The sequence below is a fragment of the Pseudomonas sp. CYM-20-01 genome, assembly GCF_023169845.1.
GTDB lineage: Bacteria > Pseudomonadota > Gammaproteobacteria > Pseudomonadales > Pseudomonadaceae > Aquipseudomonas > Aquipseudomonas azotoformans.
In genome coordinates this window covers 2752285-2809955 of sequence record NZ_AP025169.1, presented here as the reverse complement: position 1 = coordinate 2809955, position 57671 = coordinate 2752285, and the positions used below count along the sequence as shown (strand labels likewise).

Annotated in this window: 49 protein-coding genes and 1 pseudogene (2 of these 50 only partly in view); 16 read left to right on the top strand and 34 right to left on the bottom strand. The window is 62.5% G+C overall.

Features of this window, described 5'->3' with window-relative positions; genetic code table 11:
- The 9 genes from M2497_RS12810 to gspG all read right to left on the bottom strand — a co-directional run.
- Nucleotides 1-4502: the start of a filamentous haemagglutinin family protein gene (locus M2497_RS12810; protein ID WP_248487825.1), read on the bottom strand. Its footprint begins 7951 nt before the window's first position; the window shows 4502 of its 12453 coding nt (coding positions 1-4502); it begins with the start codon at nt 4500-4502; its stop codon lies off the left edge, out of view.
- 198 nt (nt 4503-4700) lie between these two features.
- Nucleotides 4701-5924, bottom strand: a complete 1224-nt coding sequence (locus tag M2497_RS12805) for a substrate-binding domain-containing protein (protein WP_248487824.1) — start codon at nt 5922-5924, stop codon at nt 4701-4703.
- A gap of 449 nt (nt 5925-6373) precedes the next feature.
- Nucleotides 6374-7585, bottom strand: coding sequence for a type II secretion system inner membrane protein GspF (gene gspF, locus M2497_RS12800; RefSeq protein ID WP_248487823.1), 1212 nt, complete (start codon nt 7583-7585; stop codon nt 6374-6376).
- On the bottom strand, nt 7585-9003 hold the full coding sequence (gene gspE / locus M2497_RS12795; RefSeq protein ID WP_248487822.1) for a type II secretion system ATPase GspE: 1419 nt from the start codon (nt 9001-9003) through the stop codon (nt 7585-7587). Before gspE ends, gspF begins: the two co-directional genes overlap by 1 nt.
- Before the next feature lie 721 nt (nt 9004-9724).
- Nucleotides 9725-12001: a type II secretion system secretin GspD gene (gene gspD, locus M2497_RS12790; protein WP_071495350.1), complete on the bottom strand. Its 2277-nt coding sequence runs from the start codon at nt 11999-12001 to the stop codon at nt 9725-9727.
- The gene (gspM, locus tag M2497_RS12785) at nt 11998-12510 is read right to left on the bottom strand and encodes a type II secretion system protein GspM (protein WP_248487821.1); all 513 of its coding nucleotides are present in this window, start codon (nt 12508-12510) and stop codon (nt 11998-12000) included. Before gspM ends, gspD begins: the two co-directional genes overlap by 4 nt.
- Nucleotides 12503-13561: a type II secretion system protein GspL gene (gspL, locus tag M2497_RS12780; protein ID WP_248487820.1), complete on the bottom strand. Its 1059-nt coding sequence runs from the start codon at nt 13559-13561 to the stop codon at nt 12503-12505. Before gspL ends, gspM begins: the two co-directional genes overlap by 8 nt.
- On the bottom strand, nt 13558-14427 hold the full coding sequence (gene gspK / locus M2497_RS12775; protein WP_248487819.1) for a type II secretion system minor pseudopilin GspK: 870 nt from the start codon (nt 14425-14427) through the stop codon (nt 13558-13560). Before gspK ends, gspL begins: the two co-directional genes overlap by 4 nt.
- 8 nt (nt 14428-14435) lie before the next feature.
- Nucleotides 14436-14885 (bottom strand): type II secretion system major pseudopilin GspG, encoded by a 450-nt coding sequence (gene gspG / locus M2497_RS12770; protein WP_058427239.1) that lies wholly within the window; start codon nt 14883-14885, stop codon nt 14436-14438.
- Nucleotides 14886-15033: 148 nt separating this feature from the next.
- On the opposite strand from gspG, the gene gspI reads away from it, so the two are divergent.
- Nucleotides 15034-15399 carry a type II secretion system minor pseudopilin GspI gene (gene gspI, locus M2497_RS12765; RefSeq protein ID WP_248487818.1) on the top strand — a complete coding sequence of 122 codons (366 nt, stop codon included), beginning with the start codon at nt 15034-15036 and terminating at the stop codon, nt 15397-15399.
- On the opposite strand, the gene M2497_RS12760 is transcribed toward gspI, so the two are convergent.
- Entirely contained in the window at nt 15386-15817 is a 432-nt protein-coding gene (locus tag M2497_RS12760; RefSeq protein ID WP_248487817.1) for a type II secretion system protein N, read from the bottom strand. The genes gspI and M2497_RS12760 overlap by 14 nt on opposite strands.
- Before the next feature lie 93 nt (nt 15818-15910).
- On the opposite strand from M2497_RS12760, the gene gspH reads away from it, so the two are divergent.
- The gene (gene gspH / locus M2497_RS12755; RefSeq protein WP_058427242.1) at nt 15911-16363 is read left to right on the top strand and encodes a type II secretion system minor pseudopilin GspH; all 453 of its coding nucleotides are present in this window, start codon (nt 15911-15913) and stop codon (nt 16361-16363) included.
- Nucleotides 16360-16956: a prepilin-type N-terminal cleavage/methylation domain-containing protein gene (locus M2497_RS12750; RefSeq protein WP_248487816.1), complete on the top strand. Its 597-nt coding sequence runs from the start codon at nt 16360-16362 to the stop codon at nt 16954-16956. Before gspH ends, M2497_RS12750 begins: the two co-directional genes overlap by 4 nt.
- Before the next feature lie 28 nt (nt 16957-16984).
- On the opposite strand, the gene M2497_RS12745 is transcribed toward M2497_RS12750, so the two are convergent.
- The 8 genes from M2497_RS12745 to M2497_RS12710 all read right to left on the bottom strand — a co-directional run bounded on the left by M2497_RS12745 (nt 16985) and on the right by M2497_RS12710 (nt 29649).
- Nucleotides 16985-17236, bottom strand: a complete 252-nt coding sequence (locus tag M2497_RS12745) for a helix-turn-helix transcriptional regulator (RefSeq protein WP_248487815.1) — start codon at nt 17234-17236, stop codon at nt 16985-16987.
- Between the two features lie 1044 nt (nt 17237-18280).
- Nucleotides 18281-18577, bottom strand: a complete 297-nt coding sequence (locus M2497_RS12740; RefSeq protein ID WP_248487814.1) for a hypothetical protein — start codon at nt 18575-18577, stop codon at nt 18281-18283.
- A gap of 211 nt (nt 18578-18788) precedes the next feature.
- Nucleotides 18789-19292 carry a hypothetical protein gene (locus tag M2497_RS12735; protein ID WP_248487813.1) on the bottom strand — a complete coding sequence of 168 codons (504 nt, stop codon included), beginning with the start codon at nt 19290-19292 and terminating at the stop codon, nt 18789-18791.
- On the bottom strand, nt 19292-25342 hold the full coding sequence (locus tag M2497_RS12730) for a DUF637 domain-containing protein (protein ID WP_248487812.1): 6051 nt from the start codon (nt 25340-25342) through the stop codon (nt 19292-19294). Before M2497_RS12730 ends, M2497_RS12735 begins: the two co-directional genes overlap by 1 nt.
- 22 nt (nt 25343-25364) lie before the next feature.
- On the bottom strand, nt 25365-27059 hold the full coding sequence (locus tag M2497_RS12725; protein ID WP_248487811.1) for a ShlB/FhaC/HecB family hemolysin secretion/activation protein: 1695 nt from the start codon (nt 27057-27059) through the stop codon (nt 25365-25367).
- Between the two features lie 424 nt (nt 27060-27483).
- Nucleotides 27484-28410, bottom strand: coding sequence for a DUF4880 domain-containing protein (locus M2497_RS12720; RefSeq protein ID WP_248487810.1), 927 nt, complete (start codon nt 28408-28410; stop codon nt 27484-27486).
- 37 nt (nt 28411-28447) lie between these two features.
- A complete protein-coding gene (locus M2497_RS12715; protein ID WP_016980117.1) occupies nt 28448-28993 on the bottom strand; it encodes an RNA polymerase sigma factor in 546 nt (181 codons plus the stop codon).
- The gene (locus tag M2497_RS12710; RefSeq protein WP_248487809.1) at nt 28990-29649 is read right to left on the bottom strand and encodes a secretin and TonB N-terminal domain-containing protein; all 660 of its coding nucleotides are present in this window, start codon (nt 29647-29649) and stop codon (nt 28990-28992) included. Before M2497_RS12710 ends, M2497_RS12715 begins: the two co-directional genes overlap by 4 nt.
- Before the next feature lie 201 nt (nt 29650-29850).
- Here M2497_RS12710 and M2497_RS12705 point away from each other — a divergent pair, with 201 nt between their 5' ends.
- Together M2497_RS12705 and mntP are read left to right on the top strand one after the other, a co-directional pair.
- Nucleotides 29851-30162, top strand: a complete 312-nt coding sequence (locus M2497_RS12705) for a hypothetical protein (protein WP_248487808.1) — start codon at nt 29851-29853, stop codon at nt 30160-30162.
- 279 nt (nt 30163-30441) lie between these two features.
- On the top strand, nt 30442-31005 hold the full coding sequence (mntP, locus tag M2497_RS12700; RefSeq protein ID WP_248487807.1) for a manganese efflux pump MntP: 564 nt from the start codon (nt 30442-30444) through the stop codon (nt 31003-31005).
- Nucleotides 31006-31140: 135 nt separating this feature from the next.
- On the opposite strand, the pseudogene M2497_RS12695 reads toward mntP, so the two are convergent.
- A pseudogene (locus M2497_RS12695) lies at nt 31141-31317 on the bottom strand (NAD(P)-dependent alcohol dehydrogenase); the annotation flags it as partial.
- A 119-nt stretch (nt 31318-31436) separates the two neighbouring features.
- On the opposite strand from M2497_RS12695, the gene M2497_RS12690 reads away from it, so the two are divergent.
- The 3 genes from M2497_RS12690 to M2497_RS12680 all read left to right on the top strand — a co-directional run bounded on the left by M2497_RS12690 (nt 31437) and on the right by M2497_RS12680 (nt 34628).
- Entirely contained in the window at nt 31437-32333 is an 897-nt protein-coding gene (locus tag M2497_RS12690; RefSeq protein ID WP_248487806.1) for a glyoxalase, read from the top strand.
- Nucleotides 32330-33721, top strand: coding sequence for an alginate export family protein (locus M2497_RS12685; protein ID WP_248487805.1), 1392 nt, complete (start codon nt 32330-32332; stop codon nt 33719-33721). Before M2497_RS12690 ends, M2497_RS12685 begins: the two co-directional genes overlap by 4 nt.
- A gap of 88 nt (nt 33722-33809) precedes the next feature.
- Nucleotides 33810-34628 carry an alpha/beta hydrolase gene (locus M2497_RS12680; protein WP_248487804.1) on the top strand — a complete coding sequence of 273 codons (819 nt, stop codon included), beginning with the start codon at nt 33810-33812 and terminating at the stop codon, nt 34626-34628.
- A gap of 54 nt (nt 34629-34682) precedes the next feature.
- Here M2497_RS12680 and M2497_RS12675 read toward each other — a convergent pair whose 3' ends face one another.
- A complete protein-coding gene (locus M2497_RS12675) occupies nt 34683-35069 on the bottom strand; it encodes a DoxX family protein (protein WP_248487803.1) in 387 nt (128 codons plus the stop codon).
- 77 nt (nt 35070-35146) lie between these two features.
- Nucleotides 35147-36022, bottom strand: coding sequence for a LysR family transcriptional regulator (locus M2497_RS12670; RefSeq protein WP_248487802.1), 876 nt, complete (start codon nt 36020-36022; stop codon nt 35147-35149).
- 111 nt (nt 36023-36133) lie between these two features.
- On the opposite strand from M2497_RS12670, the gene M2497_RS12665 reads away from it, so the two are divergent.
- Nucleotides 36134-37120, top strand: coding sequence for an NAD(P)H-quinone oxidoreductase (locus M2497_RS12665; protein ID WP_248487801.1), 987 nt, complete (start codon nt 36134-36136; stop codon nt 37118-37120).
- Here the strand turns inward: M2497_RS12665 and M2497_RS12660 are convergent, their stop codons facing one another.
- From M2497_RS12660 to M2497_RS12650, 3 genes are all read right to left on the bottom strand, one after another.
- Nucleotides 37121-38245 carry an alkene reductase gene (locus M2497_RS12660; RefSeq protein ID WP_248487800.1) on the bottom strand — a complete coding sequence of 375 codons (1125 nt, stop codon included), beginning with the start codon at nt 38243-38245 and terminating at the stop codon, nt 37121-37123.
- A 79-nt stretch (nt 38246-38324) separates the two neighbouring features.
- Nucleotides 38325-39002 carry a type 1 glutamine amidotransferase domain-containing protein gene (locus M2497_RS12655; protein WP_058426953.1) on the bottom strand — a complete coding sequence of 226 codons (678 nt, stop codon included), beginning with the start codon at nt 39000-39002 and terminating at the stop codon, nt 38325-38327.
- Nucleotides 38999-39628: a TetR family transcriptional regulator gene (locus tag M2497_RS12650; protein WP_248487799.1), complete on the bottom strand. Its 630-nt coding sequence runs from the start codon at nt 39626-39628 to the stop codon at nt 38999-39001. The genes M2497_RS12655 and M2497_RS12650 overlap by 4 nt, the downstream gene beginning before the upstream one ends.
- A 173-nt stretch (nt 39629-39801) precedes the next feature.
- Here M2497_RS12650 and M2497_RS12645 point away from each other — a divergent pair, with 173 nt between their 5' ends.
- Nucleotides 39802-40746, top strand: a complete 945-nt coding sequence (locus tag M2497_RS12645; RefSeq protein WP_248487798.1) for a GlxA family transcriptional regulator — start codon at nt 39802-39804, stop codon at nt 40744-40746.
- Here M2497_RS12645 and M2497_RS12640 read toward each other — a convergent pair.
- The gene (locus tag M2497_RS12640) at nt 40724-41230 is read right to left on the bottom strand and encodes a GNAT family N-acetyltransferase (RefSeq protein WP_071495187.1); all 507 of its coding nucleotides are present in this window, start codon (nt 41228-41230) and stop codon (nt 40724-40726) included. The genes M2497_RS12645 and M2497_RS12640 overlap by 23 nt on opposite strands.
- A gap of 168 nt (nt 41231-41398) precedes the next feature.
- Between M2497_RS12640 and M2497_RS12635 the strand changes: the two genes are divergently transcribed.
- Nucleotides 41399-42271, top strand: a complete 873-nt coding sequence (locus tag M2497_RS12635; protein ID WP_248487797.1) for an undecaprenyl-diphosphate phosphatase — start codon at nt 41399-41401, stop codon at nt 42269-42271.
- 138 nt (nt 42272-42409) lie between these two features.
- On the opposite strand, the gene M2497_RS12630 is transcribed toward M2497_RS12635, so the two are convergent.
- The 5 genes from M2497_RS12630 to M2497_RS12610 are packed head-to-tail and all read right to left on the bottom strand — an operon-like array spanning nt 42410 to nt 46892.
- Nucleotides 42410-43372 carry a Dyp-type peroxidase gene (locus M2497_RS12630; RefSeq protein ID WP_248487796.1) on the bottom strand — a complete coding sequence of 321 codons (963 nt, stop codon included), beginning with the start codon at nt 43370-43372 and terminating at the stop codon, nt 42410-42412.
- Between the two features lie 50 nt (nt 43373-43422).
- Entirely contained in the window at nt 43423-44241 is an 819-nt protein-coding gene (locus tag M2497_RS12625; RefSeq protein WP_248487795.1) for a sugar phosphate isomerase/epimerase, read from the bottom strand.
- A gap of 1 nt (nt 44242) precedes the next feature.
- Nucleotides 44243-45442: an FAD-dependent oxidoreductase gene (locus tag M2497_RS12620; protein ID WP_248487794.1), complete on the bottom strand. Its 1200-nt coding sequence runs from the start codon at nt 45440-45442 to the stop codon at nt 44243-44245.
- Nucleotides 45443-45444: 2 nt separating this feature from the next.
- A complete protein-coding gene (locus tag M2497_RS12615) occupies nt 45445-45765 on the bottom strand; it encodes a MocE family 2Fe-2S type ferredoxin (protein WP_058426960.1) in 321 nt (106 codons plus the stop codon).
- Between the two features lie 32 nt (nt 45766-45797).
- Nucleotides 45798-46892: a fatty acid desaturase family protein gene (locus M2497_RS12610; RefSeq protein ID WP_248487793.1), complete on the bottom strand. Its 1095-nt coding sequence runs from the start codon at nt 46890-46892 to the stop codon at nt 45798-45800.
- Between the two features lie 162 nt (nt 46893-47054).
- Here M2497_RS12610 and M2497_RS12605 point away from each other — a divergent pair, with 162 nt between their 5' ends.
- Nucleotides 47055-48098, top strand: a complete 1044-nt coding sequence (locus M2497_RS12605; protein ID WP_179028742.1) for a LacI family DNA-binding transcriptional regulator — start codon at nt 47055-47057, stop codon at nt 48096-48098.
- Here the strand turns inward: M2497_RS12605 and rtcA are convergent.
- From rtcA to M2497_RS12590, 3 genes are read right to left on the bottom strand one after another with little or no spacing between them, the layout of a single operon-like run.
- Nucleotides 48095-49120: an RNA 3'-terminal phosphate cyclase gene (gene rtcA / locus M2497_RS12600; RefSeq protein ID WP_248487792.1), complete on the bottom strand. Its 1026-nt coding sequence runs from the start codon at nt 49118-49120 to the stop codon at nt 48095-48097. The genes M2497_RS12605 and rtcA overlap by 4 nt on opposite strands.
- 8 nt (nt 49121-49128) lie before the next feature.
- On the bottom strand, nt 49129-49917 hold the full coding sequence (locus M2497_RS12595; protein WP_248487791.1) for a nucleotidyltransferase domain-containing protein: 789 nt from the start codon (nt 49915-49917) through the stop codon (nt 49129-49131).
- Nucleotides 49918-49930: 13 nt separating this feature from the next.
- Entirely contained in the window at nt 49931-51157 is a 1227-nt protein-coding gene (locus M2497_RS12590) for an RtcB family protein (protein WP_248487790.1), read from the bottom strand.
- Nucleotides 51158-51370: 213 nt separating this feature from the next.
- Here M2497_RS12590 and rtcR point away from each other — a divergent pair, with 213 nt between their 5' ends.
- Nucleotides 51371-52951, top strand: a complete 1581-nt coding sequence (rtcR, locus tag M2497_RS12585; RefSeq protein ID WP_248487789.1) for an RNA repair transcriptional activator RtcR — start codon at nt 51371-51373, stop codon at nt 52949-52951.
- 350 nt (nt 52952-53301) lie between these two features.
- Nucleotides 53302-53610, top strand: coding sequence for a hypothetical protein (locus M2497_RS12580; protein WP_248487788.1), 309 nt, complete (start codon nt 53302-53304; stop codon nt 53608-53610).
- A gap of 705 nt (nt 53611-54315) precedes the next feature.
- On the opposite strand, the gene M2497_RS12575 is transcribed toward M2497_RS12580, so the two are convergent.
- A complete protein-coding gene (locus tag M2497_RS12575) occupies nt 54316-56277 on the bottom strand; it encodes a sigma 54-interacting transcriptional regulator (RefSeq protein WP_248488195.1) in 1962 nt (653 codons plus the stop codon).
- Between the two features lie 186 nt (nt 56278-56463).
- On the opposite strand from M2497_RS12575, the gene M2497_RS12570 reads away from it, so the two are divergent.
- Together M2497_RS12570 and M2497_RS12565 are read left to right on the top strand one after the other, a co-directional pair.
- Nucleotides 56464-57468: a Gfo/Idh/MocA family oxidoreductase gene (locus M2497_RS12570; protein ID WP_248487787.1), complete on the top strand. Its 1005-nt coding sequence runs from the start codon at nt 56464-56466 to the stop codon at nt 57466-57468.
- A protein-coding gene (locus tag M2497_RS12565; protein ID WP_248487786.1) for a TIM barrel protein crosses the window boundary here: on the top strand, nt 57465-57671 show its 5' portion. It continues 573 nt past the right edge of the window; the window shows 207 of its 780 coding nt (coding positions 1-207); the start codon lies at nt 57465-57467; its stop codon lies off the right edge, out of view. Before M2497_RS12570 ends, M2497_RS12565 begins: the two co-directional genes overlap by 4 nt.

Below are 57671 nucleotides of genomic sequence, written 5' to 3'. Positions count from 1 at the left end.
GTGGCCGTGCTGCCGGTGAGGCCCACCAGCACTTGCGCGGCGATTTCGCTGCCGGGGTAGATACGTGAGGCCCGCAAGGTCAGGTCACCGCCAGACTGCAAGACCGTACTGAAGCCATTGGGGGTGACGCCGCCATCGCGTCCGGCGAGAAAACGCAGATCGCCACGGCTGTTGAGATTGACCCGGTCAAAGCCCTGGTTGAGGGCAAACGTGACTTTGTCGCGAATATCCAGCAGATCGCTGTCAACCGTGAACCGGCCCTGCCCCGGAACAGTCGATACCGGGTCACCCAGGTACGGCGTGATGTAACTCTCCATGCCGGTCCGATCTGGCGCGAGCATGCCGCTGAGTACCACATGGGGCGCCGCAAGATGAACCTGGGCGGTCACGGGCGCGTTCTTCGCCAACCCTATGCCTTGTGAGTACACCTCCAGGCTCTGGCCCATGGCCAGCGAAACGTCACCCGCCATGTTCAGCGCGCCATTGACCAACAGGGCCAGGCTATCAAAGCCGCCCGCCGTCACCTGGTCGACGCCAAGCCGGGCATGACCGTAGGTCAACGCATCGGCCGCCGCTTCGGCACTGCCTGGCAGCGCTTGCGCCTGGTACTGCTGGCTCAGAACCAGCTCGCGCACCGGTAACACTCGGTTGGTGGCCAGGCTGCGCAGGTAATACGGTGCCTCCAGCGCCAATGCCAGACGCCCGCCGGCCGCACCGGCACCACCTGCATTAGCCTTGAAGCTGCCATCCAGGTACAGGCCGTTGCTGGACGCAAAAGCGAGGGTGCCACCGTTGCTTGCCACCGTCGTGCGCCCCTGGCCTGGCACATCCAGCAACGCCTGGGTGCCGGAAGCATCCAGGCGCGCGCCCTCACGCACGACCACGAACAGGTTGCTGGTCTTGGCAACCCCGGTGGTGGGGTCAATGTCGCCCCCTACCGTGATCGTCCCGCCGTTGCGCACCTGGCCATAAATGCCGCCGCGATTGTCCACAGCCGTCACGGCACGGCCAGCCACATCGATCAGCGCGTGTTCGCCGATCCAGATCGAACGCCCATGGCCGATCGCCTCGACTTTTTCCGAGTCCGCCGTGGTCAAGCCCTTGAGGCTGACGCTGCCGCCCCACGCGTTGAGCGTGCCGTCCAGGGTGAGCTGGCCGATGCTCTGCAGGTTGATCGCCTGGCCGGGATCGACGTTGATCACCGCCCCCTGGCCCACGGTCAGTGCCGTCGTCGCCATCTGCGCGGCCGTCGACAGCGTATGGCCGGCGCTCAGGCTCAAGCTCGCGCCACGGCGCTGGGTCAGCACGCCCTTGGTGGCGTCCTCCTGGTACAGCGGCGGGGTCCAGCGTTCGAGCGCACTTGCCGCATCGCTGCCGGTCGGCGCGCCGGTGGCCTGCTCGCCCACATGGTAGACCGGCATGTTCACATCGACCTGGGTACCGTTCGCGACGATCAGCCCTTCATTACCGGTGATGTCATACGCCGAGAACCCCTTGTTGAAAAAGTCGCCGCCCAACTGCAGGGTGTCGGCATCTACCGCACCTGTGCCGATCAACACCTTGTGCGCCTGCAACGCCAGGGTGCCACCGCCGTTGACGCCATAGCCACGCACCTCGCCGCCCAGGCCGAGGCTGCCGAGGCCGCCGAGCTTCACGTCGCCGCCCTTGCCACCACTGAGCTTGCCGTCTTCGCCAACCGTGGCGCCCGAGGACACATCCACCAGGCTACCGGCAGCGAGGTTGACCACGTTGGTGCTGCGCAGCGACACTTTGCCGCCATTGATATACGCCACACCTTCACGGTTGGCGGGGTCCAGCGCGAGGTTATTCCAGCGTCCGCCGGCCTCCAGCTTGACCCCGGAGGCCACGTCAAGCCGCCCGCTGCCCGCCAGGATCACGTCCCCCACCGCGTTGCCTTTGTCGCGGTCAACCTGGGTGAGAATGTTGCCAGCGTTGATACTGCCGCCATGGGCCGTGAGGTTGGCGTTGATGGCAACACCCGGCCCGAACAGGGTGATGTCGCCGCCATCGGCCACTTTCAGCGCGCCGTTGACGGTGATCTGCTGCTTGGCGCCGACCTTGATCGCCCCCAGCTGGAAGCCATTGAGCTGGTCACTGTCGAGTACCAACTTGCCTTGGCGGTCCGCCGGCAATGCGGCAGTGAGGTCAAGGCCGTCTGCGATTTTCTGCGTGTTGCTGTCGATCAGCACCTGGTCGGTGGTACCACTGAGGGCGTAGCGCAGGGTGCCGGTGGCCTTGTTGTAGATCGGGATGTATTGGCCAATGATCAACTGTGCACGCTGGGCTTTGGCCTTCTGGGACTGCTGGTAACCGTCCAGGTTGATATTCGGCGCCTGGGTCTGGCGATCGCCCTGGAACACATCGCTGATCACCTGGCCTTCGAGCACCGCGCTGCTCGTACCGATGACCAGCTTGCCGGCATCGCGGCCCACGGTGTAACCGTTCTCGTAACGGCGTTGCGTGGCGATCATCGGGTTGTAGTAGTAGTCGGTCTGGCCCCAGCGCGTGCTGGTGTCTTCATAACCTTTGTAGAGCCCCGAATAGAGAATGTCGCCTGGTGCCGTCGACAGTTCGTACAACCGCCCATCTGGCCCCTTGAGCCAGGTCTGACGCACATACCCGGCCTGCACATCCACGGTGCCGCCGGACAGGTTGATCTGCGCACCCTGTTGGGTCACCGCCTCCTTGCCGGTAAAGGTCACGGTGCCGCCCTGGGCCATCCATTCGCCCACCGAATGACCCTGTGTGCCGAGGTAACCGCCGACTTCAAGCAAGCCACCCGCGGTGTACCAGCGGTCTGTCGCATAACCATTGGTGCCTGCCGGTACGAAGACCAGTTCACGCAAGTCGACCCAGACATCATTGTTGATCAGTTGCCCGCCATCGCGGTTGACCGGTGCATCGCGCTGCTCGTTGCCCTGCACGTTGATCTTGATGTTATTGGCGTCCATCGACACCTTGACGCCAATGGCACCGGACACGTCGATCATCGCGCCATCGCGCACCAGGCTGCGACCGGTGGCGCTAACCGCGACTTGGCCGCCGGTGGCCAGGGTGATCGAGCCTTTCTGGAAGTCCACGGTGCCGCCGCTGACGATTTCGATACGCGACTGGTCGGTACGGTCGGCCACCGCGCTGAGGTTGTTGAACTGGCCCGTGATCAGGTTGGCGGCCAGGCCATCGAATTTTTCCAGGCCGGCCCCCTTCTGGCTGTTGAGGGCTGTGCTGCCGCTGGCGTCCAGCAAGATCGCGGTGGTGCTGCCCTCGCCCAGGGTCACGCTGCCGGTTTGATCGGTTGCCGAGTTCAGCAGATGGATCGTGCCGCGCGTGTCCACCGAGGTACTGGCCAGGGCTACGCCGTTCTGTTGCACCTGATGACCCGTAAGGGTGATGTCACCCGTAGAGGCCATGATCAGCCCCTCGTTGGTGACCTTGCCGGCCGTGCTGCCGGCCTTGAGGCTGGTGGCGACTTCATTGCCACGGGTGGTGGACCGATCATTGCCGGCAGTCCCGACGCCCTTGCGGATGTAAAAGCTGTCACCGGCTGCCAGCGTGGTCTGGCCTTTGGCGGTGATGATGGTACCGGCGTTTTCCACCTCCGAACCGAGCAGCAACGCATAACCACCGGCGTCAGTGGAGGTCGCAGCCTTATGGGTCTGGATCAACGCACCGCGCTGCACCTGGACCTTGCCTGCCGCATCGGTGAAGGTCGCCTGGGTGCCATTGGCATCCACATAGATACCGCGCTGGGTGAACTGTTCATCGGTGATGTTCGCCGCCGCGGCCACCAGGTTGCGCACATTGACCTGGCTGGTACCGCTGAACACCACACCGTTGCGGTTCACGATCATCACGGTGCCGGCGCCCTGGATCTGCCCCTGGATCTCGCTGGGGCGCGAATCGGGATCATTGACACGGTTGAGCACGGCCCAATTGGACTGTTGCTGGAAATCCACGGTGGTGTTGCGCCCGACGTTGAAGGTCTCCCAGTTGAGGATCGCCTTGTCGGCGGTTTGCTCGATGGTCACGGTGGTCTTGCCGCCGGACTGGCTCTGGGTCGGGTTCTTGGCGTTGATCCAGCCCTGGGTCAGGCTGTTATCGACCTGCAGGCCGCCCTTGCCCAAGCCATCGGGAATGGTCGAGACCTGGCCCAACGCCGCTTGGCGCCCAGCTGCCTGCGCCGCCTGTTGCGCAGCAATGGCCGCGACACTGGTGTTCAGTGTGCTGATGGAACGCGCCAACTGCTGGTTGACCCGGGCCTGTTCGTTCAGCGACGGAATCCCCGGTACCTGACCTGCGCTGATCCGTGCCGCCGTCGCCGCCTGGGTCGCGCCTTTGTCGGCAAACCAGCTGGAACTGAACGCCGTGGCCGCCTGGGCATTGCCTGCCACCATCAACAAGGCGATGGCGTGGGCCAGTGGCTTCAGGCGCAGGATAGTCTCTTGGGCTTTCAGGTTAACCGGTGATTTGCAGCGGACCATCTGGAGTCTTCCTTCTTTGTCATCACACATTTGTCTGCGCACAGGCAGCAAGACAGGCTCACGTATGAGGAGTAGGCGGTTGTCGAGGCACGGGACTGAACTTCTGTCATGGAAAGTTCACATGGGGCTGTTAACGCAAAAAAATCAGCAACGGCACAGGCCGTTGCTGATCGGTGTCGCGGGTCGTTGAAACGTGGGTTACAGCGGACGACCGATTTGGTTGCAAACAGAGGTGTTGCCGATGCTCAAACCGTTGGACGCGGTGACGAAGGTGTCACGCACAGCGGTTTTCCAGCTGGCTGGCAGCGGTACGAAGCGGTTGTTGGTGATCGCCGTGTCGTTGTTGGACAAAGCGCCGTAGTGCTTGGAGAAGAACGCACGCACTTGGGTGGTTTGATCAGCGTTGGCATAGCACTGGCTGAAGATCAGGTTAGTGAAGCCCAGGATTGGGTAGCCGGTGCTTGGGTATTGCACGACGCTGGCGTCGTTGGGGTTGGTAGTCGCTGCGAACACAGGCACCCAGACGTTCTGGTCGCCACGGCTGGCGACGGCTGGCGGCTGGATCGCGTTGATCGCGGCCGAAACGTTGGCAGGTGCAGGCGAAACACCACCGATCGTGGCGACTTTGGTTGCGTCACCCAGGCCGGCGACGCTGGTTGCAGCCCAGTCCGGGCTCATGTAGGTGATGCGGTTCTGAGCGTTGTTCAGCAAGCCCATCACACCTTCACTGGTGTCCTTGAAGGTTTCTTTAGGCGTGGTAGTGCTGGCTGGGTTGACTTCTTGCAGAGGGTTGATTGCACCCGCTGGCAGGCCACGGGAGAAGCTGCTTTCGAAAGTCTGGGTCACGGCGAAAGTACCGTTTTCCAATGTCGGGTTGCACTTGGCATTGAGGAAACGGGTGAACAGCTCGGTCGTGCCGCTGGCGCCTTTACGGTAAGCCACTTGGATGGTACCGGTAAGGCCTGGGGTGATCTGGTCCCAGGTAGTCAGACGACCCGAGTAGACGCCGCAGAGTTGGTCAACGGTCAGGTTGACGTTACCGGCACCGGTCTTGTTGAAAGGAATGGCAACCGAAGTGGCCACCGAAGGTACCTGGATCAGCTTGCCCCAACCGGCTTGCTTGGTGTTTTGATAAGCGAGCAGTTCAGCGGCGGAAAGTTTGGAATCGCTGCCGGCCCAATGCACGTTCTTGTTGGTCACACCGGCGACGAACTTGGTGTAGTCGTTGTTCAGGAAAGCTGACTTGCCATTGCCGCTGCCGACACCGATGTACTCGGCAAAACCGGCAGTCAGTACGCCAGCAGTCTTGTACAGCGGTTCTGGCAGAGTGGCGCCGCCGCCGTTGATGTCAGCCATTGCAGCCTGGGCCGAGCACAGTGCAGCGAGGGTCATGGATACCGCGAGAACGTTGCGCTTAAACATGAAGAATCTCCTTTCGTCGTGTTTGTACGTTTGGGGTAGATGGCTCTTGCATGACGCCATGGCTTCGGTCCCAAGCCGTCTTGCGGGGGTGGCCAGGGGTGAAAACCATGGGAGAGAAATTCGCAGTTTCCGATGACGTTTGTAGGAAAAAACCTCGGGAGGAACACCTTGATTTTTAAAAAGATTCTCGGGTGTTTTGGTCATGATTCCGAGCGCTTTGGACGCAGGTGACAGCGAGGTTTCAGCGCGTTTGGCTGGAGGCGGCATGGGCTGTCGGGATGTGACGGAATGAGGAACCCGAGGTTGGACGGGGCAGCATCAGGTGCGCACAAAAACCCATTGAATAAACACAGTTCAAATGTGGGAGGGGGCTTGCCCCCGATTGCAGTGGGTCAGCCAAAGATGTAGTGACTGACTCTGCGCAATCGGGGGCAAGCCCCCTCCCACAGTCAGGTGACGAGTTGGTTGATCTCGATGATCGGCAACAGCACCGCCATGACGATCACCAGCACCACGGCCCCCATCACCACGATCATCAGCGGCTCCAGCAAGGCGGTCATGCCCATGGCACGCCGTTCGATATCCCGCGACAGCGTCTGCGCCGCCCGCTCCAGCATCGGTGGCAGCGAGCCGGTTTTCTCGCCGCTGGCGATCAGGTGGATCAGCACCGGCGGGAAGACCTTTTCCACCGCCAGCGCCGGGGCCAGGTTGACGCCTTCGCGCACCTTGGCGGTGGCATCGCTGACGCATTGGTCGAGCCGGTCGTTGGACAAGGTTTGCCGCGCGGCCTCCAGGGCACGCAGCAACGGCACGCCGGCACCGCCGAGGATCGCCAGGGTCGAGGCGAATCGTGCCGTGTTCAACCCCAGTACAAAACGCCCGATCAATGGCAGGCGCAGCACACGGCTGTGCCAATTCAGGCGCGCCACGGGATTGCGCAGGTACAGGCGCCAGCTCCAGAACCCGCCGACGATCCCGGCAAAACACAGCCAGCCCCAGGCGCGGATGAAGTCACTCGCGTTGAGCATCGCCAGGGTCAGCCCCGGCAGGTCCTGGCGTGCCTGGGAGAACGCGCTGACCACCTGGGGCACCACATAGCTCAGCAAGAAAATCACAATGCCGATGGACACCAGCCCCACCACGCCGGGGTAGATAAACGCGGTGAGGATCTTGCCACGCAGGTTGTTGCGTTCCTCGATGTAGTCAGCCAAACGCTCCATCACCTGGGCCAGGTCACCGGACTCCTCCCCCGCCGCGATCAGCGCGCGGTAGATCGACGGAAAATCCCGAGGTCGCGCCGCCAACGCATCCGCCAGGCGCATGCCGCCACGCACATCGGCGCGCACGGCTGCCAGGGTCTGGGCGATATGCTTTTTCTCGGCCTGCTCCACCGTGGCACTCAGCGCGGCTTCCAACGGCAGGCTTGCGCCCAGCAGGCTAGCCAGTTGCCGCGTGGCCCAGGCCAGGTCGTTGTCCGACAGCTTGGCGCTGAACAGGCTGCTGCCCGTCGCGGCCAGCTGATTGCCTTCGATCTGCACCAACAACGCGGTCAAACCGCGACTGCGCAGGTTGGCAAAGGCTGCGCTCTGGCTGTCAGCCTCCACATGCCCGGCCTCGACTTTGCCGCTGGCATCGGCGGCCTCGTAGCGATAGCGATTCATCAGGCGTCCCGTGTCACACGCAGGATTTCTTCGGGGGCGGTGGCAGCGCTGCGCACCCAGCGTTCACCGTCTTCACGCATGCTCAACATCCCGGCGCGGCGCGCGGCCAGGCGCAGGTCCTGCTCGTTGGCACCCTCGTGGATCAGGCTGCGCACCGCGTCGTCGACACAGAACAACTCATGGATACCGGTACGCCCGCTGTAGCCGACCTGGTTGCACTGCGCGCAGCCCACCGGGCGCCAGGTGCCGGGCGCAGCGGGGTCTTCCTGCTTGCAGTGCGGGCACAGGCGCCTTACCAGGCGCTGGGCCAACACCCCCAGCAGGGACGACGCCAGCAAGAACGGCTCCACCCCCATATCGATCAGGCGGTTGACCGCCGACACCGCGTCGTTGGTGTGCAAGGTCGCCAGCACCAAGTGACCGGTGAGCGAAGCCTGCACGGCGATTTGTGCGGTCTCCAGGTCACGGATTTCGCCGATCATGATGATGTCCGGGTCCTGGCGCAGGATCGCGCGCAGGGCCAGGCCGAAGGTCATGTCGATCTTGGCGTTGACCTGGATCTGGCTGATGCCCGGCAGGTCGTACTCCACCGGGTCTTCCACGGTAAGGATGTTGCTGGTACTCGCATCCAGCCGCGCCAGGGCGGCGTACAGGCTGGTGGTCTTGCCACTGCCGGTAGGCCCGGTGACCAGCACGATGCCGTGGGGCTGGCGGATCAGCGTATCCAGGCGCGCGAGCAGCTGCGGCTCCATGCCCAGGGTCTCCAACTGCAGGCGCCCGGCTTGTTTGTCCAGCAGGCGCATGACGACGCGTTCGCCATGGCCGGTGGGCACCGTGGACACGCGAATGTCGATCGGACGCCCGGCGACGCGCAGGGCAATGCGCCCGTCCTGGGGCAGGCGTTTTTCGGCGATATCGAGTTGGGCCATGATCTTGATGCGCGACACCAGTGCGCCATGCAGAGCCTTGCGCGGCGAAACAACGTCACGCAGGGTGCCGTCGACGCGGTAGCGCACCACGGAATGGGTTTCGTAGGGTTCGATATGGATGTCGCTGGCTTCGTCGCGGGCGGCCTGGGTGAGCAAGGCGTTGATCATGCGGATCACCGGGGCGCCGTCCTGGGTGTCGAGCAGGTCGGTGACTTCGGGCATGTCTTGCATCAGGCGGTCGAGGTCGACCTCGTTTTCGGCGGCGCCCACCACGGCGGCGGCGCTGCCGGTGTCGGCGTAGGCGGCGGTGAGCAGGCCGTCGAGTTCGTCGTCGCGTACCTGTTCGAGCTGGGCCTGGCCGAACTGGCGGTGGACTTCGCTGATGGACCAGCCGGGGGTTGAGGGGCACACCGTCAGCAGGTGGCCTGCTTCGGTGGGGCGCAGGAGGATGCGTTGGGATTTGGCCCAGGCGTAGGGCAATAGGCTCATTGGGGTTGCCCTTTGGGTGGGTGTACATATCCGTTTTTTGGGTAACGGCGGCTTATGGTTCCGCCCTTACGGCGGCTCACTTTTGAAGAGCGCAAAAGTAAGCAAAACGCTCTTGCCCCAACACTCGGCACCTCGCTTAGGCTCGGTGTGCCCGTAATTCGACAGTGATTTGGGCGGCTAAGATCAAGATCACAATCAAAAGCAGAGCGCGGCGGCCTGGTAGCCGACCGGATTGTTGAGGCGTGCGCGTTACCCTGTAGGAGCCGGGCTTGCCCGCGATGGTCGTTAAAGATGACGCGGAAAGCCAGAATGAACGCGGTGCTCTCACTGGTTTTAGGGCTGCTTCGCAGCCCAACGCGGGGCAAGCCCGCTCGCCACAGTAGGGCGGCAACACAAAACAAAAAACGTATCCACGATGCGAAGCGAGTCGCTCTTGCTCTTCGGCGCCCCGTAAAACCACGCTGGCCGAACGCAGGCTTGAATGCGTGGGTAACCCGGCAGGACGCCGGGTTAGCCGCACTGGGCCATGGATGGCCCATTGCGGCGGCCCACGGATTCAAGCCGGAGTGAGGGCACACCGAGCCTAGGCGAGGTGCCGAGTGGTGGGGCGAGGACCTTTTGGTTACTTTTGGCTGGGCCGGCTCCCGGTCCTTCCAAAAGTGACCCGCCGTAAGGGCGGAACCATAAGTAGCCGTTACCGCAGCAACGGATATGTACTCAATCACCGTCTCCCCCCAGAACCAGGAATCGCCTTGTCCACAGAAGGCAACTGCGGCGCCTGCACATCCGGCATCGCCCAACTATGCTCCGGCTGCAACCCCCCTTGCGCCCTGCGCATAAACTCATACCGATTCAACGTAATACTGCGCCCCGCCCCACTGTCCCGAATAATGTACGGCCGCAAAAACACCATCAGGTTGGTCTTGTTCACACTGCGCTTCTCATTGCGAAACAACGCCCCCAACCCCGGAATATCCGACAACCACGGCACCGCATCATTGCTCTGGCTGTACCCATCCTGCAGCAACCCGCCGAGCACCATGATCTGCCCGTCATCCAGCAAAATACTGGTATCGATCGCCCGCTTGTTGGTCACCGTGCCCGCCTCCACCGACGCCCGCGCATCCACCGTGCTGACCTCCTGGTAGATATCCAGTTTCACCGTACCGCCCTCGGAAATCTGCGGCCGCACGTTCAACTTGAGCCCCACCTCTTCACGCTGCACCGTCTGGAACGGGTTGTTGCTGGTGCCTCCGCCGCCGGTCACATAACTGCCGGTGACAAACGGAATGGTCTGCCCCACAAAAATACTCGCCGCTTCGTTGTCCAGGGTCAGCAGGTTGGGCGTGGACAATATGTTGGTGCCGCCCTTGCTCTTCAACGCACGGGCCAACACCTTAAGGTCGAGTACCTTGCCGATGCCGGGAATGTCCACGGTGCCGTTGACCAGGCCCACGTTGAGGCCCTTGGGCAATACATCGATGCTGGTCTTGCTGGTCGGCGCGCTGTTCACCCCGCTGCCGCCCAGGTTCACGCCACCAAACCCACCCTTGCCCCCCAGGTTGCCGGCCTGCCACTGCACGCCGAATTCGGTGGCGTCGTCTTCGCCGACCTCCACGATCAGGCTTTCGATCACCACTTGGGCGCGACGCTGGTCGAGCATGTCGATGACTTCGCGCAGGTTGCGGTACAGCGGGTCCGGCGCGGAGATCAGCAGGGTGTTGGTGGTGGCGTCAGCCTGGATCGTCACGCCGCCGGCGCTGAACGCGGTGTCCTGATCCTTGGCGGTGCCGTTGGTGCCGGTGGTCGAACCGGTGGCCTGGCCATAACCCGACTGCACGCCGCTGCCGGTGGGGGTGCCGCTGCTGTTTTGCGCGTTGCTCGCGCCTTGGGCGGTGTTCTTGCCATTGCCGCCCATGGCGCTGAGCTTGCCACGGGCATCGTCGCTCACGCCGGAATCACTCTCGCCGGTGAGCAAGCCACGCAGTGACTGGGCCAACTTGCCCGCCTGGGCGTTGCGCAGGTACACCACATGCATGTTGCTGGGGTTGCTCTGGGCGTTGTCGAGTTTGTAGATCAGGTTGCGCGCCAGTTCCGTCCGCTCCGGGCTGCCGGAGCGGATGATGATCGAGTTGGAGCGCGGATCGCCGATCACGTTGATCTTCTGGGTCTGGTCGGCGCCCTGGGTGTCCAGCAGCTCGGAGACCATGGCGGCGATGTCCACGGCGATGCCGTTCTGCACCATCACCACGTCGGTGTCGATAGCACTCGGGGTGTCGATACCGTTGATGATCTGCGCCACCCGCGCCAGGTTTTCCGCGTAGTCGGTGATCACAATGCTGTTGTTGCCGGGGTAGGCATTGATCGGGTTGTTCGGCGACACGATGGGCCGCAGCACCGGGATCAGGTTGACGGCGTTTTCGTATTGCAGACGGAAGGTGCGGGTCTGCATGCCGCTGCTGCCGGCACTGTAGATCGGCCCGCCGAGCAGCTTGGCATCGGCCTCGGGCACCACCTGGGCGACGCCGCCCACATCGACCACGCTGAAGCCCTGCATGCGCAACGCCGCCAGCAGCATGTCGTAGGCCTGATGCGCCGGTACCTGGCCTTCGCTGACCAGGGTGAGGTTACCCTTTACCCGTGGGTCCACCAGGAACTGCTGGCCGGTGGCACGGGACAGTGCACGCACCACCGCCTGGATGTCGGCGTCGACAAAGTTGAGCTGCACCGGTTGGTCACCCAGCGGGTTGCGGGCCTTGACGGTTGCCGGGGCATGGCCGCGAGCACTGTTGGTGACGCGGTGCTGTACCGGCGCTTTGGGCGCGGGTTGGCTCTGGCGGTCGAGAACAGTCTCGCCACTGCGACGGGTGTCCGCCAGGGGTTGGCCGAGTTCGCTGTCCACCAGCAACGGCTTGGACGCGTCCTGGCTGCTGCACGCACTCAGGGCCAGCACCAGCAGCGGCGCAACCATACGGAAAGGGGGGACTGACCACTTCATGAAGCTTCCTTAGCGCCAAGCGCCTGATCCATGCGAACGGTCCCGGACAGAGTGCCGGCCGAGTTGTCGACGGTATCGAGCACGCGCTGCAAACGCGCCTCGGACACCTCCAGGGAAAACAAACGGGCATTGCCCAACAGCCAGCCCACCACCGCATCGGCCGGGGCGTTGTCGAAGGTCAGGCGCCAACCGCCGGGTTCGAGCGCCTGCAACTGGTAATGCCCTTGCAGCCCGGCGCTGTCCAGCGCCTGGCGCAATGTGGCCTCGTCACCCGGCCTGGGCGCGGCGACGTCCTGCAACAACACCTGCAAGGCTGCGGCCTGGGCGCGCAGCTTGGGGGTCTCGGCTTGCCAGTAATCGATCTTCTTCAACGCGGGCTGCACCAGCACCAGCCAGGTCAACAGGCTGGCCAGGACCAGCCCGGCGCCGCCGAGCATGCGTTTTTCGCGCAGGGCCAGGCCGTTCCAGAACACCCGGGCCTGGCTGCGCAGTCGCTGGACTTTATTCATCGCCGGCTCCGGTTTTTTCTGCGGCTTGCGCGGGAGCAATGGTCCAGGCCTGGCCATCGCGGCTGGCGCTGAAACCGGCCTGGGCCAACGCCGCCTGCCATTCACCTTCGACGGTCGGGTTACGGCTGTCGGCGAGCAGCTCGACACGCAAGCGCCCCTGTTCAAACGTCAGGCTGTCGACACTGCCGACCATGAACGGCAGGTTGCTGCCCACCAGTTGCAGCAGGCCCGGGAAGCGTTGGCCCGGGTCGGCGGCCGCGCCGGTCTGGCGTGCGGCCAATTGCTGGCGGGCCTGTTGCAAGGGGTTGAGCACTACCGGCAACGCCGGAAACGCCTGGCGCACCTGCTGGCTCATCAGCGCCTTGAGTCGCTGGCCTTGCTCCACCTGGCGTGCAGCGTACAGGTTGAGGCCCAGGGTCCAGATGGCGATGGCCAGCGCCACGCAGGCCAGTGCCCTGCCCCATCCGCCGGTCGAGGGCTGTGTGAGGCGACCATGCAAGCCCCATGTGGGCACCGGCCCGCTCCAACGCTGCGCCGCATCCACCAATGGCAGGTCCAGCGCCTGCAACCCCAGCGGGTGCACCGTGCCTTGTTGCAGGCTGTCACGGGTCAGCAGGTAGCCGTTATCCAACACTGCCGCGCCCACCGGTAGCGCATAGGGTGCCGGGTACAGGCCGCGCAGCTTGAGTGGCAACTGCGCCAACCGCTCCAGCCCGGCTTTGGGTACCCAGGCCACCTGCACGCGGCCATCGCTTTCACGCGGGCCGTGGGCGACCTGCATCTGCTCAACCGCGCCGAGGATCAACGCCTGGGCGGCACAAGCCACGGCGGCAGCGGTCTTCGCCGCGGGTAATGGCGGCAGCTCCAGGCTGGTCAGCAGGCTGTCCCGTGGATGCAGGAAGCAGTCCGCCGCCTGGCGCAACTGGCCCAACTGCGCCAGGCTGGCGTCGCCCTCTTCAATGACCGCGCCACGCTCCACCCAGGCAAACCGGACCTGGCTCTGCGCGCTCAATTGATCCAGCGGCGGCAAGCCAATGCGCAAGCGTTTCATACGCCCACCCGCGACCAGATCACCCGTGGCTGGCGGTCTTCAGGGCGGTGCAACAAGGCGTCAAGGGTGACTCGCCGCTGCTCGCGCCGCGCCTGGCCCTGCACGCGGAACCACTCGCTGGTAATGCCCACCTGCACCGAATCCACCGCCACTTGCGGCAAGTGCAGGCGGTTGACGAAGTCACCCCGGTTGATAAACCACTGCCCGCTGTCACGCTCGGCCACCAACCCATGGGCTTGGGCCAGGCTGAGCTGAGGCACCACTGCACTGAGCACTTCGGCGCTGGCGGTGTTGCCGTTGACCCAGGTCGGGCCCGGCAGCACGCTGATATAGGCCTGCATGCGCTGCAGCACGAGGGGGTCGAGGCCTTCGATCCCGCTCAACTCATCCAGGCTGCGCAGCATCGGGTATTTGGCGGGTGGTTCATAAGATGCGATCACCCGCTGACTGATGCGCCGACTCACCGTCGGGTCGACACCGATCAGGCGGCACAGCCGTTCGAAGCTCTGCAATTGCTCAGTGTCCACCTGCTCGCGGCTGACCAGGTTGCGCAGGTTGAACTTGCCCTGTTCGTCCTCGATCCGCCCCTCGAATGCCCCCCCTTGGGCCCGCGCCCAGGGTTGATCAAGACGGGTCAGCACGTCCTTCTGGCGCGCGTCCCAGAGCAGCTGTCGGCTGCGCTCCAGGCCGCCCTGCAACAACCATTGGCCCTGGATGCGCAGCTGTTCGGCTTCGAGGCTGCGGGTAAATACGGTCTGGCGCGTAAGCATGGCGCCGGCCAGTACCGCCACCACTGCTGCGATCAGCAAGGCGCTGATAATCGCCATGCCGCGCTGCTTCGCCACTGGGGGCGAATACCGTTTCATGGCGGGCCTTAGAGCTGCCAGGAGCCGATATCGGCATTCACGCCATCGCCATCCGGTTGGCCGTCGGCGCCGAGGGAGAACACGTCCACCTCACCATTGGCGCCCGGGTTGAGGTAGTGATAAGGGTGGCCCCATGGGTCGTTGGGCAGGCGGTCCAGGTAGGCGCGCCAGTTGCTGTTCTTGGCGTCCGCCGGGCGCTCCACCAACACCTTGAGGCCCTGGTTCATGCTCGGGTACGTGCCGTGATCGAGGCGATAGAGCTTCAGCGCCTGCATCAACCCGCCGATGTCCTGTTTGGCCGCCGTGGCCCGCGCCTGGTCCGGGCGATCCAGGACCTTGGGCACCACCATCGCGGCGAGGATCCCGAGGATGACCACCACCACCATGATTTCGATCAGGGTGAAGCCACGCTGCCCGCGAGGGCCTGGCAATGGGGACGTTAGGCGCGCGATATCCATCTCGACATTCCTTGGCTTGAGTGCAATTCGTGGCGCAGTGTTGCAAGAACACATGTCAGTCGTATTGAAAATCCTCGGGAGTTTCAGTCGCCAATCGGTCAACTGCCGGCGCTAGTCTGCGGGCCTGTTTCCCGGCTTTGAGAGCGCCATGTACGGCCGTCGCAAGGAGCAAGGTTTTACCCTGATCGAAGTGCTGGTGGCGCTGGCGATCATCGCCGTGGCCATGGCCGCCGCCGTGCGCGTGGCCGGGTTGATGACCCAGAGCAACGGCCTGCTGCGAGACAAATCCATCGCGTTGCTGGCGGCGCAGAGTCGCCTCGCCGAACTGCGCCTGGAAGGCCACCTGCGCAGCGGCAAGCAGATCGTCACTTGCGATCAAGGCCGCCTGAAACTGCGCTGCGAGCAGACCATCAACGCCGACGGCCGCCTGTTCCAGGTCAACCTGCAAGTGCTCGACGCCAGCCGCGAAGCGCCGCCCCTGGCGCGGCTGGACACCCAGGTCATGGCCGAGTGAGCAGCGGCAACGCAGGCCCCGGCGGCAACTTGTCGAGGTTGACGCGCAGCTTCTCGCCGCCGCGCTCGATCTCCACCCCGTCGCCCTCAATGGCCGTGAGCCGCACACCGGGGCTGAGCCGTTCACCCAGCAGAAAGCTGCGCGGCGGGCCGTCATTCAGACTGAGGATCGCCACCGCGCCCCGCGCTCCCGCCAGTACGCCGGTGACCTTGACCTGCAACGCCGTCGGCACATTGGAAAACCATTGCAGCGCCGGGTTATCACTGCGCGCCGCCAGTGCCTGGGGCGTGGCTTGCGGGGTGTGGGATTCGGCGCTGGTGAGTAGCAGCGGCGTCCATACCGCCACACCCGCCAGCGCGGCCAGCACACCCACAGCCTGCACACCGTGGGCCAGGGTGAAACGAGGGGCAAATGTCATGGGGAGGACCTCCTGTTTGTCCGTCGCACCAGCCTACAGGTCAATTCGCACGCTTTTATTTCACACACTCCCCAGTTCTCCAGGTAGCCCGCGATGAAACAGCAAGGCTTCACCCTGATCGAGCTGATGGTGGTGCTGGTGATCATCGGCATCGCCAGCGCCGCCATCAGCCTCACCATCAAGCCCGACCCGCTGCACCTGTTGCGCAAGGATGCCGAGCGCCTGAGCCAACTGCTGCAAGTCGCCCAGGCCGAAGCCCACGCCGACGGCCGCCCCATCACCTGGCGCGCGGATGCCAAGGGCTTTCGCTTCAACCGCCAGCGGGACGACGGCCAAGGCCTCGACACCTTTAAAAACGACGACCCGTTGCGCCCACGCCTGTGGGAAAGCACGCCGATGCAGATCAGTCTCGAACCCCGGCAAACCCTGGTGCTCAACGCTGAATGGATCAACCCACCGCTGCGCGTGGTGCTGTCCGACGGCCAACACAGCCTCAGCCTGCAACGCGACGCCGCCGGTTTGATGCGCGTGGTCAGCCAACCATGAAGCCGGCACAGCAAGGCTTCACCCTGATCGAAGTGATGGTGGCGATCATGCTCATGGCGGTGGTCAGCCTGATCGCCTGGCGCGGGCTGGACAGCGTCACCCGCGCCGATCAGCATTTGCAGGCAAGCACCGAACAAACCGAAGTGCTGCTGCGCGCGCTGAACCAGATGCAACGGGATATCAGCCTGCGTGCCAGCGTCGAACTGACGCCCCCGGAAACCACCCAAACAGAGGGACTGGCCGCCGTGACCGTGCGCAGCTCCGACAGCAAGGGCTTTCGCCTCGACGTGATCCGCAGCGCGCCAATGGCCGGCGATGGCCTGCAACGGGTGCGCTGGTGGCTCAAGGGCGACGCACTCTACCGCGCTGCCGCCCCCGCGCGGGACCGCTACCCGCTGCCGGCGGCAAAGGACGGCGTGGTGGTGCTGACCGGCGTCAGTGACCTGCAGGTACGCGTATGGGAAGTGGACAAAGGCTGGCGGCAGTTGAGTGGCAATCGCCGCGAAGACCCGCTGGGGCTGGAGATCAGCCTGGTGCGGCAGACGCCACAGGGAGTGGAAAAATACCGGCAGGTGGTGGGACCGTTGAAGTAGGGGCGGCGAATTGGCCGCCCCGCCACTGTCATAGTCCGCGCTCGCCGGTCTCAAGCCACACTTTGCTGACGCTCAAGGTTGTCGCCAGTTTCTCCACGCGATCCACCGGCAGCCCGCGTGAAAACCAATTGTTGAGGCACTGCGGGCTGACGCGCATCCATTCGGCAAAGGCCGTGGGCGGAATGCCGTAGGTGTTGAGCACCAGACGCAGGCGATGGCCGGAATGAAGGGTCGGGGGTTGTGGGTTGTGGCGCCGGGGGGATTTTTTCCGGGTATGCATGAGGGGGCGGCTCCCTGCCGTGGTGGATTGCTCCGTGAACTATAAAACAGTGCAGGGATGAAACAGCAGGTGTCTGGAAGGACTGGAAAAGCATAAAACGAAATGACCTACATATTACCGGGAACAATTCTTACGACTTGATAGGAAGCTGAACGCCGGTCACGGCTGATCGACGTTCGGGTTGAACTGACTTGACCACGTATTACAACAATCGGCGTTGCACCGCTTCTTCCAGCGTACTGCGGGTCAAGGCATGCACCATGTCCTGCGTGTTTTTCTGGAAAGGAATGGCGACGATCGATCACGGGTAACACACCTTGCTTAGGTTTTTGCTGTCATTGCCTCAAGGCTGAGTACGACTAGCGTTATGCTTGTCGAGATCAAATCTTTTCTGCATAAAAAACCGATTGTATCCAGTGACCGGGTAATCTTTGAGTTCTCCAAATATGCTGAAGCCGAGCCGGCGGTAAAAGTCCGCTGTGGCTTTTGCAACTACTCAGGAATAATTATCAACTCACTCCATAATGGTTTCAGCCCTACACTTTCCATATAAGCCCCATAGTCGAAAAATTCCCTGACCCCAATATCTTCGTATAAAAACCATGAGGCCTCGCACTCTTGACATACGAACAAGCTACTGTCGTCAGCTATAACTTTAGCCTTGACAATATCTCCCTGCTCACACCTTGGACACAACATATAAAACTTCTCTATTTAACAGTATAGGCGGTAATGTCCTGACTGGTCCCAGGCCGAACAATAATTTTAATACTCGTTTCTCCCGAAGTCCCAATCGCTCGGCCCATCGGGACAACATATGCACCCGGATCCCCGACTACAGGACTACCTTTCTTGAGCCATGCCTCATCGACAGCGCCTAAAATCTCTTTTCTGTCCATACTAAAGACGCCATGAGGATCCCTCTGGGTCTGACCCCGTTTACCCGATCAATTACAGACTGTATAGAGCTTTCCGTTCGACCCCGTTTACCCATTTGATCGGCAATCTTTGATTCAATCGTAATTGAAATTCCATTTGCACCAATTACTCGCGCCTAATATAAATCGGAATCACGTTATCACCAGAAAAGCTGATCCTTTCTTCTCCCACAGCAATACAGTACTTTATTGGCAGCGCCTTAATAGCCATTACGAGCGAGTCAAGCTCTGTAATTACATCATCGATTTCATCAACATCTTCAATTAAATCTTCAACCAAGAAAAACCTTACATCCACCCCCTGCGAAAAATCAATTATAACGGCTCTAAAATTAGGGGAAATTGCGCCTAACAGCGCCTGCATCAATGCGACAATTATTTGATTTCTAAGAATTACATCCATACTATTCCACCAATTTAGGATTAGGACTTGTAGGAACAATACTAGGGCTTTTCGTTCCTTTGATTACAAAAACATTTGTTGGCTGACTGTTTATCCCCGCTCCAATATTTACATTTGTCCCGGTTACGCCTTCGACTCGAACGACAGGAAAACCTTGGGCATTTTTGCCTAAAACAACTGCACTGCCAGAGCGATAAGCATCTAGAGTCCCTCAGGGTCTGACCCCGTTTTCCTCCCCCCCTTTTCCGCCCAACAAAACAAACGTCAACCCTTCGCTGGCAATTATTTCATCTGGCACCCTATCACAAAAAAAGAGCTCATCCCCTAAATTCAAAATTGATAGAAACGAGTCATATTCAAACAACAATAAAACGCCTATCACTTTACACTCTACCGAGGACTTTATAGCCGAGACCGAAAGCAATCTAAGCCCGACAACATCAAAAAAATAACTTCCACTAGAAACACAAAAATCAATCAATTTTCCGTACTCACCCAAATCGCATTCAGCAATAGGCGCTTCAGAAAAACATAGCGACACACCATCACTCCCGCAATATAGCCTCCCACTCTCCAAATCTTCAAATCGAAGAGAAACCTCTTGAGGGATCGAGCCTCTATAAGACTCGAACACATGAAGCAATGCATTTACTGAAAGCAGCTTACGTCCTAACGCCCTCACTAACCAAGCATTCATAAGATATGAAATACTCATTACCTTACTTCCCCCTTCAAAGCACTTTTTACAGATGTATTCTGAGTCACCCCATCTTTCAAGATAGTCACAAACGTTCCGTCAGGCTTGGTAACAACAACATCATTACCTTTGATCCTGAAGAATACATCTCCACGCGTACCATTTGTTCCTTGTCCGGAAAAAGTTCCAGGGATAACTTTATCTGGGTTATTCCCAATATCATTAATTTGATCAAGCACCATTTTCCGATCGGCTGAATTGGCCGCATTCCCACCATAGTCTTTAACATGTTTACCGAGTTTTGTACCTAGCTGGTTCGAGTCCACCTTAAAATCGGCATCAGCCCCGAAGCTATTGACGGGTAGAGATGTGCTTCCAGGCTTTGGCAGTAACCCAGCAGCTTCACCTTTCGCCCCCCCACCCGCCACAGCCCGCCTATAAGCCACCACCCCCGCCGCAGTCCCCACCCCAACCGCCAGTGCGATCTTCAGATTGTGCGCAATGTCCTGCGCCTGAGCATCGCTCAGTGCCCACTTCGACTTGAGCGACTCGACCATCGCGCCCACCGAGTGCTCGGTCGTGGCGGTCGCCAGCATTTCCTGAAATTCGTAATTGCCGTTGATCAGGCTCTGTACCGCCTCCCGGGCGTCGGGCGAGGCGTAGTCGGCGATGTCGCGGATGGCGTTGAGGTTCGCCATGGTGTTGGCGACTTCTTTGGAGCTTGCCGCGCAGGAGCTGGGGTCGGCCTGGCAGCTGACGATGGCGTCAATGTCCTGCTGGAGGCTCAGTTCCTGGAATTTGCGCGTGGCGTCCTGAATGCAGGAGGCGTCGGTGCATCGGGCTATCTGTTTGGCGGCCCGTTCCAGTTGGTTGTGTGACAGGTAGTTGTATTGCGTGGCGTTCTTCGCCACCCAGCTGCCGGTCTCCAGCTTGGCGGCGTCGGTGTCGCTTTGTGCCGCAGCCGCCAGTACGCCGACGATCTGCGAACTCATGGTGAGCAGGGTGTCGTTGCCTTTGACCAACGTATCCAGGTGGCCAACCAGTGCTTCGCTTGCCGCCGCCGCCAATGCGCCGGTCTTGAAGTCGCCGCCAGTGGCTTCTGCCAGCAAGCCACCGACCATGGCGTGGATCGCCACCTTGGGTAACGAGCCGTCCGCCAGGACGTTTTTCGTGTAGTCCCCTACCAGGTTGAAACTGGCCGCCGCCAAGGTGTTGAACAAGGCATTTTTCAGCGCGTCACTGACACTGCCGCCCTGCCCCAGGGCTTTGTTCAGCAACACAGAGGTGCCGTTCTGCAGCGCCTGGTTGGCCGCGAATTGGCCGACGCCGCTCCAGGTGCCCAGCGAGCCGGAGGTGGCCACCTTGCTGATGGTGGTATGGGTCTGCGCTCCGGTCCACGGGTCGAAGTAACCCACCGTCAAGCCGGCAGTGATCGCCGAAACCCCATAGCCCTTCAGGGCATCGGACGACGTCACGTCTTTGAACACGGCACCGAGATTGCCCCGGTTGTTGACCACGCTGACACTGGCATTGGTCGAGGCGCCGGTCGCAACCGCTCCCACCATGGCGCCGCCGACACCGCCGCCTGCTGCGGCCGTCGCCATGGGCCCGATGACCGCCGACATCACGATGGCAATGATCAGTTGCGAGGCCGGCCCCAGCCCGGAGTGGCTGTACTTGAAGCTGTCGTGGACTTCCCTGACCTGACGCCAGTCCACATCCCCGCGCTGTTCTGCGTCCTTGAGCCAAGCCAATTGCGGGTCGGCCTTGACCATCGCATCAATCGACTGGCTGACGCTCTGCTGATTGACCTGCTTGATGTCGATCTGCAAACCGTCGACGGCCTGGATCGCGATGGTGCCCCCGGCAACCAACTGGCTCTGACGCAGCGTTTCGTCAGTGCTGCCCTTGCCCTTGGATGCCACCCAGAATGCGGTGTTGTTGGTCTTCTCGTGGCTCTCCTGATGCAGGTCCTTCACTGCTTCGAAGGTCACCGCCCCACCACTGGTGATGGCGATATCCGCCGCGCTTTCCAGCCTTGCCCCTTGATACAGCTGATCGCCGCCGCTGATCAGGTTGAGGTTGCCGCCTGTGGTGATCTGGCTGCCCACCGCACGCACGTCGGTGACTTCGTCGCGTTGGGTCTTGAGGGCGCCGAAGCTGCTTTTTTTCTTGTAGTCATACAGGCTGTAGTCGCTGTCATTGGCACTCAGCAGTTGCAACTGCCCACCCGCCACCAGATACGCGTCCTTGGCGCTGTTGACCTGGCTGGCGTGCAGCACGATGTCTTGCCCCGCGCTGGCGCTCAGTTGGCCGCCGGCGGTGAGCTGGCTGCCCACGTGACGCACCTGGGTGGTTTGCTCATGCACCTTGGCGCCGCCGCGTTTGCTGTTGACCGCGTGATCGGTGTCGTTGGCAGCGGCCAACAGGTGGAGGTTGCCACCGGCGGCGACGGTCAGGTCTTTGCCGGCGTTGGCTTGGCTGGCCAATAGGGTGATGTCGCGCCCGGCGTGCAGGCTCAGGCTGCCGGCGGCGTTGAGGTTGGCGCCAAGCTGTTCGGTGCGGCTGTGTTGGGTGACCCGGTGGCCGCCGTTTTCCGTGGTGCGCACCTGTTGGGTGTCGGTGACGGCGATGAGGTTGATGTCGCGCCCGGCGCTCAGGCTGGCATCGCCAGCGCTGTTGATGTCGCCTCGGTTGGTGATGTCGCGTCCGGCGTTGAGCGTGAGGCGCTGTGCGGCGCTGATCTGGCCCGCCTGGTCGAGATGGGTGACAAGGGTGCCGTCGCCCTGATGCTTGGCATGGGCGGTGCGGTCGTTGACGATGTCGCCAGTGACGCTGGTAAGTTCGATATGGCTGCCACGGATCTCGCCGGCCATCGCGTTGCGGATACTGTCGGTGGCCAGCAGGCTGATGCGTTCACCGGCGCTGAGCGTGCCGCCATTGAGCAGGCGGCCGTCGGTGACGGCGGTCAGCTCCCGTTCCGCTTTCAAGGTGCCGACACTGACGATGTCGCCGCCGCTGACCAGGTTGATGTCCCGGCCTTGCACCAGGCTGCCCCCGCGCAGGTTATTGGCGTCGACCGTCGCCAGGTACAGCACCGGCACCAGCACGTCTTCACCCTGCACCTGGCGTTTTTCCATCCACACGATGTCGTGGGTCAGGGCCGCCACCTGCTGCGCGGTAAGGCCGACGCCGACGCTCAATTGCAGGCTGTCACGGGCGCTGAGACCGTTGTCCATCAGGTAGCGGAACTGTTCCTCGTCGCTCTGCTGCCCGGCGAGGAAGCGTTGCCCGGTCTTCGCCAGCACGGCGTCACGGATCAGGCGGCTTTCGTAGTAGCCGTCGCCCAGGCGCCGCCAGGCTTCGTCGCTGCTGTAGCCGATCTTGTCGAGCAAGTACTGGGAACTGAGGAAGTTGGCCAGGTGGGTGAACAGGGGATTGGTTTCAATCAGGTAGGGGCTGCCCGGATTCTTGCTGGGGATAAACAGTCCGTATTTACCGCTGGGGAGTTGGAATTCGGGTGGTTGGGTCAGGTCATCGCTGAGGCGATCGGGGCTCAGTTCGAGGTCGTTGGGGTTGTGGCCAATGTCGCCGGTCAGTTGCGCCAGGGTGTTTTCCCGCAGGGTGCCGTTTTGCAGGTACTCGGTGGCCTGCAGGTTGAGGCGGCCGCCGGCTTGCAGCGTGGCGGCATAGACTTCGCGGCCATCCTCGCGCCAGGTGGTGAGGGTGCCGGGGTTGCTGAACCCCTCTCCGGTCGAGCGGGCCTTGAGTTCGGCAAAACGCACGGGGTCGAAGGGTGCGTTATTGAAGGCCGGCAGGTCGTGGAATTCCATCTGGTCCCACAGGGCTTTGTCGATGCGACCGGGGGTGCCGATGATGGTGCTGGAGATGCCGGTCTGGGAGGCCGCGCCCTGGTTGATAAGGCGGTTGGCGGAAAGGTGCACGTCGCCATTGGCGGCGAGCAGGCTGTAGCGGTTCTCCAGGGTCTGCGCGTCGATGCGCAGGTCTTTGCCGGCCACCAGTCGCGCCGCCCTGGTGGAGTTGGGCGCGGCGGTTTCGCGCCAGATTTCGCTGATGTAGATAGTGCCGCGCTTGAAGCTGTCGTTGCCGTGGCAGTGCTGGCCGCAGACCCATTGGATACTACCGCCGACCAGCTCGCGTTCGAGGACAAGGTGGGTGCGGGCGTTTTCAAACTCGCGGGCGTTGATGTGCAGGTTGCCTTCGGTTTCCACGTTGCCGGAGAGGTTGCTGAAGCGCGTGCCGGCGAAACTGAAATCACCGACGCTGTAGAGGTCACCTTCAAGATTGCTGAAATGCTCGCCACGCACATGCAGGTCGCCGCCGCTGAACAGCAGGCCGCTGTTGGTGACGTTGGCAGTGAGCAGGAGGTTGCCTTGGCTGCCGAGCGTGCCGGGGTTATTCAGTTGAGCCGCATTAATCTGCATATGCCGCGCTGCGCTGAGCACGCCGAGGTTATGCAGTACATCGCGCACGCGCAGTTGGATGTCTTGGCCGCTGAGAATCTGGCCGTGGTCTTGGGTAAGGTTTGATGCGCTGATATAGGCATCGCCTTTGGCGGCGATCAGGCCGCTGTTGTTCAGGTCGCCATCGACCTGCAGGTGCAGGTGGTTGTCGCCGAGCAGTTCGCCCGCGTTGGTGAACGTGCCGGCCGCAATACTCAGCGCACTGCCCGCCCCCACGATCTTGCCGCTGTTGTCGACGCTGTCGGCGACCAGGCTCAAATCGCCTTCGGCATGCAGCGTCCCGGCATGGTTGATGGCCTGTCTGGCGGCAATTTCAAGTTGGCCGGCGGTGACCACCTGGCCAGTGTTTCTCAGGTCCTGGCGGGCTTCGATCCTGGCGCTGTCGGCGGCGATCTGGCCGCTGTTATCGAGGCTGCCGCTGGTGATTTCCAGGTGGCCACTGGCATTGAGTTCACCCGGGTTATCCAGGCGCTGGGCTTTGATGCTCAGCTGTTTGCCCGCGATACGCCGGTCTTCCAGGATGCCGCTGACGACCTTGCCCTGGTTGCTCACCGTGCGGCCTTCGAGGCTGACATTCCCGGCGCTGGCCAGGCTCTGCCGCACCACCAGATCGCCCTGGGTCTGCAGGTCGATATCAGCCATCGCAAAGGTCGGGCCCTGTAAGTCGATCGACTCGGCCTTGGCGGTGAGGGCGCCGACGCTGGTGGTGTGGGACAGGCTCAGGCCGCCATTGGCATTGATCACGATGTCGCCGGCGGTGCTGGCCATATCGCCCGCCAGCCTTACGCCAACACCCTGCTCAGTGCCCACCAGGCGAATCGTCCCGGCGTACATGCCGCCGAGGGCGCTGGCATCGATGGCCAGTTGCGGTTTGTCCCGGCCATCTTCCGCATGGGCACGGGCCTGCAAAGTGTCGGCACTGACATCGTTACGGCCGGTGATAATGTTGAGCTGGTCGGCATGCAGTTGCGCGTTGAGCTTGGCCGTGCGGGTGATCAGATCGAACTGGCTGACATTGCGGGCATTGAGCCCGGCGCCCTCCAGCGCAATATCGCCGCCGTCTACGCGAAAGTGATCCAGCCGCCCACCTTCGATCACGGGCTTGCCGGTGGTCAGCGTCGCGCGCGGCGTATTGATAAACCCGCAGCCATTGCAGGTGATGCCGTGAGGATTGGCGACGATCACCCGCGCGGCATGCCCGGCCACTTCGGTGTAGCCCCCCAAGTGGCTGCGGTTGCCACCGGTGACTTCGTTGAGGATCACGCTGGCAGGCCGCCCTTGCAGGCCTGGGTTGCCGAGGATCACACCGCCGAGCTCGGTGTTTTGCGTGGCCTGGGTGGCGTTATTGAGGATCAGCCCGTTGCTGCCGACGTTGTAGTCGGTGAACAGGTTATGGGACAGCCCGCTGCCATTGGGCCCGGCGATATTCACTACCGGCACGCCGTTGGGCGCATGGCCGAGGCTGGTGCCGGGGCTGGCCGGGTCCACGCTCAGCTCGGCGGCGGCCGCGACAATCGGGTTGAGGAAGATGATGCCTGTGAGGCTCAGGGCCAGACACTGGTAAAACGGGCGGCGCACGTCCATAGGCTAGGTTCCTTGTTGTTATTCAGAAAAACAGGTCGATTCGGGCGTAGACCGGGTGTTCGCGACGCTCAACGATGGCCGGGCGTTCCAGGGAACGGGCAAGCACCAGCGAAGCCGCAAGGTGAGTACCCCGTGCGCTGAGTTCCCAGGCATGGCCGGTAAGGCGCCCGGCGACTTCAGGGTTGTGCGGGCCACGGCGGATCACTCCGACGTCGTAGCCAAAGCCCACGCCCACTTCGTGCACCCAGGGCCGCAGCGCCTCCCAGGCCACCGGTTGGCGCCAGCGCACCTGGCTGCGCCAGTAGCCGCCGCTATTGCCCGAAAGGTTCTGTTGCTGGAACCCGCGCACCGCACCGAGGCCGCCGACGCTCAGGCGTTGTGGCCCATAGAGTTCGTCTTCGGCGTGTTGGCCGGTGGCAAGGCTGTCGACACTCCAGTGCTGGCCCAGCCAGCGAAAGGCCTGCAAATAGCTGAGGGTCAGGGTGTATTTCTGATAGCGCGAGGTCGGCGCGCCGCGCTGTGTAGAGAGATCGCGCTGGGCGTCCAGGGCGCCGATGCCCTGTTGCCAGCCGGCATCGAGGTTGAGAAAGGCGTTGCCGATGCGGCGGCCATGGTTGAAGCCCAGTTGACGCTCCGTGGTGCGATGGCTGGAGGTGCGCAGCAACGCGTCTTCCAGGTAGTTGCGGGTCCGCAGGTGGCTCAGGCCAAAGCTGAACGCCGTCTTGCCCAGGTTATCGCGGTGCAGCACGCGCTCGGCGCGCAACTGCTGGCTGGACGTCTCGCCTGACAGTGCGAAGGCAAACCCGGAAAGGTCGTTGCGCGTGCGGTAGAAGCTTTGGCTGTGGCTGACATTGAACGTCCACCAACCATACGGCAGGCTGTAGAACAGGTTCTGGCTGTGGGAATGGCGCCAGCGGTCGCTGACGGTGTCGCGGCTGGCCCGCAGGTTCAATTGATCCGCCAGGCCCAGGGGGCTGTCCCAATCCAGGCCGATACCGGCCTGCTGGCGACCGGTGCTGGCATCGCCATGGTTGTTGCGGTTGGCCGAGACACGCCAGGGTTCGCGGCGCTCACCTTTGAGCGTCACGCGGCTGCCCCCCACTGCCTGCCCCGGCAACACCTCAAGCTGCGGCTGGCGCGAGGGCAAGCGCGACAGTTGATCCACCCACTGCTCCAGCTCGCGCAGGTCGAGCACCTCCCCTACGGTGCCGGGAAAGGTCATGGCGGACTCCAGCGGGCTGGCCAGCGATGAGCTGTCGAGCCCTTCAAGGCGCCCTTCGACCACGATGATGTTCAGTTCGCCATGTTTCAGGTCCTGCTGTGGCAGGTAGGCGCGGGTGGTGACGTAGCCGCGATGCAGGTAGTGATCGGTGAGGCTTTTGAGCACGGCGTTGAGTTGAGGCACCCCCAGGCAACGCCCCTGCCAGGGTTGCAGCAGCGCCTCTCGCTGGCCTTCGGGCAGCAATGTCGCGCCTTCAATGTTGATACGCGTGACGGTGATGCACTGGCCGTCTTCCAGCAGCGCGGGAGCCGTTGGCACAGCGATTTGGCCGGGCAGGTTCTGCAGGTCTTCAAGGCGACGACGCTGCTCTTCCAACACTTGCTGCTGACGCTCACGGGCCAATTCGCGGTCGCCGGGGGACGCGGGGGACGCGGCAAGAAGCGGCCCTGAAAACAGCGCTATCCCCAGCAGCGCAGGTCGAAAAACAGCCGGCATCCTTTCACCCTCACACAGGTACTCAAATGGAAAGAGCACCCATGCTGCCGAGGCTGAAACGCTTAAGGAAAACAGGAAAGGTTACAAAAAATTCGGCGTTCCTGAGGGCGTCGCCCTGTCTGTCACACAGCCGTTGGAGGGCTGTCAGATGCTTCCGAACAATGTCAGTCGAAGGAAGAAACCGGATAGGAAGTGAGACTTGAAACGTACATTTCCTGGTTTTTTCTTACGCTGAAAGTCCTTTCCCCTACAAACGAGAATGACAATTCAGAGAGGACAAGAAAGGAGATCTGTCAGAGGAAAAAGACCGGTGGCTCAACCCATGAGCACACAGGCATACCTGAAAGCGACAGGCGTAGATTAGCGTTCTGGCCCGGTCCATTTACATCGTAAAAATTGGAGTTACCCGACGAGCGGCAGCCCCTCAACTCAACAACACCACCCCACCCGGCAACTCCGTGCACTTGGCCCCGTACGCATCCCGAATCAACAACGCCACGCCCGCCAACTGCTGCAAACTGAAGCGTGCCTGAACCCGGCGCTGGCCCAGTTCCTTGTTCAACAGCAGCAGCATGCCCGGGCGATAACGGTTGATCTCGTCCACCACCGTCGCCAGCGTGGCGTTGTTGAACACCAGCACCTGTTCACGCCAGGCCACCACCGCCTGGGTGTCCACCGTTGTCACCTCACTGACGCCGGCCGCGCCGTAGGTGAGTTGCCGACCGCTGTCCAGGCGCACGCTGCGCCCGGCGATGGCCACCGAGAGTGAACCGTCGATGCAGGTGACGCATACCCGGTGGTCGGTATTGCGCACATTGAAGCGTGCCTGCGCCGCGTTGACCGAGCCTTCGCCGGCCTGGACCCGCAGCGGTTGCGCAACGTGGGTGACCACCTCGACTTCGCCTTCGAGCAACTCGATGCCCTCACCCACCCGGCTGATGCGGGTCTGGGTGTTGAGTTCCAGGCTGATACCTTGACTCAACAGCACTTGGCGTTGCTCGCCGACTTCGGTGCGATAGTCCGCTGTGAGCCCGGCAAAGCCACCCGGTACACCGACCCGCACCATCACCACGGCTGCCGACGCAGCGATGGCGCCGCCGAGGAAGGCACGGCGGCCAAAGCTGCGCGGTTGCGACACTTGATCAAGCGCCGGCGCCAGTTGTTGCCACAGCACCTTGGCCTGCTCGAAAGCCTGGGCATGCTCCGGGCTCTGCGCGCACCAGGCTTTGAGGGCCTTGGCATCGGCCACGGTGGCGCGGCCCGAGGTCAGCAGGAGCAGCCAGTCGCGGGCTTCATCGTGCAGGGGGCTGGCGGCGGACTGCCGGGCGGTGGAGAGGCTAAAAATATTCAAGCGCGCACGTACTCACGGATTTATCAGGGACTCGACACTAAGACGGTTTTCCGGCCCCGGGACCGAACCGCTGAATCACTTTTCTTTCCAGGCGCTTGGCACAGTGGCCCAGGGCGGCCTTGATTTCCTTTTCGACCATGCGCGTGGAAATACCGAAACGCTGGGAGATTTCCAGGTGCGGCGCCTCTTCCAGGCGCGCGGCGATGAGGATCTTGCGCCGGCGCGCGGGCAATTCGTAGAGCGCCTTGACCAGGGATTGGATTTCTTTCTGGCCGCCCACTACCCGCGAGGGGTCCTGGGCTTCGTCGGCGCTTTGCAGCAGCTCTTCCACCTCGCTGCCGGTGAGCAGGCGCGCGTCGGCCTGGCGGCGGTCGGCGGCGATGTTCAGGGCCATGCGGTACAGGTAGGCATTGGGCTGTTGCAGGTTCGGCGGCACGTCCATGCGGTCGACCCGCAGGTAGGTCTCGTGCAGCACGTCGTTGGCCAGGTCCTCCGAGCCCAGGCGCTTGCGCAACCGCACCTTGAAGTCTTCGTAAGAGGCCAGGAACAGGCTGACCATCGTACTGTGCCCGGTATTTTTCATCCCTCCGAGGCTCCTTTTGCGGCTGTGCATTCCATGCGCGTTCCTGTTGTGTCAGGCATCAAAAGTAAAGTCACCGGTTGGCGCAGCGAGCTCGGCGCCGGGCGTTCAACCCGTGCCGCTGCCAGGCTGCGCACCAGTGCTTCATCGCGTTGTTCGTCGCCGGTGGAACTCACCAACCGGCTGTGTTCGATCAGCCCATCCGGGTTGACCCACACCTGCACCAGCGCGCGAAAACTGCCGGGCCGGGTCAGCGGCGAGCGGCACAGGCTGGTCTCGATGGCTTGCTGCAACGCCGTCGCATAACTGTTGTTGATCCGCGCCGCGTTGCGTGCCGCCGCCCCCCGGGTCGTGGGCGGTGGGCTAACTTGCGGGGTCTGCAAGGTAAACGCATCGCTGCGTGCATAACGGGCCATCAGGCCACTCCCTGTCAGCAATATCGCCAGTGCTTCTTGCGCCGTGAAGCGCCCGCGCACTGCGATGGAGCGCCGCCCGCGCGTCAATTCACGGTCCACCAGCACCGCCATCCCGGTGGCACGGCTGTAGGCTTGCAGTGCATGTTCCAGGTCCTGCGCCGGCAGGTTCAACGGCAGCAGCGGTGACTCTGCCTGCGCCGCGCGACCACCGGCCAGCAGCAACAGCAAGACCAGGGCGCACATCAAGCGCCTCCAGGCTCCGTGTTCACCCCCTGTTCTGCATCGCTGCACGGCCGACGCGCCCTAGAAAACCGTCATCCTGAGGCCAGTTTATGAACCTGATGTTACGGTGATAGCAAAAAAAACATCACGGTGATGAGAGGCCCGCTGCACTAGACTTCCAAGCCTTACCGGCCCACTCCTTCGGGCCCGCCAGGAGGCCCGATGAAAACCTTGCCGACCCTTGCCAGCCTGTTGCTGTGCGCTGCCCTGCCCTTGCTGGCCCATGCCGAAAACGCCGCCGGCAAGTGCGCCGAGGTCAGCGTGGACGGCTACAAGGCCCCCGACTATGGCTGCCTGAGCCAGCAGATGGGCAACGACACGAACGCAACCAAGGCGGCCAAAAAGAACCGCGAGGCGCAGAACCTCCCCATCGAAAAACGCCCGCCGAACGCGGTGGGCCTATCCACCCCGGCGGCGACCAGCGTGCGCATGGGCAATACCTTCGGCACGTCGGTGAAGCCGCAGCGGCCTTGAGGGCCAGTCCTTTCAAAACGGGCGATAAGTCCCCTGTGGCGAGAGGGCTTGCCACAGGCCTTTTGACGGAATTTTCATACCCAGTCGCCTAATATCGTCCACCTCGTTGGGGAGTAACCGGCTTCTGACCCTGTTGGAAGCGTTCGTATCAACATATTCGGCAACCTGCCGTGGTGCGAACACCGTCTTTTCGGTTGGTGAGACCAGCGACACCTCCATGCCTCAAGTCGGGCGCGTGGGAGTGTCGTTGTGTCCCATAGCCCGACTGGAAGCCTTACCGTGAACCCCATTTCCCTGATTCTTCTCGCCCTGGCCATGTCCACGGACGCCTTTGCGGCCGCCATCGGCAAAGGCTCCAGCCTGCACAAACCGCGACTCACCGAAGCGCTGCGCGCCGGCCTGATCTTTGGTGTGATCGAAGCTATCACGCCGATGATCGGCTGGGCCATCGGCCACGCCGCCACGCGCTGGGTGGAAGACTGGGACCACTGGATCGCGTTTACGCTGTTGGTCGGGCTGGGGCTGCACATGATCTGGAACGGGCTCAAAGCCGATGATGAAGAGGCCGAGAAGCCGACCCAGCACTCATTCATGATCCTCGCCGTCACAGCCTTCGCCACCAGCATCGATGCGCTGGCGGTGGGCGTGGGCCTGGCGTTCGTAGACGTAAACATCCTGTTGGCGGCGGCGGCGATCGGCCTGGCGACCATGACCATGGTGACGATCGGGATCATGCTTGGCCGAGTACTGGGAACGGTGGTGGGCAAGCGTGCGGAGATGGTCGGTGGTGTGGTGCTGATGCTGGTGGGAGCGACAATTCTGTACGAACACCTCTCGGTCTAGACACACCGCAAACCAATGTGGGAGGGGGCTCGCCCCCGATAGCGGCGGGTCAGTCAATGATGCGGTGACTGCCCGACTGCTATCGGGGGCAAGCCCCCTCCCACAGGGGTTCTACAGCGGTTTGGAGAATGCATTTCAAGCCGCCGGGCTTTCCTTTTTCAAGCTGTCCATATCGATCACGAACCGATACTTCACATCGCCCTTGAGCCTCCGTTCATACGCCTCGTTGATGCCCTGGATATCGATCATCTCGATGTCCGAGACAATCCCGTGCCTGGCGCAGAAGTCGAGCATGTCCTGAGCCTCCTGGATGACACCGTTCTACGATGACCAGCATAGACGCTGAATCGTTCAACCGAGCACGTCCGTACAATCCGCCGGTCTGCCCCGCCCCTAAGATCGAGACTTTCTCAAAACGCGGGAGAGTGGGTATGTGTAGAAAAGTCAGGACGGTATCGCTGGCAGTCACCTTGCTGGCCGGGGCCATGATGAACAGCGCCTTCGCCGCAACACCTGCGGTCGCCGTGGCCCCGCAATACGACACCAGCCACGTCTACGTCGCTCCGGCCGATGTCGACCGTTTTACCCAGAGTTTCCTGGCCACCTTCGGCGGTAAAAGCACGCCCCAGGTGGTGGTGAACGTGCTGCCGGTGCCCAGCAGCACCACTTCGCAACTGCTACAGACCCCCGCCGGCACGGTATCGCTGTTCGGTTTCACCACGCCGATCCCGCACCCGTTCGGCCAGGAGCGCAACGGCTATCTGGTCAAGGACATGGACCTCGCCCTCAAGGCCGCCCGGGAGAACGGCGCGGCGGTGATCGTCAGCGACTTTCCCGACCCGATCGGGCGTGACGCCGTGGTGCAGTGGCCAGGCGGCGTGAACATGCAGCTTTACTGGCACACCAAGACCCCGGATTACGCCGCGTTCCAGACCGTGCCGGAAAACCGCGTGTACCTCAGTGCCGACCGTGCCGACACCTTTATCAAAGCGTTTATCGGCTTCGCCCACGGCAAAGTCCTGGCGGATGACAAACACGCCCCAGGTGCAGATATCGGCCAAGCCAACGGTAACTACCGTCGCGTCGACATCGAATCGCCGTTCGGGCGCATGGCTGTGCTGGTCACCAACGGCCAACTGCCGTACCCGTTCGGCCATGAGACCACCGGCTATCAAGTGGCTGACCTGACGGCCACCTTGGGCAAGGCCACCGGCTCCGGCGCCAAAGTGTTGGTGCCTGCGTTCGACAGCAAAGGCCGTCGCAGCGCTTTGGTGGAGTTTCCGGGCGGCTACGTCGCGGAGATCCATCAACTCAACGCCGCAAAATGATGCGCCGCACAGGCTGGGGCCTGGCCGTGCTGTGGCCGCTGCTCGTCAGCAGTGTCCACGCCGACGAGCAAGCGACACGCCCGGCCATCAAGGCCAACCGCTGGCAGGAAGACTGGTCGGTGCTGCAGGACCCGGCGCTGCGCACGCAGCCGCTGGACAGCTTGAAGTACATCCCGCTATCCAGCGCGAACCCCTACACCTACTTGTCCCTGGGCGCGACGTTGCGCGAGCGTTTCGAGATGAACGATGCCAGTGGCTTCGGTGTGCGGGATGTGAAGCGTGATCGCTACCTGATCCAGCGTTTCCAGGTCCACGCCGACCTGCATCTGAACGAGCACTGGCGCGTGTTCACCCAATTGGAAGATGCGCGGGCGTACGACAAGACGACAATCGGCGGCGCCGACCAGAATCGCGTCGACCTGCGCCTGGCCTTCGCCGAGTATGTGAATACCTTCAGCAGTGGGACCCTTAAGGCCCGTGTCGGGCGCCAGGATTTCGCCTTCGACCTGCAGCGCTTCATCTCATCGCGGGACGGCCCGAATGTGCGGCAGTCCTTCGATGCGCTGTGGGCCGACTGGGAGACCTCCAACTGGCGTTTTATCGGGATCGCCAGCCAGCCGGTGCAGTATCAGGACGGGCGTCACTTCGACGACAAATCCAACAGCGATGCGCGCTTCCACATGGTCCGTGTGGAGCGACTGGTGGGCGGCAATAACGAGTTGTCGGCCTACTACGGCGTGTATGAGCGCACCGCCGCTCACTACCTGGACGCCGACGGCGACGAGACCCGCCACCTGTTCGACGCACGCCTGGGCGGCGCGGCCATGGGCTTTGACTGGGACATCGAAGCGATGCTGCAAAGCGGCTCGGTCGGCAACAAGGACATTCGCGCCTGGGCCGGTGGCAGCCGTACCGGCTACACCTTCGACAGCCTGGCATGGAAACCGCGCGTCGGTCTGCAACTGGACATCGCCTCGGGCGACCGCAAAACCGGGGATGGCACCGTCGGCACCTTCAACCCGCTGTTCCCCAACGGCTACTACTTTTCCCTGGCGGGCTACACCGGCTACAGCAACCTGATTCACGTCAAGCCGTCGATCACGGTCAAGCCGATCGACAAGCTCAGCGTGCAAACCGCCATCGGCCTGCTGTGGCGCCAAACCACCAGCGACGCGGTCTATACCCAGCCCAACCTGCCGGTGGCCGGCACCGCAGGCCAGGGCAATCGCTGGACCGGCGCCTATGCGCAAGTGCGCACCGATTATGTGTTCAGCCCCAACCTCACCGGCGCCGTCGAGGCCGTGCACTACGACGTGGGCCAGACCCTGCACGATGCTGGGGGTGACGACAGCAATTACCTGGGGGTCGAGCTCAAGTTCAGTTGGTAACCCCAAGCAAGCACACCCGTACAAGCCCTTGAACCGGTTAACGGCAATAGTGATCCTGCGTTTTACACCACCTTGAAAGGAGATGTTCATGAGCACATTCGTCGCCAAAGACGGTACCCAGATCTATTTCAAAGACTGGGGCGGCGGTAAACCCGTGCTGTTCAGCCACGGCTGGCCGCTGGACGCCGACATGTGGGAATACCAGATGGAATACCTGAGCAGCCGCGGCTTTCGCACCATCGCGTTTGACCGCCGTGGGTTCGGCCGCTCGGATCAACCCTGGACCGGCAACGACTACAACACCTTCGCCGACGATATCGCCCAGTTGATCGAACACCTGGACCTCCAGGACGTGACCCTGGTGGGCTTCTCCATGGGCGGTGGCGACGTCGCCCGCTACATCGCACGCCATGGCAGCGCACGCGTGGCCGGGTTGGTACTGCTGGGCGCGGTGACACCGCTGTTCGGCCAGAAACCGGACTACCCGCAGGGTGTGCCGACTGAAGTATTCGATGGCATCAAGGCCGGCCTGTTGAAAGACCGTGCGCAATTTATCAGCGACTTCAACACGCCGTTCTTCGGCCTCAACAAGGGCCAGAAGGTCTCTGATGGTGTGCTGACCCAGACCCTGCAAGTGGCGATGCTGTCATCCCTAAAGTCGACGGTGGATTGCGTGACCGCGTTCTCCGAAACCGACTTCCGCCCGGACATGACCAGGATCGACGTACCGACCCTGGTGATCCACGGTGACGGCGACCAGATCGTACCGTTCGAAACCACCGGTAAAGTGGCGGCCGCCTCGATCAAGGGCGCCGAACTGAAAGTCTACAAGGACGCGCCGCACGGGTTCGCCGTGACCCACGCGCAGCAGTTGAATGAAGACCTGCTGGCGTTCCTGCAACGCTGAAACGCCTGCACCACCCTCTCCTTATTTGGCCGGGCTTGCCCGGTCTTTTTTTGCTCAGGAGAAACGCTGGCCCAGGACCAGGCGACCGGGCCCGCTGATCAGCAAGGTGGTGAAGATGATCAACAGCAGCCAGCCGAACTGCCCTTCGAACAACGTCCACTCCGGGTGCACCACCCACAAAGCGATCAACAGCACCGCCAGGATCGGCAGGCACGCCAGGCGCACCAGCACCCCGGCAATGATCAGCAGCGGGCACAGCACTTCAGCGAAAATCGCCAGCAGCAACGTGATAGTCGCCCCCAGGTGAAACGGGTCTTCGATCAGCTTCAATTGCTCGCTGTAGTTGAGCAACTTGGGCAGGCCATGCACCCACAGCAGGAACAGCGCCCCGCTGATCCGCAGAAACAATAATCCCAGGTCCTGACGCGTCGATTCGTTCATACGTGCTCTCGGTTGATTGCCACAAACATCGATTGTGTCGACCGAACCACCTAAGCGCTTGCAAGCCTGTGCTGACCTCACTCCCCCGTGCCGGCAAACGCCGCGACAATCTCCTCGATCACCGCCCGCACCCGTGCGGTGTGGCGCAGATCGGCGTGGGTCACCAGCCACACGTCGTACGGCAGTGGCCGCGTGCGCTCCGGCCATAGGCGCACCAACCCGTCGCGCTCACCGGTGCATACCGGGATTTCACCGATGCCGATGCCGGCAGCAATGGAGCGGCGCACCAGCAGGCTGGAACTCAAGGCCGCGACAATGCGTCCACGGCCCAAGGGTTCGGAGACCAGGGTCATGTCCTTCTGACTTTGCAGGTGAGGTTGGTACACCACCAGGTCATGGCCTTCGAACAGGCTGCCCGGCTCAGGCACGCCGTGGCGGTCGAGGTAGCCCTGGGACGCAAACAACCCCAGCGGCCAGCGCGCAATGCGCCGGGCGATCAGGTCGGGGTTATCCGGGCGCTGGTTGCGCACGGCGATATCGGCCTCGCGCTTGGCCAGGCTGAGGATCTGCGTGGACGCGTCCAGTTGCACGCGCACATCGGGGTGTTGGTCGTGCAGGCGCGCGATGGCCGGGATCAGGAAATCGATGGCCAGGGAATCGGTGGTACTGACCCGCACGGTGCCGGTCAGGCGGTCATCCAGGCCCTGGATCTGGCGCTCCAGGTCGAGGGCCGAGCGTTCCATTTTTTCCACCGAGAGCAACGCCGCTTCGCCTACAGCCGTGAGCGCGTAGCCTTCGGAGGTGCGCAGGAACAACGTCGCGTTCAAGGATTTTTCCAAGGCGTTGACGCGGCGCCCCACCGTGGCCTGGTCGACGCCCAGCACCCGTGCGGCGCCGCGCAATGTGTTTTCGCGGCACACTGCCAGGAATACCCGTGCGTCGTCCCAGTTCATTGCCTCCTCCACTGCTGCATATATGCACTCTTATCATGCTGATTCGCAGCATTATTGCATCACCAATCTCGGTTATGCTCACAGCCATCGAAAATACTCAGGATTCGCCCAATGACCCTGCCCACCGACATGACCCTGATTGAAATCACCACGCCCGGCGGCCCCGAGGTGCTCAAGCCGCGCCAGGAACCGGTGCCCTCCCCGGCCCCCGGCGAAATCCTGGTCCGCGTGCACGCCGCCGGGGTCAACCGCCCCGACGCCTTGCAACGTGCCGGCAAGTACCCGATGAAACCCGGCTTCAGCCCGATTCCCGGCCTGGAAGTGGCCGGCGAAGTGGTCGCGCTGGGCGCAGGGGTCAGCGAATACGCAATCGGCGACAGGGTCTGCGCCCTGACCAACGGCGGCGGCTACGCCCAATACTGCGCGGTGCCCGCCAGCCAGGCGTTGCCGGTTCCCGAAGGCATGGAGTGGATTCAAGCCGCCGCCATCCCGGAAACCTTTTTTACCGTGTGGGCCAACCTGTTCGGCATCGGCGGCGCGCACAAGGGCCAGCGCGTGCTGATCCACGGCGGCACCAGCGGGATCGGCACTACCGCGCTGATGCTGTGCCGCGAGTTCGGTATCCAGGCATTCGCCACCGCCGGCAGCGAAGAGAAATGTGCGGCCATCCGTGCCTTGGGCGCTGAAGCGATCAATTATCGCGAGCAGGATTTTGCCGAGGTGATCGGAGATCAAGGCGTCGATGTGATCCTCGACATCATGGGCGCCTCCTACCTCAACAATAACCTCAAGGCGCTGGCCATGGACGGACGCCTGGTGATGCTCGGCTTCCTCGGCGGCGCCAAGGCCAATGACGTGGACCTGCTGACCATCCTCGGCAAACGCGCCATCGTCACCGGCTCGTTGCTGCGTGCCCGCACCAAGGACGAGAAAGCCGCCATCGCCGAGCAACTGCGCGAGCATGTATGGCCGGTGCTGTCAGCCGGGCGCTGCCTGCCGATGATCGACCAGGTGTTCGATTACACCGAGGCCGATCAGGCGCATGCGCGGATGGAAGGTGGCGATCACATTGGCAAGATTGTGTTGCGGGTGGTTTGATTACCCGGCGAACACCGGGTAGTCGACGTAACCCGCTTCGCCGCCCCCATACATCCCTTCCGCCCGTAGCGGGTTAAACGGCCAGTCGTTGAAAATCCGCTGCGGCAAGTCCGGATTGGCGATGAATGGCCGGCCGAACGCGATCAAATCCGCCAGCCCTGCTTCAACCAGATCAGCACCGCGTTCAGCGGTGTAGCGACCGGCGTAGATGATCCGCCCGCTGAAGGTGTCCCGTACCGCTCGGCGGAACGATTCGGGCAATACCGGGGCGTTATCCCAATCGGCTTCGGCAATCGACACATAGGCAATGCCCGACGCTTCCAGCACCTTGATCGCTTCGATATAGGTGTGGTGCGGGTCGTCTTCCACCAGGCCGATGTACACCCGGTCCTGGTCGGTGCCGCTGAACAGCGGCGAGAAACGCACACCCAGGCGCTCTGGCCCGACCACGGCGGTCACCGCTTCGACGATCTCGCGCAGGAAGCGCAGGCGGTTGTGCAGCGAGCCACCGTATTCATCCTCACGCTGGTTGGAATGGGCGGAGATGAACTGGTTGACCAGGTAACCATTCGCCGAGTGGATCTCCACCCCGTCGAACCCGGCATCCAATGCATTGCGCGCCGCCTGGGCGTAGTGCCCGACCAGCTCCTCGATCTCCAGGGTGGTCAACGCTCGCGGCACCGGCGGTTGCTTCAACTCACCCTCGCCCGGCGCGGTTTCGATGAAGGCCTTGGCCTGCAATGCCTGGAGCGCAGACGGTGCCACTGGTGCGGCGCCGTCCGGTTGCAAGGCGTTATGGGACACCCGACCGACATGCCACAACTGGGCAAAGATCACCCCGCCTTCGGCATGCACCGCCTCGGTGACCTTGCGCCAGCCGTCGATCTGCGCCGGCGTATAAATACCCGGCGTCCACGCGTAACCTTGGCCACGCGGTTCAATCTGCGTACCCTCACTGACCATGAAGCCGGCACTGGCGCGCTGGCGGTAATACTCGGCCATCAAGTCAGTGGCGATATCGCCCGGCTGGGCGCTGCGCTGGCGCGTCAACGGTGGCAGCACAATACGGTTGTTCAGCGTGTGGTGCCCCAGTTTTACCGGGGTACTTAAAATAGAGTGATTCATTGAATAATGTCCAAATAGCGGGCGCGCTAAAGCATTGGCGACTTATACAAGTCGCCGATGCATACAGCGGTTTATTGAGTTAAGCGGTGAGTTTCAGCAGGGCCTTGGCGACATCGCTGGAGCTGCCGGGGTTTTGCCCGGTGACGAGCAAGCCGTCGGTAATGACAAAGGACTGCCAGTCAGCGCCTTTCTCATACAGGCCACCCAGCTTCTTGAACTCGTCTTCCACCAGGAACGGCACCACATCGGTCAATTCCACGGCGGCCTCTTCCGAGTTGGAGAAACCGGTGACGCGACGGCCCTTGACCAGCGGCTCACCGTTGACCGCCTTGACATGACGCAAGGCACCCGGTGCATGGCAGACAAAGCCGATCGGCTTGCCGGCACGTTCGAAGGACTCGATCAACGCGATCGACACCGGCGATTCCGCCAGGTCCCACAGCGGGCCGTGACCGCCTGGGTAGAACACCGTGTCGAAGTCATCGGCGTTGACCGAATCCAGCTTCAGCGTGGTCGCCAGGGCCTGTTGCGCGGCTGGGTCGGCAGCGAAGCGGTGGGTCTGTTCGGTCTGGAAGTCCGGCAGGTCGCTGACCGGGTCCAGCGGCGGCTGGCCACCGGCCGGGGAAACCAGCACCACGTCGGCGCCGGCGTCCTTGAACGCGTAATAGGGTGCGGCAAATTCTTCGAGCCAGAAGCCGGTCTTGCGCCCGGTATCGCCGAGCTGGTCGTGAGAGGTCAGTACCATTAATACTTTCATTTTCCAGTGCCTCGATAGGTGTGAGTGTCAGTGTCGTGCGGATGCCCCAACAACTGTCGGGTCAACCCCAGCGCCTGGTCGAACGGCGCCGCTGTACGGGTGATCTTGCTCATGACGCTGGTCCCCAGCCACAACGCATACAGGCGCTGGGCCAGGCTTTCGGGGTGTTGCGTAAGCGTTACCGAGCCGTCTTCGACACCCTGCTGCAAGGCCTCGGCGAGCAGCCCGATGGTGCGTGCGGTGCCGCGTTGCAGGGCCAGGCGCATCGGCTCTGAAAGGTCTGACACCTCGGCACCGAGTTTGACGGCAAGGCATTTGCCCGCGTCGGTGCAGCCGGTCTGGTTGTTGATCCAACTGTGCCAATAACGCATCAGCTTGGCGTGCTGGCTCATGCCCGGCTGTTCAAACAACTGCTGCATGCCCTGCACGTAGTGGTCGAAGTAGTGGTCAAGCAATACAACGCCAAACGCATCTTTAGAGTTGAAGTAGTGATAAAACGAACCTTTGGGGACTTCGGCGGCTTGCAGTATTTCGTTCAGGCCCACCGCAGAAAATCCTTTGCGACCGACAATACGTTGCGCGGTATCCAGAATGGTCTGTCTTGCACTTTTGGTTTCGCTGCTCATGCTTGATCCCGTCCGATTAGACCAGTCGTCTAGTTCGTTGAGGGAATGTTAGGAGTCGGGGCTATCGCGCACAATGTCAGATCCGCAAGGATTCCGGACATGCCGCGAAGGCAGTTGCCGTTTACCCGGCACGCGCCGACAATCCCCTCTCCCCCGCCCCTTGGAGAATGACGATGCACAGCGTTGCGCTGATGGTTTACCCGAACTTCCAATCCCTGAGCCTCAGCCTGGGTTCGGTGTTCGAGTGCGCGAACCTGCTGCGCGGCGAGCCGGCCTATGAGTTCCACCTGGTGTCGGAGAGTGGCGGCGCGGTGATGACGTCTCAGGGCTTTTCCGTGAACACCACAGCGATCCGGCCGCAGGGCTACGACACGCTGATCGTCAGCGGTTACCTGGAATTCCGCCTGCCGGAAGCCAACCTGCTCGAACTGGTCAAGGCCGCCTCCGCCCAGTCGCGGCGCGTGGCCTCGCTGTGCATGGGCATCTTCGTGCTGGCCGAAGCCGGTCTGCTCGAAGGCAAGCGCACCACCACCCACTGGATTCACGCACCGGCCTTTCGCAAGCGCTACCCGGACATTCGCCTGGAAGAAGACAAGCTGTTTATCGTCGACGGCCAGGTGTGGACCGGTGCCGGCATGAGCGCCGGCGTGGACCTGGCGTTGGCCATGGTGGAGAACGACCTGGGCAGCGACCTCGCCCGGCGCATTGCGCGCAAACTGGTGATTGCCCAGCGTCGCGGCAGTGAGCAATCGCAACTGTCGGCGCTGTTGGAGTTGGACCCCAAGTCAGACCGCGTGCAACTGGCCCTGGCCTACGCCCGTGAGAACCTGACCCACGACCTCTCGGTAGAAGCCCTCGCCGATGTGGCCCGGCTGAGCCCACGCCAATTCAGCCGGGTATTCCGCGAGGAAACCGGGCAGACACCGGCCAAAGCCATCGAAGCCCTGCGTGTGGAAGCCGCCCGGGCGCTGATGGAAACCAGCCGCCACCCGGTCGAGGTGGTGGCCCGCGAAACCGGCTTTGGTGATCGCGAGCGTATGCGCCAGGCGTTTTTAAGGGCGTTCGGCCAGCCGCCGCAGGTGATGCAGCAGGCTTTTAATGCAGCGCCGCCCGCGTGATCAGGTAACTGACCAACTGCGGGTCATCCTCCAGCTCTATCGTCTGCACCGGGCGCGGCAGGTTATCCAGCACCGAGCGCCAGAACGCCTGTGACACTTCGTCCTGGTCATAGAACCGCACCAGCCAATTGGCCTGGCCGCTGCACAGCACCTGGCTGGCAATGGCGCGACCAATGCCTTTGCGGCGGTAGCGCTTGAGGATGAACAGGTCGGCCAGTTCCAGGGCGTCGATGCCTGGCAGTTCGCTGCCTTCGATCAGCAGGAAGCCGGCGATGTAGCCATCCACCAGCAGCAGGTTGGCGCTCCATTGCGGGTCTTGCCAGTAGCGGGCCAGGTGTTCGTCATGGATATAGAAACGGCCATCGGCCTCCACATCTTCCTGTTCCCAATCGGACGATTCATAGGCGTAGTACTGGTAGAGATTACGGATCAGCTCGGCTTCTTCGGGGCCGGTCTGGATCAATTCGACGGTGGTTTCAGGCATGGGGCTCTCGGTGAAAAAACGCAGGGCGCCATTGTTCACAAAACACGGGCAGAGGCCAACCTTTCTACTTGCTGAACCGATTGCAAATAGGTGTTGCCTCTGCCGAAACCTTGAAACATTTCGAATAAACTTCGTGAAATTTGCCTCTGCTCTTCAAGGACACCTATTTTGACCAACATGTGTACCGCCGGCCTGGATGTGGGTTTTGCCTCCCTGGATTACCTGCAGATCTTCATCCTGGGCGTGATCCAGGGCATTACCGAACTGCTGCCGGTGTCGTCCACCGCCCACATGCGCGTGGTGCCCGCCCTGCTCGGCTGGCAGGACCCCGGTTCGGCGTTTTCCGCGGCCATGCAACTGGCGGCGCTGGCGGCGGTGGTCAGTTACTTCTGGCGCGATGTGCGCCAGGTCACCACCGGCAGCATCGGCGCGGTGCGTCGGGGTGACTACAACGACCGTTGGTTCAAGCTGGCGGTGGCGATCGTGCTGGCGACCATCCCCATCGGGATTGCCGGCCTGGCGCTGTCCTCGACCTTAAATGCGTGCAACTCGCCGCTGCGCGGGCTGATGGTGATCGGCATTTCCTGCGTGGTCATGGCGGCGTTGCTGGCGGTGGCCGAAGTGCGCGCACGCCACACCCGCGAAGTGAGCGAAATGCGCCTGCGCGATGCGTTGATCGTGGGGATTGCGCAGATTGGTGCTTTGATTCCGGGCGTATCGCGCTCCGGTTCCACCCTGACCGCTGCCCTGTTCCTCAATTTCAAGCGTGAGGAAGCGGCGCGCTTCTCCTTCCTGCTGGGCTTGCCGGCCATCGCCCTCGCCGGGCTGAAGGAGTTGTGGGTGTTGCTGCATGCCGACATGCCGGCGCATGCCTGGCCGCACTTGCTGTTCGGTCTGATGGTGGCGAGCGTCTCGGCATTCTTCGCGATCTGGGGCCTGATGAAGTTCCTGGAGCGGTTCTCCACTTGGCCGTTCGTGATCTACCGTGCGCTGCTGGGGGTGTTCCTGATTGTGGCGGTCAGCACTGGGCTGTTGAGCTGACCCAACACAAATCTCAAACCACCAATAATCCAATGTGGGAGGGGGCTTGCCCCCGATTGCGCAGTGTCAGCTGCATATAAGTTGACTGACACACAGCTATCGGGGGCAAGCCCCCTCCCACATTTGTTCTGTGTTGCCTTACAGACTGCCGGTTCGCTCGGCCAATTCTTCCAGCAGGTCAGCCGAGGGCACGAAAAACAAGCCGCCGGTGACTGCCGTGCTGAAATCCAGCAGGCGGTCATAATTGCCGGCCGGGCGGCCGACGAACATGTTCTCCAGCATCAATTCCAGGGGCTGCGGCGAACGCGCATAACCGATGAAGTAGGTGCCAAACTCCCCGGCACCCGGCCGGCCAAAGGGCATGTTGTCGCGCAGGATCTTCACTTCTTCGCCGTTCTCGTCGGTGATGACGGTCAATGCGCTGTGGGAGTTGCTTGGCTTGGCTTCTTCATCCAACTCGATATCCGACAATTTGGTGCGCCCGATCACTTTCTCCTGGGCCTCCACCGTCAAACCGTTCCAGGCGGTCATGTTGTGCAGGTACTTCTGCACCAGCACGTAGCTGCCGCCGCGAAACTCGCGGTCTTCATCGCCGACGATGGTGAAACCCTCGGCCTTGCGCCCTACCGGGTTCTCGGTGCCGTCGACAAAGCCGATGATGCTGCGCATGTCGAAATAGCGGAAACCCTGGACCTCATCCACCACCTTCACGCTGTCGCCCAGGGCCGCCATGATATGGGTGGCCAGTTCGAAGCACAGGTCCATCTGTTCGGCGCGGATATGCAGGAGGATATCCCCCGGTGTCGACACGGCCATGCGCCCTGCCACGCCGAACTCACGGAACGGGTGCAACGCCGCCGGGCGTGGCGCGCCGAACAGGCGGTCCCAGGCGTCCGAGCCAAACCCGCAGACGCAGGTCAGGTTGCCCGCCGGCACGCGCTTGCCCACCGAGCGCACCAGCCCGGCGATATCGGCGCACCAGGCGCGTACCCTGTCCTCGCTGCCGGGGGTGACAGTGGCGACCATGAAAATCGCGCTGCTGGTGATCGGGTGGCACACGGACTGCGGTTCCAGGGGCGGCTGAACGGAGGATGGGGTCATGGTGAAAGTCCAGGCTAAAGGGCGAGATTGAACCCGCGCAGATTAGCAGATCATTTCTGACAACTGCGCCACACCTCACGCATCAGCCCCTGCATCTTCAGCGCTTCGGCCCAGCGATCGCTGATCTCGCGGCCGTCCGCACCGGTGATCGCATAGGGCGGCGGGCCGAGTTCGCAGGTAAAGGACAGGCTCTGCGGCGTCTGCGGGCGGGCCAGCCAGTCTTCGATCCCGTAGCGCCACCACTCGGTAAACCGCTGCACCCAGGCTTGGTGCTGGGGGAAGTCCAACGACACCTGCACCTGCTCGCTACTGGCCACGCGACCATGGAAACCCCAGCTGTTGCGCAGGATGCGGCGTATCTGCGCATCGTCCTCGGCGGCGCCAGGCTCCGGCAGTTCACGCCCGACCACGTAGTGGGACAGGTCGGCCAGCAGCTTCAGATCGGGCATCTGTGCCAGCAGGTCCAGGGTGAACAGCAGGTCGTTGGTGAGGCGATAACGGTGGGTTTCCAGCAGCACCGGGAACGCTACCTGCTCAGCCAGCCGCTGCCAGCCTTCCACCAGTCGGGCCGCTTCGGCCTGGGTGCGTGGGCGCACGTCGGCTTGCAGGGTGAGGTGGTGGCAGCCGTAGGCGCTGATCACATCCAAAGCGGCGGCTAGGTCATCCACCGATTGCGGGAACAGCTGGCCTTCGATCTGCAAGCCTTGCGCCGTGGCGGCGGCGTGCAGGCGGGCGACATCGGCGGGTTTGAAGTAATGGTCGGTAATGCCGTCAAAACCGGCGGCCTTGATGCGCTCGAGTTGAGCCTCGAGTGGACCGGGTTCGGTCTGCATGGCCCACAGGGATTGGAACACCAGGAATTGGCGCATATCAGCCTCGCAGCAGGTGTTTGAGGGAAAGTTCGGGGTCGGCCAGGCTGGCGGGATCGAGTGACAGTCGCGCGCTGATCAGGCGCTCGCAGAGTTTGATGTCCTTGGCCACGCTGTTGCCGGGTGCCCATCCGCAGGCACCTTGCACGCGGTGATTGGCGTCCAGGTAAAACAGCAGCAAGCCACCGCTCGCCAATGGCCGGCTGACCGTCAAGGGCGTGATCACGCCGACGGTCTGCAAGCCCCAGTCGTACTGGTCGGACCAGAACCCGGGGAGCGCCTCGAACGGCACATCGCGGCCCAGCAGGTTCAATGCCGCATGCCGGCCCTGGACCTCGGCGTTGCGCCAGGTTTCCTGGCGCTGATAGAGGCCATCCAGGCGAAACTCACACACGTCACCGGCGGCATAAATATCCGGCGCGCTGGTGCGCAGGTGCGTATCCACGCGTATGCCCTGCCCCACGTCCAACCCCGCCGCCGTGGCCAATTCGATATTGGGTTGCATGCCGATGCCGACCACTACCAGGTCGCAGGGTAAGCGCTGCCCGTCCACCAGCAGCACGGCGTCGGCCTGGATCGACTCCAAGGCCACCTTCAGGCGAACGTCGACGCCGTGCTGGCGATGCAAGGCCAGCAGCGCCTCAGAGATAACCGGCGGCAACACCCGGCCCGCCAATCGCGGCCCGGCTTCAAGCAGGGTTACCTCACAGCCCAGGCCACGTGCCGTCGCCGCCACTTCCAGGCCGATGAATCCGCCGCCGACCACCACCAGCCGCGTCCCGGCCTTCAGCGCAGCGCGCAGGGCCAGCGCTTCATCGTGGGTACGCAGGTAGAGCAGGTTGGCCTGCTCCTGAGGCAAGCGGCGCGCCCGCCCCCCGGTGGCCAGCAGCAGTCCGGCGTACCGCAGCCATTGGCCATCGGCCAGTTGCAGGCGATGCTGTTGCGGCTGCAACTGCGTCACCGGGTTAGCGGCGATGTGCTCAATGCCCAACTCGGCCAGCCGGACGCTGTCGCACAGGCTGCAGCCGGCCAGGTCCGTCGTGCCCTGCAACACGCCTTTGGACAGCGGCGGCCGTTCATAGGGCAAGTGCGGCTCATCGCCGATCAGGATCAGGCGCCCGGTGTAACCCTCTTCGCGCAGGGTCAGCGCCGCACGGCCACCGGCATGGCCGGCGCCGACGATGATCAAGGGATCGTTCATGATCAGGCCGTGACGGCGAGCAACACCCGCCCCGCTTCGACCCGCACCGGGTAAGTCTTGAGGTTGACGCACACCGGCGCGCCGAGGGCCTTGCCGGTGCGGTAATCGAAGCGCCCGTTGTGCTTGGGGCACTCGATCACGTGGTCCATCACCAGGCCGTCGGCCAGGTGGATTTTCTCGTGGGTGCACAGGCCGGCGGTGGCGAAAAATTCATTCTCGGCCGAGCGATACACCGCGTAAGTGTGCGGCCCGTGGTCGAAGCGCAGCACGTCTTCTTCGTCTATTTCGCCCACGGCGCAGACGTCGATCCATTGATCGTTCATGGCGTTTTCTCTTGTGCTTGGAGGGGGGGGGGTCAGCCAGCAGCGGTTTCTGCATGCACCGGCGCATGGGCGGCCGGATGCGTGTTCGGGTGAATCGGACGCTGGACGAAATAGGTGGGGTCGCTGCGCTGCTTCCAGATGGTCGGCAGGATCTCCTTGTACGCCTCGAACAGGTTGGCGTAGGGCGGCGGGCAGTCGCTGCGGATTTCTTCGTGCAATTGCGCGAGTGCGTGGTACGGCACCATCGGGTACATGTGGTGTTCGAGGTGGTAGTTCATGTCCATGTAGATAAAGCGCAGCACGCGGTTCATGTAGATGGTGCGGCAATTGCTGCGGTGGTCGAGTACGTCTTCAGCCAGGCCGACATGCTGCGTGAGGCCGAACAGATAGCCGAGCCAGGCGCCATAAATACTCGGCAAGCCCACCAGCATCAGCGGCAGCCAGCTGTGCAGGTACAAGGCGGTGCCGATCACCACGGCATAAATTCCAACCCAGATGCGCGCGGCACGGAACACCTTGGGCCATTCGGATTCGGGGATGAAGTCCGCTTCCTGGGCACTCATCTTGCCGATGGCGTGGCGCGCCACGCCGCTGAAGGTCTTCCAGGCCAGGGGCAGGTTGAACAGGCTCAGGCCCATCATCAGGAAGCTCGGCGGACGCGGTTCGACGATCTCCGGGTCACGGCCGACCACGATGGTGTCGGTATGGTGCCGGGCATGGCTCCAGCGCCACACGTGGGGTTCGAAGATGCACATGAAGCTGGCGACCTGGTACAGCACGTCGTTCATCCAGCGGGTCTTGAAGGCGGTGCCGTGGCCGGTTTCATGCCAGCGCGGGTTGGACGCGGTGCCATACAGCACGCCATAGACGAGGAAGAACGGCACGCAGGCCCAGGTGCCCCAGAACCAGTAGCCACCAAAACCGCTGGCAAACAGTGCGATCACCCAGATCGCCGTGTCGAGCAGTGCCGGGCCGTCACGGCGTTGCATCAGTTCTTTCATGCGTTTACGCGAGATCGGCGATTGGTACCAACTGGCCGAGACCAGGCCTTTTTCAACGGCGCGGGCGGCTTCGGGGCCGGTGAGGCTGTAGTCGCGGCGGGCGATAGGAGCGGTGTGTCCAGGCATTGTTATTGTTCTCCACAAGCGGGTGGTTTCTGGTGCTGTGTGAAACCCACCTTAGAGAACCGGTTATTCACCCTCAAGGCCTTGAATCCATTCCCTATCAAGCTATCATCCAGGCCCAGCGGGGCTTGATAGTTTTCTATCAAGACGCTCAAGGGGCCAGTCATGAACAACAACAAACGCCCAACCATCGCCAGCGTGGCCGCCCAGGCTGGGCTGAGTGTGGCCACCGTCGACCGCGTGTTGAATGCGCGGGCGCCGGTCAATCCCGAGACCGCCGAGCAGGTGTTCCAGGCGGCCGAAGCGGTGGGGTATTTCGCGGCGCGGCTGATCGGCCAGCGCATTCGCGAACGTCGGCCGACCTATCGTTTCGGCATCCTGTTGCTGGCCACCGCCCAGGCGTTCTATGCCAGCCTGGCGCAGGCAATCAGCACGGCTGCCGAACAGCATGCCAACGCCAACCTGACGTGCCAGTTCGAGTACATCGTGGATCGCTCGCCCAGCGCCATCGTCGCGCAGATCGAACAACTGGCCGTGCAGTGCGATGGCCTGGCGGTGGTCAGCTTCGCGCACCCGCTGATCAACGCGTGCCTGGCGCAGATCCGCGCAGCCGGCGTGCCGGTGGTCGCCCTGCTCTCGGATATCCACGAACAGGCCGATGAACCCTACGTGGGCCAGGACAATCATGTGGTCGGCCGCACCATGGGCTGGTTGCTCGCCCGCACCTGCGGCGCGCGCAAAGGCAGCGTGGGCATCCTGCTCGGCGGCCATCGTTTTCTCGGCCACCAGGCACGGGTCGAAGGCCTGCACAGCTACCTGGCCGAGCACGCGCCGGGGCTCAAGCCGCTGGAGCCGTTGATCAACCTGGACAACTGCGACATCACCGAAGAAGCCACCCTCGACCTGATCAGCCGCCACAGCGACCTGCGCGGCCTGTGCGTGGTGGGCGGCGGCGGCGACGGCATCATCAGCGCCCTGGCGCAGTTGCCCAAGCGGCCAGCGCTGTGTTGCATCCTGCAGGAGTCCACCGAGCTGTCGCGCCAGGCGCTGCGCCAGGGCTTGATCGATGTGGTGATGGACTCGCAACCGGGGCAGACGGCGACGGCGTTGGTGCAGTTGATGGTGGAGTTGCAGAGTGCGCAAGGGTTCGATCCGGCGCGGCAGCGGGTGTATATACCGCCGCAGATTGTGACGTCGGAGAACCTCTAGCGGGCGCGGCACTCGATGATCAAGCCGCCCTCCTCCCGCACGTGACTCTCAATCCGCACGGGCAGGAAGCGTTGGATCACCTGCATATTGCTGTGCAGATGGTCGCTCATATGCGGTGTGGTGAAACGACCACCGCCAGCCAATGCCATCGGCAACAACAATTGATCGGCCAGATGTTCGCCCACCGCCGTGTCGGTGCCGTTCCATTCCATGGCCTGCTCGATCGCCTGGTCAGCCACCGTCTCGGCGCGCAGGTTGGCCTGGCCAAAAGCGCTGAACACTTCGGTGACGTGTTCGTGGACATACTCCAGCATCAGCACGTTGCCCGGACCTTGTTCCGGGTCGATCTCAATCGGGCACAACTGGGACTCATCGAACGACAAGCGCTGGCGCACGCGTTTGAACTCGCGTTCGCTGACCTGGGCAGGCAACCCGGCATTCAGCGTTATCGCCCGGGCTTCGAGCAGTTTTCCGCGCTGCATCAACTGCAACGGTGCCAGTTGCGCTGGCTGAATGAACGCCTCCAACTCACCACCACCGGCGGGCACAAACCCATACCGGTTCAAGCTCAATTCGATAGCCGCGCCCATGCGCCGCAACAGCGGAAGCCAGGCACGCTGCAAAAAGTCCACCGGCGGTGCCAGCGGATTGTGGGTGCCGCCGCAGATCGTCACGCGACTGGCCGTGGGCGCGCGCAGCAAGGCCGGCAGCAGGGTCTGCAACACCAGGGTGCAACTGCCGGCGGTGCCGATGCTGAAGCGGTATTCACCGCCTTGAATCGGCCCCGGCTCGAACACCAGGGATTGCGAGCCCAATTGCGCACCGTGTACCTGGGCTCCACAGACTTGCGCCGCCGCCAGCACAGCGGTCAGGTGTTGGCGCATCAACCCCGGCCGGCTGCGCTTGGCGCGAATATTTTTAATCCGCAGGGTCAGCCCGGTCACCATCGACAAGCTCAGGCCACTGCGCAGTACCTGGCCACCGCCGATGGTGCCGTCGAGTTCAATCACGTCCTGTTTCATCGTCATCCTTAAGCAAAGCGTTTGACCGTGTCCCGCAGGTACTGGTCCAGTTGTTGTGAATCCGCATGGGTGCGTGGCAATCCAGGCACGCTGCGTTCCAATTCAGCTTGTATGTACGCGTGCAGCGCCGGACGCCGAGGCCCGTAGGCCGCTTCCCCGGCATTGCGTTTCAACGCCAGCAGGGTTGCCACTTCATCGAGCAGTTGCGCGTCATCCACGGTGCTCAACAAGTCGGCGAACGTCATCGGCGGGCGGCCCAGGCCGAGGTCGATCCAACGCACCGCGAGTAATGGCCGCAGCACGTAGAAGTACTTCTTGAACCGCACCGTGTCGCCTTGCAGGTAACCACGGAAGTTTTTCTTGGCCATTGACAGATAATGACTGCGCGCCGCTGGCGGGCTGTAGAACGTCTCGGCCAAGGCGCGCAACGGCTGTGTGGCCTCGACGTGCTGGCGATACACCAGCGGCGAGTCCAACCATTCCAGCAACGTGGGATTGGATTTGCGCAGCAGGCCCAGGGTCTTGCGCAACTCCCAGCCACTGACATCCAATTCGTCATCCAACGGACGCTCGATCACATCGCGCGGCGCATCTACCTGCATGAACCAGTCGGGTTTTTCCACGTAGACAAAGCGCACATCATAGTCGCTGTCGGTGGACGCAAACCCCCAGGCCCGGCTGCCGGACTCACAGGCATACAGCACCGTGACATTGCGTTCGCGCTCTATGCAGTCAAGCTCCTGTAGCACCCGCGCGCGCATGGCGTCGCTCAATGGGTGGCGTTCATCCTTTTGCATCTTGCTTCCCCTCTTAGCCTTTGACGCACACCACTTGGCGCAAAGTGTGCAGCACTTCCACCAGCTCGCGCTGGGCGTGCATAACCTGGTCGATGTCCTTGTAGGCCATCGGAATTTCGTCGATCACATCGGCGTCCTTGCGGCACTCCACATGGGCGGTGGCGCGGATCTGGTCGGCCACGGTGAAGGTGTTCTTCGCCTTGGTGCGGCTCATGGTGCGCCCGGCGCCGTGGCTGCAGGAACAGAACGACTCTTCGTTACCCAGCCCACGCACAATGAAGCTTTTGGCGCCCATGGAGCCTGGGATAATCCCCAGTTCACCTTTCTTCGCCGACACCGCACCTTTACGCGTAACCAGGATCTCTTCGCCGAAGTGCCGCTCTTTCTGCACGTAGTTGTGATGACAGTTCACGGCCTCCAGCGCCACTTCAAACGGTTTGCTGATCACCTGGCGCGTGGCCTGGACCACCGCACGCATCATCAACTCACGGTTCTGCCGGGCAAAATCCTGCGCCCAGCCCACGGCTTCCACGTAGTCATCGAAGTGCTGGCTGCCCTCTTCGAAGTACGCCAGGTCGCGGTCAGGCAAGTTGGCCAGGTGTTGACGCATGTCCGCCTGGGCCAGTTGGATAAACAGGTTGCCGATGGCATTCCCCACTCCACGCGAGCCGCTGTGCAACATGAACCACACACGGTTGGCTTCATCCAGGCACACCTCGACGAAATGGTTGCCGGTGCCCAGAGTGCCCAAGTGGTGGCGGTTGTTGCTGCGTTCCAGTTGCGGGTACTTGTCGGTGATCGCCTTGAAGCGTGGGTGCAGCGCCGACCACACCTGATCGGCCTGGGCCGGTACATGTTCCCAAGCACCTTTGTCGCGGCCCTGGCGGCTGCGGGTACGACCATGGGGCACCGCGGCCTCGATGGCGCAACGCAGACCGTGGAGGTTGTCGGGCAAGTCGCCGGCCATCAATGTGGTACGCGCAGCGATCATGCCGCAGCCGATATCCACGCCCACTGCTGCCGGGATGATCGCGCCCACGGTGGGGATCACGCTGCCGATGGTCGAGCCCTTGCCCAGGTGCACATCCGGCATCACCGCCAGGTGCTTGAAGATGAACGGCATCTGGGCGGTGTTCATCAATTGCTTGCGCGCCTCAGGCTCCACAGGCACGCCCTGGGTCCAGAGTTTGATCGGCTTGCCGTTGGCGACTTCCAGCAGTTGGTAGGTGTTCTCTTGCATGATCTCGATTCTTTTTTTAAAAGCCGGCACTGCGGCGTTGGCTGGGATATAGCAGCGGGCGTGCCAGGTTTTTCCATACCGGGCTTAAAGTTTTTAAGCTATTGTTTTATATCGATATTTTTAATGTAAACGCATTGAAGCGTTGAAAACCGATGACAAGGGCCTCACGCCATTCATATCCTTGGCTATCGTTATTTATATTTTGGTCTAGTCATGAAACACAAGCGCACAGTCGCCATCGGGTTTATCGGGTCCAAGCTGGATCGCGTCGGCAAGGGCGCCAACCGCTGGAATCACTGGCGCCCCAGCGTCGGCCTGTGCCAGCAAGATAACCTGCAGGTCGATCGCCTGGAGCTGATCCACGACATCGACGCCCGTGACGTCAGCCTCGCCGAGCGGATACGCGCCGACATCCAGCAGATCTCGCCCACCACCGAGGTGCGCCTGCACCCCATGCCACTGAACGACCCCTGGGATTTCGAAGAGGTCTACGGCGCGCTGCACGACTTCACCGCCGCCTACACCTTCGACACCGACCATGAGGACTACCTGGTCCACATCACCACCGGCACCCACGTGGCCCAGATTTGCTGGTTCCTGCTCACCGAGGCACGCAACCTGCCGGCGCGGCTGATCCAGACCACCCCCCTTCGCCGCCGTGACGACACCGCACCGGCCGCGGGCACCCACGCCCTGATCGATCTCGACCTGTCACGCTACGACCGCATCGCCTCGCGCTTCGCCCACCAGCGCCTGGAAGGCCTGGCCTTCCTCAAGTCAGGGATTGCCACGCGCAACAGTGCGTTCAATACCACCATCGAACAGATCGAGCGCGTGGCCGTGCGTTCCACCGCGCCCATGCTGCTGATCGGCCCCACCGGCGCGGGCAAATCCTTTCTCGCCCGGCGCATTTACGAACTCAAGCGCAGCCGCCACCAAGTGCAGGGGCGCTTCGTGGAAGTCAACTGCGCCACCCTGCGCGGCGATGGCGCGATGTCAGCACTGTTCGGGCATACCAAGGGCGCCTTCACCGGCGCGCAGAACGCCCGCGACGGCCTGCTGCGCGCGGCGGACGGCGGCATGTTGTTCCTCGATGAAATCGGCGAGCTGGGCCTGGATGAACAGGCGATGCTACTCAAGGCCATCGAAGAAAAACGCTTTTACCCCATGGGCGCCGACCGTGAAGTGGCCAGCGACTTCCTGATCATCGCCGGCACCCACCGCGACCTGCGCGGGCGTGTGGCCGAAGGGCTGTTTCGCGAAGACCTGTATGCGCGCATCAACCTGTGGACCTTTGACCTGCCGGGCCTGACGGGAAGGCGCGAGGATATCGAGCCCAATATCGACTTCGAACTGGAGCGCCACGCCCGCGAGCAAGGTCGTCGCGTGCGCTTTAATCTAGAGGCGCGCCGCCGCTACCTGGCGTTCGCCTGTTCCAGCGAAGCGGCATGGCTGGGCAACTTTCGCGAGCTGTCGGCCTCCATCACACGCATGGCCACCCTGGCCGACAGCGGGCGTATTGATGAAGCCCAGGCTGAAGAGGAAATCCAACGCCTGCGCTACGCCTGGGGGCTGACCGAAACCCATGCGCTGCTACCGGCCGATCTGGACCTGTTCGACCAATTGCAACTCAAGGCCGTAATCGACGTGTGCCTGCAATCCGACAGCCTTTCCGACGCCGGCCGCCGACTGTTCGGTGTGTCACGCCAGGCCAAGGCACAACCCAATGACGCAGACCGCCTGCGCAAATACCTGGCCCGCTTTGCCATTGAATGGAAACAGTTGAAGCCATAGGCCTGCGAGACGACCCGCCAGGGGGCGGTTAGTGGCATTTGGTCATGGTTTGTAAAGGGCCAGCAAGGCAGGTCCCTTTTAATTGCAGGACGTTTCCTAGACAATCCTCGCCGCCTTGTGCCTGCTGGAATCGGTGGCTAGTCTGCGGTCCGTCGCTGGTTTTTCAGCGATCGGGTTTAGCAGCCCGACATCAATAGGCACACGGCTCACATCTGCGTTTATGGTGGCTGTGCGCGGGGCACCTTCGGGTGCGCTGGTTTTCCTATTGACCGGTCTGCTAACCCGCGTACAGCTGCCACCCTCGTTTAGCAGCGTTGGCGGTAGCTTCTTTGCTCAATAGGAGTTGCACCATGGACAAAGCCCTACCCGATCCACCCTTCGCCCCCGCCAAAGACCGCGCCGCCTTCAACCGCGCCATCGATCACTACCTGCCCACCCAGGGCTTCCACTCCATCAACGAAGACCTGAGCTTCGAAGACGCTCTGCTCTACACCGCCAGCTTGCTCGACAGTGCATCGGCGACCGCGCTGGATTGTGGAGATACACTGGATAATCCCGAGCGGGCGAAGATCCTGGCGGTGTGGCATTTACTGGAGATTGCCAAGACCACCGTGGATCGCTCCATCGAGTGCCTGACTCCCCCTAAGACAACCGCCTAAATACGATTAACCCTGCGAGAACTGGCTTGCCTGCGATGGCCATAGGCACCGACACAACGCTGTAGCAACCAACGCTAACCACGATGCGAAGCGAGTCGCTCTTGATCCTGATCTTGATCTCGCTTTTGATCTAAGGCGCCCCGTCAAACACGCTGGCCGGAATTCGACAGGGATTTGGGGGGTAAACCGGCAGGGATGCCGGTTTAGCCGCCCCGCGCCATGGATGGCGCGTGGCGGCGGCCCCCCAAATACCTGTCGGATTACGGGCACACCGAGCGTGAGCGAGGTGCCGAGTGTTGGGGCAAGAGCGTTTTGCTTACTTTTGCGCTCTTCAAAAGTGAGCCGCTGTAAAAGCGGAACCCATAGTGGCCGTTACCTAAATAACGGATATGTACCCGGTCTGATCCAACATCCTGATCGTCTACCAGGCCGCCAGCGGGAGCAAGCTCCCTCGCCACAGGTCCAGCGCCATACCCGAAATTGTGTAGATACAGAGGCCCCGATGGCGCTGAGTCAGTCACCTGATGAATCGAATGACACACCGTTATCGGGGGCAAGCCCCCTCCCACAGGTCCAGCGCCAGCCCCAGAATTGTGTAGATACCAAGGCCCCGATGGCGCTGAATCAGTCACCTGATGAATCGACTGACACACCGCTATCGGGAGCAAGCCCCCTCCCACATTTGAACTGCGCCAGGCTTAAATCTCAGTCACTACGAAAATCCCCGGCATTCAGCCCAAACCGACTCATCTTGTTGTACAGCCCGCCCCGCGACACGTTCAGTTGCCGCGCAGCCAGGCGGATATTGCCACCGGTGCTTTTAAGCGCGGCGACGATGGCGTGCATTTCGTGACTGCTCAGGTCCAGGGCGGGGTGCGGTTCGTAGCCGCGCAGCGGGGCGCGTTGGCGGCTTTCCAATGGCAGGTCCACCGGTTCGATCAGCGCCCCCGTCGCCAAGTTGGTCGCCCGCTCGATGCTGTTTTCCAACTCGCGCACATTGCCCGGCCAGCCATAGGCCGAGAGCAATGCCATCGCCTCCGGTGAAAAGCCCTGCACCGACTTACGCAACGAGCGTGCACAGCGGGCCAGAAAGTGCCGCGCCAGCAGCGGAATGTCTTCACGGCGCATGCGCAGTGGCGGAACGGTCAGGTTGAGCACGTTGAGGCGGTAGTAGAGGTCTTCGCGAAACGCGCCTTCCGCTACCGCCTGGCTGAGGTTGCGGTGGGTGGCGGCGATGATGCGCACGTCCACTTGCCGCGAATTTTTCGCGCCGACACGGGTGATCTCACCTTCCTGCAACACCCGCAGCAAGCTCACCTGGGCATCGAAGGACATGTCGCCAATCTCATCCAGAAAAATCGTACCGCCATCCGCCAGTTCAAACTTACCCGCCGAGCCGCCACGCGCCGAGCCGGTAAACGCGCCTTCGACATGCCCGAACAGCTCGCTTTGCACCAGGTCGCGTGGAATCGCGCCGCAGTTGACCGCCACAAACGGGCCGTTGCAGCGGTCGCTGCCGTTGTGGATGGCCTGGGCGAACAGCTCCTTGCCGGTGCCGCTTTCACCCAGGATCAGCGTGGTGGAATCACTGCGACTGGCGATGCGCCCCAAGTGCAGCGCGTCCTGGATCGCCCGCGAGTGTCCCTGGATGGTGTCGAAGGTGTAGCTGGCCTGGGTGCCGATGAGGCGCCGGGTGATTTCGCGGATGCGGCGGTTCTCCCGCAGTGACACGATCACCCCGCCCTGCTCCAGCGGGCACACCGAGACCAGGCAGGCGAGTTGGCTGCGGTTGTGCAGGTGGAAGGTGCAGTCGAGGTCGCGAACGGCCTCGCCCATCGAGTCGCTCAATTCGCTGCGCCCCAACTGCTGAAACGGCTGACCGATCAGCTCCAGCCCCACCCCGAACAGGTGCCGGGCATAGCGGTTAAGCGCCTTGATGCAGCCACGCTCATCCAGCACCACCAGGCCTTCGTTGAGCACTTCGAGGACGGTTTGCTGTTCTTCCAACAGACCTTGCAGGGCCATCTGCCGCGATACGGCATCGGCCGCAGCCTGCACCGTGCCGAGGGTATGGAAGTGAAACCAGCCGGGCTCGGCGGTGAGGGTCAGCATGGCCAGGGTCTGGCCTTGAGCATTCTTGATCGGCGCAGCGGCGCAGTGCATGCGGCGCTGGCGCAGGCCGATACCGAAGTTTTCCTCGGCCAGCACGTACACCAAGCGATCTTCGGCCAGCGCCAGGCCGGTGCAGTTGGTGCCTTGTACCGATTCCAGCAGACGACTGCCCACGGGGGTGATGTCCAGCCCGCAGAAATACAGGGTGGTGCCGTCGGCATCGGTAAGGTTGATATGGCCTCGCGGGTTGTAGGCCAGCAAACCTCGCATGACTTGCGCGGCGGCGGCGATCAGCACGCGGTGGGTGGTCTGGGTGGCGGCCAGGGTTTCGGCGGCCACGAAGCGGTACGCGTTGTCTGCCGGGTCGATACCGGCCTCGACGCTGCGCCGCCACGAATCCCAGATCACTTGGCGCACGTGCGCCGGGCGCTCGACCTGACCGGCCAGGCAGTCACGCCAGGCCTGCTCCAGCGCGGCCACTGGGCCATCATTCAGCGCAGCAGGCCCAAGGGCTGCGAGGTAGTCGAGGTCTTGCACGCTGAACGCCATGCTCATTGGGGCGGTATCCATGTCCATGTTTTTGACATGTCAGTATAGACATGTTCATTAAATGAACACTATTTGCTTATGAATAATAATAAATCGCTATTTATCAATGTGTTATGAATTGGCACAAGCCTTGCTCCTACCCCTTCGCCCACCAGGACCGTCCTGGGGCCAATAACAACAAGGGGTTATTTCATGAGTACACAGCACATCCGCCTGGGTTTGATCGGTGCCGGTCGCATGGGCAGCTTCCACGGCCTGACCGCCGCTCGGCATATCCCCGGCGCCAGCCTGGCGGCGATTGCCGACCCGACGCCAGGCCAGGCCGCCCGCCTCGCCGCTGAACTGGGCGTGAGCAAGGTTTACACCGACCCTCAACAATTGCTCGACGACCCGGACATCGACGGCGTACTCATCGCCGCCCCCGCCCGCAGCCACGCCGAGCTGGTGATCAGCGCGGCCCGCGCGGGCAAAGGGATCTTCTGCGAAAAACCCATGGCCATCACCCTGGATGAGGCCGACCGTGCCATCGCGGCCGCGGCCGATGCGCGGGTGCCGCTGCAGGTCGGTTTCAACCGGCGTTTCGCCAAGAGCTTTCGCACCGCGCACCTCGACGTCGCCGCCGGCCGCATCGGCACCCCGCAGCTGCTGCGCTCGCTGACCCGCGACCCGGCGCTGAACAACCCGGCCGCTTCGCCGCAATGGGTGATCTTCCTCGAGACCCTGATCCACGATTTCGACACGCTGCGCTACCTCAACCCCGGCGCCGAGGCGGTGCAGGTCTACGTGATGGCTGACGCACTGATCGCGCCCGATTACAAAAACAAAGGCTTCCTCGACACCGCTGTGGTTGCGATCCGCTTCGACAACGGCGCCATCGCCACTGCCGAAGCCAATTTCCAGGCCGTGTATGGCTACGACGTGCGCGGCGAAGTGTTCGGCAGCGCCGGCATGCTGAGCATGGGCAGCCTTAACGAGTCCGACTTGGTGCGCTACCTCGCCCAAGGCATCCAGGCCGACACCCAGCGCCTGGACACCGACCTGTTGCGCGACGCCTACATCACCGAGCTCAACCACTTTGTCGACTGCCTGCGCAGCGGCGCCAAACCGATGGCCAGTGGCGAAGACGCGCGCGCAGCCCTGGCGATTGCCCGTGCGTGCATCGAGTCGTTCGAAACCGGCAAGGCGGTGGCGGTATGAGCCCGTTCAAGCTGGCGGTCAGCGCCGAGATGGTGTTTCTCGACCTGCCCTTTGTCGAGCGCGTAAAGCGCATTCACGCGCTGGGGTTCAGCGCCGAAATCTGGAACTGGACAGACAAGGACATCGCCGCCCTGGCCGCCACCGGCGCCGACTTCACCTCCATGACCGGCTACATCAGCGGCACCCTCACCGACCCCGATGGC

Bases quoted from the DNA above. Each gene is read 5' to 3' on its own strand.
- M2497_RS12805 (WP_248487824.1), bottom strand. From the start codon at position 5,924: ATGTTTAAGCGCAACGTTCTCGCGGTATCCATGACCCTCGCTGCACTG.
- gspF (WP_248487823.1), bottom strand. From the start codon at position 7,585: ATGAATCGCTATCGCTACGAGGCCGCCGATGCCAGCGGCAAAGTCGAG.
- gspE (WP_248487822.1), bottom strand. From the start codon at position 9,003: ATGAGCCTATTGCCCTACGCCTGGGCCAAATCCCAACGCATCCTCCTG.
- gspD (WP_071495350.1), bottom strand. From the start codon at position 12,001: ATGAAGTGGTCAGTCCCCCCTTTCCGTATGGTTGCGCCGCTGCTGGTG.
- gspM (WP_248487821.1), bottom strand. From the start codon at position 12,510: ATGAATAAAGTCCAGCGACTGCGCAGCCAGGCCCGGGTGTTCTGGAAC.
- gspL (WP_248487820.1), bottom strand. From the start codon at position 13,561: ATGAAACGCTTGCGCATTGGCTTGCCGCCGCTGGATCAATTGAGCGCG.
- gspK (WP_248487819.1), bottom strand. From the start codon at position 14,427: ATGAAACGGTATTCGCCCCCAGTGGCGAAGCAGCGCGGCATGGCGATT.
- gspG (WP_058427239.1), bottom strand. From the start codon at position 14,885: ATGGATATCGCGCGCCTAACGTCCCCATTGCCAGGCCCTCGCGGGCAG.
- gspI (WP_248487818.1), top strand. From the start codon at position 15,034: ATGTACGGCCGTCGCAAGGAGCAAGGTTTTACCCTGATCGAAGTGCTG.
- M2497_RS12760 (WP_248487817.1), bottom strand. From the start codon at position 15,817: ATGACATTTGCCCCTCGTTTCACCCTGGCCCACGGTGTGCAGGCTGTG.
- gspH (WP_058427242.1), top strand. From the start codon at position 15,911: ATGAAACAGCAAGGCTTCACCCTGATCGAGCTGATGGTGGTGCTGGTG.
- M2497_RS12750 (WP_248487816.1), top strand. From the start codon at position 16,360: ATGAAGCCGGCACAGCAAGGCTTCACCCTGATCGAAGTGATGGTGGCG.
- M2497_RS12745 (WP_248487815.1), bottom strand. From the start codon at position 17,236: ATGCATACCCGGAAAAAATCCCCCCGGCGCCACAACCCACAACCCCCG.
- M2497_RS12740 (WP_248487814.1), bottom strand. From the start codon at position 18,577: ATGGATGTAATTCTTAGAAATCAAATAATTGTCGCATTGATGCAGGCG.
- M2497_RS12735 (WP_248487813.1), bottom strand. From the start codon at position 19,292: ATGAGTATTTCATATCTTATGAATGCTTGGTTAGTGAGGGCGTTAGGA.
- M2497_RS12730 (WP_248487812.1), bottom strand. From the start codon at position 25,342: ATGGACGTGCGCCGCCCGTTTTACCAGTGTCTGGCCCTGAGCCTCACA.
- M2497_RS12725 (WP_248487811.1), bottom strand. From the start codon at position 27,059: ATGCCGGCTGTTTTTCGACCTGCGCTGCTGGGGATAGCGCTGTTTTCA.
- M2497_RS12715 (WP_016980117.1), bottom strand. From the start codon at position 28,993: ATGAAAAATACCGGGCACAGTACGATGGTCAGCCTGTTCCTGGCCTCT.
- M2497_RS12710 (WP_248487809.1), bottom strand. From the start codon at position 29,649: ATGTGCGCCCTGGTCTTGCTGTTGCTGCTGGCCGGTGGTCGCGCGGCG.
- M2497_RS12705 (WP_248487808.1), top strand. From the start codon at position 29,851: ATGAAAACCTTGCCGACCCTTGCCAGCCTGTTGCTGTGCGCTGCCCTG.
- M2497_RS12690 (WP_248487806.1), top strand. From the start codon at position 31,437: ATGTGTAGAAAAGTCAGGACGGTATCGCTGGCAGTCACCTTGCTGGCC.
- M2497_RS12685 (WP_248487805.1), top strand. From the start codon at position 32,330: ATGATGCGCCGCACAGGCTGGGGCCTGGCCGTGCTGTGGCCGCTGCTC.
- M2497_RS12680 (WP_248487804.1), top strand. From the start codon at position 33,810: ATGAGCACATTCGTCGCCAAAGACGGTACCCAGATCTATTTCAAAGAC.
- M2497_RS12675 (WP_248487803.1), bottom strand. From the start codon at position 35,069: ATGAACGAATCGACGCGTCAGGACCTGGGATTATTGTTTCTGCGGATC.
- M2497_RS12670 (WP_248487802.1), bottom strand. From the start codon at position 36,022: ATGAACTGGGACGACGCACGGGTATTCCTGGCAGTGTGCCGCGAAAAC.
- M2497_RS12665 (WP_248487801.1), top strand. From the start codon at position 36,134: ATGACCCTGCCCACCGACATGACCCTGATTGAAATCACCACGCCCGGC.
- M2497_RS12660 (WP_248487800.1), bottom strand. From the start codon at position 38,245: ATGAATCACTCTATTTTAAGTACCCCGGTAAAACTGGGGCACCACACG.
- M2497_RS12655 (WP_058426953.1), bottom strand. From the start codon at position 39,002: ATGAAAGTATTAATGGTACTGACCTCTCACGACCAGCTCGGCGATACC.
- M2497_RS12650 (WP_248487799.1), bottom strand. From the start codon at position 39,628: ATGAGCAGCGAAACCAAAAGTGCAAGACAGACCATTCTGGATACCGCG.
- M2497_RS12645 (WP_248487798.1), top strand. From the start codon at position 39,802: ATGCACAGCGTTGCGCTGATGGTTTACCCGAACTTCCAATCCCTGAGC.
- M2497_RS12640 (WP_071495187.1), bottom strand. From the start codon at position 41,230: ATGCCTGAAACCACCGTCGAATTGATCCAGACCGGCCCCGAAGAAGCC.
- M2497_RS12630 (WP_248487796.1), bottom strand. From the start codon at position 43,372: ATGACCCCATCCTCCGTTCAGCCGCCCCTGGAACCGCAGTCCGTGTGC.
- M2497_RS12625 (WP_248487795.1), bottom strand. From the start codon at position 44,241: ATGCGCCAATTCCTGGTGTTCCAATCCCTGTGGGCCATGCAGACCGAA.
- M2497_RS12620 (WP_248487794.1), bottom strand. From the start codon at position 45,442: ATGAACGATCCCTTGATCATCGTCGGCGCCGGCCATGCCGGTGGCCGT.
- M2497_RS12615 (WP_058426960.1), bottom strand. From the start codon at position 45,765: ATGAACGATCAATGGATCGACGTCTGCGCCGTGGGCGAAATAGACGAA.
- M2497_RS12610 (WP_248487793.1), bottom strand. From the start codon at position 46,892: ATGCCTGGACACACCGCTCCTATCGCCCGCCGCGACTACAGCCTCACC.
- M2497_RS12605 (WP_179028742.1), top strand. From the start codon at position 47,055: ATGAACAACAACAAACGCCCAACCATCGCCAGCGTGGCCGCCCAGGCT.
- rtcA (WP_248487792.1), bottom strand. From the start codon at position 49,120: ATGAAACAGGACGTGATTGAACTCGACGGCACCATCGGCGGTGGCCAG.
- M2497_RS12595 (WP_248487791.1), bottom strand. From the start codon at position 49,917: ATGCAAAAGGATGAACGCCACCCATTGAGCGACGCCATGCGCGCGCGG.
- M2497_RS12590 (WP_248487790.1), bottom strand. From the start codon at position 51,157: ATGCAAGAGAACACCTACCAACTGCTGGAAGTCGCCAACGGCAAGCCG.
- rtcR (WP_248487789.1), top strand. From the start codon at position 51,371: ATGAAACACAAGCGCACAGTCGCCATCGGGTTTATCGGGTCCAAGCTG.
- M2497_RS12580 (WP_248487788.1), top strand. From the start codon at position 53,302: ATGGACAAAGCCCTACCCGATCCACCCTTCGCCCCCGCCAAAGACCGC.
- M2497_RS12575 (WP_248488195.1), bottom strand. From the start codon at position 56,277: ATGAGCATGGCGTTCAGCGTGCAAGACCTCGACTACCTCGCAGCCCTT.
- M2497_RS12570 (WP_248487787.1), top strand. From the start codon at position 56,464: ATGAGTACACAGCACATCCGCCTGGGTTTGATCGGTGCCGGTCGCATG.